The sequence below is a fragment of the Apolloniradiicaulis salifontis genome (assembly GCF_053756655.1).
Genome location: NZ_CM132387.1, coordinates 396,888 through 451,551, shown reverse-complemented (window position 1 = coordinate 451,551; position 54,664 = coordinate 396,888). Strand labels below are relative to the sequence as shown.

The window sequence follows — 54,664 nt, the reverse complement described above, 5'->3', positions numbered from 1 at the left end:
GATGAACTTCATAGGCCCCTCCTTTTGCAAGGTATGGAGCGAACTCTAGGGCAAAACCGGCTGAACCGCGCGTGAATTGCGATAGGCCCTACCCGTGACAGCGCCGCCTGACAGGCGGCGCGCGAGGGCGAGCCTTATAAATGAGGAAATGTGAGCCGGCGCCTCAGGCGCCGGGATCTTGCCTGGAGCCCTTCAGCACGAAGCGGCGATCGCAATAGCCGCATTCGACAAAGCCCTGCTCGCCCATGTCGTAATAGGTGCGCGGATGGCCCAGCGCACCGCCGCCGCCGTCGCACATGACGCGCGGGCGCTCGGTGACGACGACTTCGGGGGGCGGAAAACCGGTGTCGCCGGCTGCGGCGGCGCGGGCTTCGTTTTCAGGATCGGTGCGGCTCATGGACGGGCTCCGGATGGTTCGCGCGCACGGGGCGTGGACGCCTGCGCGCGTCGCCTATAGGGTCCGGCTCGTCTCTAGGCGCGCCGGACGGCAACGTCAATCGCGCGCCGCCCCACGGCTCATCACACTAAGGCCCACACCGCCATGACAGACCGCCGCACGCCGAAATACGCGCTTGAAGCCCGCCGGCTTCAGAAGACCTATCCGGCGCGCAAGACAAGCCCAGCCAAACAGGCGCTCAAGGGCGTCGACCTCGCCGTGCCCACCGGCTCGATCTTCGGGCTGCTAGGCCCCAATGGCGCAGGCAAATCCACCTTCATCAACATCTTCGCCGGGCTTGTGACCAAGACCGCGGGAACCGCCGAGATCTGGGGCGTGGACATCGACAAGAAGCCCCGCGAAGCCCGCGCCGGCATCGGCGTGGTGCCCCAGGAGCTGAACATGGACGTGTTCTTCACGCCCCATGAAACGCTGGAGCAGATGGCCGGCTTTTACGGCGTGCCCCGATCGGAACGGCGCACCGACGAAATCCTTGAGGCGGTGGGCCTGTCCGACAAGCGCGACGCCTATGTGCGCCAGCTGTCCGGCGGCATGAAGCGCCGCCTGCTGGTGGCCAAGGCGCTGGTTCATAATCCGCCGGTTCTGGTCCTCGACGAGCCCACCGCAGGCGTTGATATCGAGCTGCGCCGCCAGATGTGGGAGTACGTGCTCAGGCTCAATCGTCAGGGCGTGACCATTGTTCTCACCACCCACTATCTGGAAGAGGCCCAGGAGCTGTGCGACCAGATCGCCATCGTCAATCATGGCGAGGTCGTCGCGTGCGAGCCCAAGGAGACGCTCCTTAAGCGCCTGGACAAGAAGACGCTGGTGATCGTGCCCGCCGAACCGCTCAGCGCCGTTCCAGCGGGTTTCGAGGCCCAGAACGCGGTGATCCGTGAGGACGGCGCCCTGGCTGTCACCTATCGCTTCGGCGAAGCCTCGGTGGCCCGGATGATCGAGACCTACCACGCCTCCGGCGCAAAGATCGCCGACCTGAGGACCGAGGAGGCTGATCTGGAAGACGTCTTCCTGGCGCTCACCTATGGCGCGGACGAAAAGGCGGCCGGCTAGAGCGCGCCTGCGACGCGACGCTTTCGCCTGATCGCTTCATAAAAGGGACCCGCCGGGCCAGGTATTGCGTTAAGCTGTTCAGATGACCCGTATCCTTGCCCGCATCCTCGCCTTCATCCTTGCCGTGACGTTTCTTGGCGTGGCGCTTGTGGTGATCGTCAATCTGCGCCCCCAAGGCGTGGGCGGCTATGTGCTGATCGCAGTCCTCCTGGCGCTCGCCTTCTTTCTGCCGGTGGCGATCTACAGGGCGATGATGGGCAAATGGGCCCGCGACCACCGACCCGACGAGACCCGCGTCGGCGCAGGGCTCGCCATGGGCACGGCGATTGATCCGGCTCGGCGCCGCCGCGACGAAGACACCGGCGGCGACGATGCCGATCTGATCGGCTAGCGCCCGCCTGATCGACGGCCGCCATCGCCTCACCTCTAATCATCGTCAGCCATGCGTCGCCCAGAGCGGAGCCGCATCCGAGCGGTCATGCTCACCTGTGGGCTGAGGCCACACATCACACATCACACATGAAATATTGTACATATACAACATTTCGATTGACGTATGGTCGTCTCTCGGGCAAAACGCTGCTCGAAATGAAGTAGCAAAGCGGGTCCGATCATGTCGTCATCCTCCCTCGCAGCGCCCAGCCGGGCGAATTTGTGGACCGGTCGAGGGTTCACGCTTGTGGTTTTTGGTCTGGCCGGCGCGGGATTTGTCCTGACTCTGCGCGCGGACGCAGGCGGCGAGGCGGACCTCACCGCAGCGGGCTGGGCGTTTGCGCTCGCCAGCCTGGTCTACGGGCTTGGTGCGACGGCGCTGTTCATCCGCGGCGACTACATATTGCGCATGTTCGGCTGCGCCTGGCCGCTCCTGCTCGCCCCGGCGGATGAATTTCAGAAGGTTCAGCGCCAGCGCGCCTTCTCCTTCACCTTCATCGTATTCCTGTCGGCGTTCTCGCTGTTTATCGGCGCCCATGCCGGAGCCATGATTTCGCAGGCGTTCGGCGCCGAAACCGTCACGGGACTCTTGCCTACGGACGCCTGGGGCATCCTGGCGTTCCTCGCCCTCGTATTCTTTACACTGACTCTCCTGCCCCAGGCCTATCTGGCCTGGACGCTGACCCCCCTCGACCCGCTTGAGGATGATGCGCACAGCCCCGAACATGGCCCGGAGCGCACCGCGTGAGCGTAAAGATCCACAATCGCATCCCGCTTTTGCGGGCCGAGCGCGGCCTGTCGCGCAAGGCGCTCGCCGACACGATCGGGGTGAATTACCAGACCATCGGCTATCTGGAACGCGGCGACTACAACCCGTCGCTGGAGCTGGCCCTGCGCCTGGCCGAGCATTTCTCCGTTCCGGTTGAGCAGATCTTCTCCCTGGAGCCCTTCCCGTCCCTGTTCGCCGGCAAAGGAGGCTGACGCCCATGTCGTTTTATTATCGAAAAGCCGGAGAGCCGGCGCATATGAGCCGCGTGATGATGCGCGGGCTCACCGGGTTCGCGCTTCTGGCCTATCCGGCCGGCGCGATCCTTCAGCTGGTCATGCCCGATGCGCCCGAGCCGGGGCTTTTCCTTGCAGAGATCGCCGGCCTCGGACTGATCGTCCTGGCGCTTGTTGCGCTGGCGCTGATCGCGCCGTCCTCTCTGCAGCGCATCGTCGGAGAGCAGACCAAACATCTAGACGAATTCGAGCTGGAATTGCGCCGCCGCGCCAATGCGCTCGCCTACCAGATCTTCTCGGTGCTCACACTCCTCGCCCTGTTCTATTTCGGCGTGGCGTCGGATTCAGAGCGGCTGAACCTGTGGATGCCCAGCGGGTTCGATCACTGGAACGCGATCATGTGGGGCGCGATCCTCTACGCCTTTGTCCTGCCCACCGCCGTGCTCGCCTGGATCGCTCCGGCGCCCGTGGCGGAGGAGGCCTGAGCGCAATGGCCGATATCTGGAGCGAGTACTGGTGGGCGATCCTTCTGATCGGCTTCGCCCTGGCGGGCGGGATCAGCTGGGCCCGCCCCGGGACGCGCAAGCGGACGAAAGCCGCCTCCGGCGACGACGGCGGTGTGACGCTCACGGTGGGTTCCACCGGAGGGCCCCGGACGGTCAAGGACCAACCGGACGCTTCAGATGGATCGGACGGGTCTGGCGGCGGCGACGGCGGCGGTGGCGGCGGCGACTAGAGTCTTGATCCGTCGATTTTTTGAGCGCGATCCCGGGTCCCGTTCTTACTGAGAGGGCTCTCAGCGCACCGCCGTCTCGATGCGGCCGTCGGCGTGGACGATGGCGCGCTTCATGCCCGGGGAGTTGAACCGCGCGCAGGCCTGGCCCGAGGCGTCCACGGCGATGATCCCCCCCTCTCCGCCGAGCGCCGCCACGTCGTCCAGCGCCCCGGCGACGGCGGAGTCCAGCGTCTCACCGGCGTAGCGCATGCGGGCGGAGACATCGGCGGCGGCGTTGGCGCGCATGAAATACTCGCCCTGGCCGGTGCAGCTCACCGCCGCACGCCCGTCCGCCCAGGTGCCCGCGCCGATGATCGGCGTATCGCCCACCCGGCCCCACACCTTGTTCAGCGTACCCCCGGTGGAGGTCGCCGCCGCCAGCCGGCCTGAAGCGTCCAGCGCCACCGCGCCCACTGTGCCGGTGGGAATGGCGCGATCGTCCGGCGCCGCCGCCGGAACGTAATAGGCCGGCGCGTCGTCCACCGTTTGAAGGCCCTGCTCGCGCGCGAAATGCGCGGCGCCCGCACCGGCCAGCAGCACATGGGGCGTCTCGTCCATGACGCGCCGCGCGGCCGTCACAGGGCTGATGAAGCCCTCCAGCGCGCTCACCGCCCCGGCGTCGCGGGTGGACCCGTCCATGATCGCGGCGTCCAGCTCATAGCGCCCGGCCTTGTTGGGGCTCGCCCCCTTGCCGGCCACGTAGAGACCCGAGGCCTCCATCTCGCGCACCGCCTCGCAGATCACGTCCAGCGCGCTCGCCCCGCCGCGCAGGGCGTCGCGCGCGGCTTCGGCGACCCTCGCCATATGCGCCAGTTCGGCGTCATAATCGCGCGCGGCGAGGACGCCGGCGCCGCCATGGAGGATGAAGACAGGGCGAATATCGGGCATGGGGCTCTCTTTCACTGCTCGCGCGCCTTATGACGCGTTCGCCGCGCCGGCGCCACCGCAGCGGCGCCAGGGGGCGCCCGGTGGCCCGGCCGGCAAGATCCACCGATCGCGTCCGGATCTCGCCTTGACGAATTTTAACTTTTTGGTTGCCCGCAGCGACGGCATCGTCCTTGGCGGCTGGGCGCGTTCAGGCGCCCGTAACAACGATGCCGGGACGCGCCATGTTGAAGACGCTGATCAAAGAAGGACTCTCAAGGCGAGAATTGCTTATCGCGGCGGCCGCGCTTTCGGCCGGCGGCTGCGAGGTCGATGAAGAGCTGCTTGAGGGCTTCCAGGCCGCAAATCCATCCGGGGGATTTGCGCCGGAACTGGCCGGCGTGGCCGGTGAGAGCTGGCTGGAGACCGCACTGTCAGGACGCGGTGTCAGGATCGGCGTCATCGACGCCGGGTTCGGCGGCTTTGACAGCAACCCGTTCACGCGCGGGCTTCAGGTCGAGGAGACGCGCAGCTTCGTCCCCATCGAGTCGGACACGTTTTTCGGCGACCCCGACGATCATGGCGTCAGCGTCACGCAATATATCGGGGGCCGATCCGACGACCGGGTCAGAGGGCTCGCCCCTGAGGCGGCGTACCTGCTGGCCAAGGGAGAAGACCAGCAGAGCGAACGGCGATCCGACGAGTTGGGTGTGATGAACGCTTTGGACTGGCTCGCCGCACATGACGTGAAGCTGATCAACATAGCCCTGGGGTACACCCGCTTTGAGGACGCTGAACCCTACTCGCCCGATTCCATGGATGGGCGGACGGCTGAGGTGACGCGCCGCGTAACGGCGATGCTTGAGGCCGACCCGGCGCTGATCATTGTCGCCAGCGCTGGCAATCAGGGGCGGTCAGACTGGCGGGTGGTGACGGCGCCTGGTGACGCGGAGCATGCGATCACCGTGGGAAGCGCGCAGCACGGCGGTGCGGCGCGCCGCCCAACCAGCGGCGTCGGAAATCCGCAAGCAGACTTCATCAAGCCTGATTTCGTCATTTCCTCGGGGCGCGGCGCCAGTTCGGTGGCGACCGGCGTGGTTACCGGACTGGTCGCCTGCCTGCGCCAGGCCTTCCCGGACGCCTCACGCGATCAAATCCGGGCGGCGCTCCGGTTCGCCGGATCAAATCGCGCCGCACCTAATCGGGAGATCGGATACGGCGTGCCCGACGGCGCACGGGCGCTGGCCCATTTGTCGGAGCATGTGGAGCCGCGTCCGGCCGGTTCGCAGTAACCAATGGGCGCTCGGCTTGCGCAGGCCGAACGGGTCAGCGCCCAAGGCTGGGATATGAACCGCCCCCTTCCGTCCGCGCCCGCTTTGGGCCATAGAGAAATCGTCACGCGGGCGTGGCGGAATTGGTAGACGCAGGGGACTCAAAATCCCCCGGTGTAACAACCTTGTCGGTTCGAGTCCGACCGCCCGTACCATTTTTTTCTGATCCGCCTTCGCGTCCGCTTTGTCGGTTCCGCGACGGCGCGAGCGGGCGGTCGCCCTTTCGAGCCAGTCCGGTTCGAGGCGGGGCCGGCGCGGCCTCGTCGCTCCAACCCGGCTTTTCTCGATAGCGTCCATCAAGATAATTCATGGCCTCAATCGCCTTACGCTCTTGCATGGCTCCTTCATGAGAACGATTATCATGTGCATGAAAGAGAGGCGGACATGTCGGCTTTACTGGCCCTGATACGCACCACAGCCACCCACAACCACGGCCCGGCGTCGCGCTCTGCGCGCAAGACGGCGAGCTATGCGCTGATGCATCTGATCGTGGCCATGGCGGTGGTCTATGCGCTCACCCGCGACTGGCGCGCGGCCCTGGCCATCGGTCTGGTGGAGCCTTTGGTGCAGACCCTCGCCTACACCTTGCATGAGCGCGCCTGGGCGAAAGCCGGGCGCGAGCCCGCTCAGCGCGAGGCTGGACCGGCGGGCGCTGCGGGTGCTGTCGGCCCGGCCGGCGCGCACCAGGGCGCCGCCGCACCATAGGGCGTGGCGAGGCCCGCGCTCAGCAAATCTTCAGAGAGGTCCGCCCCGTCCGCGCGGCGGATCCGGGCGATCACACGGCCTGCAAAACTGCCCAGATCAATCTCTTCCAGCGAAATGGACGCACCCTCCAGCCAGGACCGCGTAAACGCACTCGCCTGCGCCGCGAGCGCCCGTTCGGCCTCGCAGTCCGGCCCCCGCGCCTCCGGCGTGTCGACCCCGGCCAGACGCACGCGCGTCTCCACATAATGGCCCGGCCAGATGTGAGCGCGCACCGCCACCGTGTCACCGTCCACCACGCGCACCGTCTCCGCCGGCACCGGACCGGGCAAGGGCTGTGCAGCCAGAGCATGTGCCGGAAAAAAAGCACACGCCAATAGGGCGCAAATTCTTTTCATCGCGCCTTTTATAGGAAGATTTTCCGTAAATGGGAAGGCGCGACCCGAGCGAACCTGTGGATTTCACGCGCCCGCACTGCCGCGCTGAGGCGGCGGCGTTACGGGAGCGGCTTGACGTCCCTGGTGAGCGTGCGGCGCTGCGCTTACTCGCGGGCGAGACCGCGGCGTGCGGCTTCGCGGGCGGCCGAGGGCGGCGTATGGCCCGGGCCGATCACGATGAGCCGGCGGCTGACGGCGTAGACCGCCGGATCGCGTCCGACGCCGCCGGCGTCGCCGGTCTGGAAGAAGGCGGGACCCAGGCGCACAGGATCACCTGCGCGCGCACCCGCGCTCTGAGGGCCGTGATGACTGACGGCGTGGGTGCTTTGGCTGACCACGCGGGCCGCGTCATGGGCTTGGTGAAACCCGCTGCGGTGTTGCACGTATCGCTCTGAACCAAACCGCGGCGCGCAAGGGTGCGCGCTTGAGTGGGCCGGCGCGCGCCGTGCGTCCTGAGCGCCATGACCTGACCCCGCCTGCGCCGAGGCGACATAGGCGGACGCGACCGGCGCGCCCGGCGCGGCGGCGCAGGGGCTGGCGGCGAGAAGAAGGGCGGCGATCACACTCATCAAGAAAGATTAACACGGCGAGGATCGCGGCGGGAGCCCTACCTCTGGCCCGGCCTGTGGCGGGCGGCGCGGCGCAGGCCTTCGGGCGCGGTCCCGGCCCGGCCGCAGCCTAGAAATCGTAGGTGATCCCTTTCTTCTCCCAATCGCCGTAGCGGGTGGGTTCAGGGCCTTTGGGGCCGCCCAGCTCTCTCTCGCGTTCGGCGGCGTCGCGCGCGGCCTTGCGGCGCGCCTCCGCCTCTGCGAGGGCGCGTCTGGCGTTGTCGCTTAAAGGCTTTTGCGCCCCGGCGGGGCTTTCAGCGGGTTTCGCATCGCTCATCGCTTGCGGGTCCTTTTGCTTGCACCCACATATCTAGGCGGTCCGCGCGGGGCGGCCAAGATTTGACTGCGGAGAGACCTCTTCCCATGACCGGCAATGGATTGCGCGTTTTCATGCTGCTGGCCGCCCTCACCGCCCTGTTCATGGGCGTGGGCTTTCTAGTGGGCGGCGCCGGCGGCGCGGCGCTCGCCCTTATCGTCGCAGCGGGGATGAACGTCTTCGCGTACTGGAACTCCGACAAGATGGTCCTGCGCATGCACGGCGCGCGCGAGGTCACGCCGGACGAGCGCGATCCGCGGCTCTTTCAGTACGCCAAAGACGTCGCGGACATGGCCCACGCCAACGCCATGCCGGCGCCGCGCATCTATGTCATCGACAACCCCCAGCCCAACGCCTTCGCAACCGGGCGCGACCCGAACAACGCCGCGGTCGCCGCCACCACGGGCCTGCTGACCCAGCTCACCCGGCAAGAAGTGATGGGCGTGATGGCCCATGAGCTGGCTCACGTGCGCTCTCGCGACACGTTGACCATGACGGTCACGGCCACCTTCGCCGGCGCCATCGGCTTCCTCGCCAATTTCGCGCTGTTCTTTGGTGCGCGCGAGCGCGGCGGTCTGATCACCGGCATCCTCATCGCCATCTTCGCCCCCATGGCCGCCGCCCTTGTGCAAATGGCGATTTCGCGCTCGCGCGAATACGAGGCCGACCGGATCGGCGCGGAGATTTGCGGCAATCCCCACTGGCTCGCCTCGGCGCTGGAAAAGATCGAGCGCAGCGCCCGCCGCACCCCCAATGAAAGCGCCGAGCGCAATCCAGCCAGCGCCCACATGTTCATCATCAACCCGCTGAACGGGCGCAGCGGCGACAATCTGTTCTCCACCCACCCCGGCACCGCCAACCGCATCGCGCGCCTGCGCGAGATGGCGGGCGGCGCCCCTGCTTCCCAGGGCCCATGGGGCGGAGACGCGAGTGGCGGTGCGCCTTCTCCACGCGATTTTGGTGGTCCCTGGGGTTGATTCGCTGAATGCGCACAGCTGCAACGCCGTATTAACGGTATTCACGCGATAACTTCTGGGTTGCTTCCTGGAGCCGCCCGATGTTGCGTCATACGCCGCTAATCTGCCTTGTCGCCGCCACATCCCTGAGCGCCGCGCTTCCGCTGGCCGGGGCGGTTGCGGTTGCGCCTGAAACCGGCCAGGCGGCCGTGTTGTTCGATCCGCGCCTGACACACGCGGATCTGGTCCGGGCCGCTGCCGGGGCCGGAGCAGGAATCGTACGCTTCGGCGCGGCGCCGGGCTCCGTCATCGTCAGCCTTCCAGAAAACGGCGGACCGGCGGCCCTGCGCGCAGCAGGAGCCTGGCTCATCGCCGATCCGGTCATTCTGGGCGGATGCGCGCCGAACACCGAATTTTCAACCGAGGACGCCCCATGAACCGACTTGACGCCGTACGCGGCGACGCCCAACGCATCCTTCTCGCAGGCCTTGTGATCGGCGCCGTTATCTATCTGGCCGCCTCGCTCATCGTGGCGCCGGACAAGACGGTGTTTGGGACCGCAATGCTGGTCGCCGCGGCGGGGCTTGTCTTCGTCAGCTGGCGCACCGCGCCCCAGGAAGCCACCACGCGCATGGTGTTCGGCGCGGCGATGATGGCGTTTCCCGCAGCCCTCACCTTCATGATGAGCGGCAAGGCCTGGCAGATCGACATGCACATGACCTTCTTCGCCGCGCTGGCGGCGGTGACGGTGTTGTGCGACCGCAAGGCGCTGCTGGCGGCGGCGGGAACTGCGGCTGTCCATCACCTGGCGCTGAACTTCATCCTTCCCGCTGCGGTGTTTCCCGGCGGCGGCGATCTCGGGCGCGTGATTTTCCACGCCGTGGTCGTGGTGATCCAGACCGGGCTTCTGCTCTGGCTGTCGGGCACGATCTCCAAGGCGCTCACCGACGCCGACCAGGCGCTCACCGACGCCGGTCAGGCGCGCAACCAGGCCGAAGCCCTGGCCCAGACCGACCGCGAGAAAGAAGCGGCCACCCAGAAATCGCGCGCCCGCGTCGCCGAGCTCGCCTTGGCGTTTGAGAAGCAAGTGGGCGGGGTGCTCGCAGAGCTGGAGCGCTCCGCCTCTGAAATGGCGGAACTGTCCGGCGAACTGAAAGCCGACGCCAGCGATACGCGCGGCAGCGCCGATCAGGTCGCCGGCCGCAGCGAAGAAACCGGGCGCAATGTCCAGGCCGTGGCCTCGGCCGCGTCCGAGCTGGCCGCCTCGATCCAGGAAGTCACGCGCACCCTGACCCAGGCCGACGAGATATCCGGCCGGGCCGAGAGCGAGGCCGACCGAGCCGGTGAATCCATGGCGCGCCTGAACGCGGCGGCGCGCGAGATCGAGGAGATCGCCGATCTGGTGACCTCCATCGCGGCGCAGACCAATCTCTTGGCCCTGAACGCCACCATCGAGGCGGCGCGGGCCGGCGAAGCGGGCAAGGGCTTTGCGGTCGTCGCCAGCGAAGTGAAGGAGCTCGCCGACCAGACCGGAAAGGCCACTGAGGAGATTCGCAGCAAGATCGACGCCATGCGCCGCGCTGCGGAACAGGCCGGCGAGGGGCTCAAGCAAATTGGCGGCACGATCGGCGAAGTGCGCACCGCCAGCGGTGACGCACGCGGCGCCTTCAGCCAGCAAGCCGCCGCCACCGATGAAATCGCCAAGCTCGCCTCTGAAGCCGCCACAGCCACCTCCCAGGTTAGCGAGGAAGTCTCCAAAGTGTCCGGCGCGGCAGCGCGCGCCGACGCCGCCGCAGCGCGGTTCGAGGACGCCGCTGCGGGCCTGGCCGATTCCGCCGAACGTCTCTCCGCCGAGCTCGCGAAATTCCGCGCCGATCTGGGCGCCGCCGCCTAGAGCGATTTCGGTCGATTCTGATCGACCAAAATCGCTCTAACTCTCTGACTTATCACCTTTTCGAACCGGGAAACCGGTACCCACTTTCGCTGAAAAAGCTCTAGCCTCCCTGCCGGGGCCCGTCAGCCCAGCGGGTAGTCGGCTTCGGCCTCATAGGCGTTGGGCTTGCCGGCCTTGCGGGTGTGGCTTGAATAAAGGTGGAAGCGGTCGGCGGTGAAGACGCTGGATCGAAACAGCGCATTCCGCTGCTCAAAGCGCTGCACACGCACCGGATCCACCCCGCCGCTTAAATACGCCAAGGTGAGATGGGGCAGAAAGACCCGGCGCTCCATCTCCAAGCCGGCGCGCAGGCCCGCCTTGCGGCAGCGCCGCGCAAGATCGGCGAGCTCCGGCCCCGCCTCCACGCCCAGCCACAGGGCGCTGGGCTGTTTCTTGCCGAAATGGCCGGCGCCGGACAGGCGCAACTGGAATCGCGGGCAGGAAATCGCGGCCAGCTCGAAATCGAGCTCCTCGATCACCGGCTCGTCCAGCTCGCCGAAGAAGGCCAAAGTCACATGCAAATTCTCCAGCGGACGCCAGTTGGCGAACGGAACCTGCGCGTCCATGAGCTCGGCGGCCTCGTCGGCGACGATCTCCGGCAGCGGCAGCGCGGCGAAAACACGTAACGACATGATCCACTTACACACATGCGGCGGGCCGTTTCGTCAAGCGTGCAGCCGTCTGAGCGTTCAAATCCTTAACTCTAGAAGGGGTTCTCGCGCATTATCCCATCCGGTTTCGCTTGAAATCGCAGTGCACAACTCTGATATTAGAAGCAGCCGTGTGATCGCCCTCAAAAGTTTCGCACGAGAGCTTTATGGAAGAAGGACGCGATGAACCAGTATAACCGCACCACTTATGACGCCGGCGCGCTCGACACGTCTCGCGACGAGGGTCTGCGCAGCTTCATGCTGGGGGTCTACAACAAGATGGGCCTAGGCCTGCTGCTGTCGGCGGCGCTGGCCTATATCGTCGGCACGGTGACCCCCGTCACCGAACTCGTCTTCGGCACCCCGCTCGTCTACGTCGTCCAGTTCGGCCCGATCGCGCTTCTGTTCGGGTCCATGTTCTTCATGAAGAACCCCTCGCCCATCGGCGCGGCGGTGCTTTACTGGGCCGTGGTCTCGCTCATCGGCGCGGGTCTCGGCGTGTGGGTCTACATGGCCACGACCGGCGCGGAGACGCAGGCCCTCACCGGAAACCTGTCGGTCACCTTCGGCACGATCGCCCAGGCCTTCGTGATCACGTCTGCGGCGTTCTTCGGCCTGTCGCTTTACGGCTACACGACGAAGACGAACCTGCAGCCGCTGCGCAGCTTCCTGTTCATGGGCATTATCGGCGTCTTCCTGATCTCGATGATCAACATCTTCTTCGTCGAGAGCTCTGGCCTTCAGTGGCTCATCCAGTTCGCCATTCTCGGCCTCATGGCCGGCGTGGTCGCCTGGCAAACTCAGGCGCTGAAGCTCATGTATGTGGAGATCGCCGGCGACGAGCGCTCGAAAGCGGTGATGACCTATTACGGGGCGCTGAACCTCTATATCGCCTTCGTGAACATGTTCCAGATCATCCTCATGATGCTGGGCAATCGCGAATAGCGCTGCGTAAACAGGCCTGACTCAAGACGCCCCGGACTTTCGTCCGGGGCGTTTTTTGTTTCTCCGGGCGGTTTCGCAAAGGCGCCACTGGGCGCCCTGCGAGAGGGCGCTATTGCAGCCCGCCCCAGGTCAGGCGTTTGAGCTGGCTGTCGAAGACCTTGAGCACCTGGTCCAGCTCCTGGCCGCGCTTCAGGATCGCGCCGCCGGCGGCGACCACCTTGTAGGCGCCCTGCTTTCGGGCCTCGGACGGGGTCTTCACGATGCGGTAGACGGGAAACTCCGCCGCGTGGCGGAAAATCGAGAACTCGGCGCGGCCCTTCAGCCCGTCAATGGCGTAGTCGCGCCATTCCCCGCCGGCGACCATCATGCCGTAGACACGCAGAATCGCATTGAGCTCGGCGCGCTGAAACATCACGCTGTTTGCGTCGAAGGCGGCGTTGGCGGCGCTACGGGACATCGCGCTCCTTTCGGCGGGCGGGGTCAGACTAACCTTTTCGCAGCGTTACCGAAAGTTCACGCGCCGCCACGAACACGCCTTATTTTGGTCCTTGGAGCGCCCCACGCCAACTGCATTTTTCAGGGGTCGGTCGATGCGGATCAAGCCTGCGGATCTGGATTCACAGCCCCCCAGCCCCCCCGGATCTGGCGGGTCGTATCGATCGGCACTTCCCCTCTTCAGCCTCCAGCAGCACGTTCGACGTGCTCACAGCCGCAGGAGCGTGCTGTGTGTTCAGGCTTTGGTGACGGCCCTCAGTCATGCTGGTGGCGAAGCGGTGCGCCATGCGCTATCGCTAACGCCGTCGCACCCTCGCGCCACGAACAGGACCGCCCATGATCCTCGCCGATCGCCTGGTCAAACGCTTCGCCGGCCGCACCGCGGTCAATCAGGTGAGCTTTGAGGTGAAGGCGGGCGAGGTGCTAGGCTTCCTCGGCCCCAACGGGGCGGGCAAGACCACCACCATGCGCATGATCGCCGGCTGCCTCGAGCCCGATGAGGGCCGGGCCCTGGTCAATGGCTGCGACAGCGCGCTTCAACGGCGCGCGGCGCAGGAACAGCTGGGTTATCTGCCCGAAGGCGCGCCGGCCTATCCGGCCATGACGCCGCGCGGCTTTGTGCGCTTCGGCCTGCGCGCGCGCGGATTTTCCGGGTCGGCGCTGAATGACGCGGCGGAGATCGCGCTGCGCCTGGCCAATCTGGGCCCGGCTGCAGACAAGCCCATCGGCGCGCTCTCCAAGGGATACAAGCGCCGCGCCGCCCTGGCCGCCGCCATCGCCCACGATCCGCCGGTGCTGATCCTGGACGAGCCCACCGACGGGCTTGATCCCAATCAGAAGGACGGCGTGCGCGCCCTCATCACGCAGATGGCGGCCACGAAGGCGATCATCATCTCCACCCATCTGCTGGACGAGGTGGACGCCATCTGCACGCGCGCCGTGGTGATCGCGGGCGGCGAAGTCCTCGCCGACGACACGCCCAAAGGCCTCGCAGAGCTTGGATCGGACGCCACCATCGCCTCGGCCTTCCGCGCCTTGACGCAGGCCAAGGGCGAAACGCTGGGCCGCGCCCGGGGAGGACGCGCGGCGTGAACGGATTGATTGCGGTGTTTCGCCGCGAGCTGGCGGCCTATTTCGAGACCCCCCTCGCCTGGGTCTTTCTAACCGTTTTCGCTTTGGCCGCGCCCAGCTTTGCCTGGCGGGTGGGAAATCTGTTCGAGACCGGGCGGGCCGATCTGGCGCCGCTGTTTGATTTCATGCCCTGGCTTTTGCTGGTTCTGATGCCGGCGCTGGCCATGCGCGCCTGGGCCGAGGAGCGCGACCGCGGCACGCTGGAGACGCTGCTCTCCGCGCCGATCCCGCTCTGGGCCGCGGCGCTGGGCAAGTTCCTCGCCGCCTGGGTGGTGGCAGGGCTCGCCATTGCGCTCACCTTCCCCATGTGGATCGCCATTAATTATCTGGGCGAGCCCGACAACGCCGCCACCGCCACCGCCTATATGGGCGCGTTCCTTCTGGCCGGCGGCTATCTGGCGCTGGGGCAGGCGCTGTCGGCGGCCACGTCCAACCAGGTGATCGCCTTCGTGCTGGGCGGGGCGGCGTGCTTTCTGATCACCGTAGCCGGATTGCCCTTCGTGCTCGACGCCCTGTCGGCGCGCCTTCCCGGCGCGGCGGCTGAAGCGCTGGCCGAGCTCTCCGCGCTCGCCCGGTTTGAAAGCCTTCGCCGCGGCGTGGTGAGCGTTTCCGACGTGGTCTATTTTCTCAGCCTGATCGGGCTGGGCCTCGGGATCGCCATGACTCTGATCGATAGCCGGCGCGGGGGCGGACGATGAACGGGCCGCGCTTCCTGCTGGTCATGATCGCCAGCCTGATCGTGGGCTTCGCCGGCCTGAACCTGTTCGCCGGCGCGGCGCTGAACGGTCTGCGTCTCGATCTCACCGAGCGGGGCCTCTACCAGCTCTCGCCGGGCACGCGCGAGGTTCTGGCGCGCATCGACGAGCCGGTGGAGCTGACCTTCTATTACTCGCGCACCGAAGCGGCGCGCTATCCCGCCATCCGCGCCTATGGCGCCAGGGTGCGCGAGATGCTGCGCACGATTTCCGCGCGGTCCGGCGGCCGGGTGCGTCTGGAAGAGATCGATCCCGACCCGTTTTCAGAGGCTGAAGATGCGGCCATCGCGGCGGGCCTCGAGCCGATTCCCACCGAGGACGGCGGTCAGATCTTCTTCGGACTCACCGGGCGAAACGCCGTGGATGACCAGCGCGTCATCGCATTTTTCGATCCGGTGGAGGAAGCGCGCCTGGAATACGAGATCGTGCGCACCCTGGCCGAGCTGGAGCGCGCCCGGATCCCGAAAATCGCCGTGATCTCCGATCTTCCATTTGCGCCGGACCGGGACGGAAACAGCGCGAACCGCATCATCAACGAGCTCTCCGCCGCCTTCGAGGTGGACTGGCTTGAGGACGATTTTGAAGCGATCCCGGACGACTCCGACGCGCTGTTTCTTCTGCACCCGGCGCCCTTGAGCGAGGGACAGAGCTATCTGGTGGACCAGTTCGCCATGACCCGAGGGCGTGTGCTCGCCCTGGTGGATCCCATGGCCCATGTGGCGCTGAAGGCCGGCCCCGACGGGCTGCCGCCGGTGAACGCCAACCGCGCCTCCACCCTGGGCCGCCTGTTCGCCAGCTGGGGCGTCGCCTATGACGTGAACACCACGGCCATGGACGCGCGTAACGGCCTGCCGGTGCAGATCGTGGAGGGCGGGCGCACGCGCATGCGCGCCTATCCTTTGTGGTTCACCGTCACGCCGGCCCAGATGAACGCCGACCTTCCCGCCGTCGCCGCCCTGTCGCGCGGCGTCAATCTGGGCTCGCCCGGCGTGCTGGAGGGGCTGCCCGGCTTTGAAGACAGGTTCACGCCGGTAATGACCACCAGCGAGGCGGCCGCGCGCCTGGACTCAGACCGCGCCGCCGCCAGCCCGGCGCCGGAGGAGCTCATGCGCCAGCTTGATCCAGCCTCCGATGCGCCGCTCACCCTGGCCGCGCGCATCACCGGCCCGTTCGCCACCGCCTTCGCTGACGGCCCGCCGGCCGGCGACATCAATCTAGATCCCGGCGCCCATGTGGAGACGTCGAGCCCCGATGCGGAGATCATTGTGATCGCCGACGCAGATCTTCTGGACCCCGCCTTCTATCTTCGCAGCGATCCGTCCATGGGCGAGCAGGTGGTCGCTGATAATCCGGCGCTGATCCTCAATCTCGCCGACCGGCTGGCCGGCGATCCGGCGCTGGTCTCTCTGCGCTCTCGAGCGGGCTCGCAGCGTCCCATGCTGCGCGTTGAGGCGCTGCGCGCCAACGCCGAGGCCCGGTATCTCGCGCTTCAGGACGAGCTTCAATCAGAGTTGAGCGACGCCGAAGCGCGCCTGGATGATCTGACCCGTCAAGGCCGCGCGAGCGCGCTGGGTGGTGCAGGCGCAGCCGACAGCGCCGAGGCGGAAGCCTTGCGGACACAAATCATCCGGTCCCGCGAACAACTGCGCGAGATCGAGCGGGGCTTTCGTGTGGAGATCGACGCGCTGGAGCGGGCGTTGATGATCTGGACCGTGTGGCTCCCGCCCTTGCTTGTGATCTTCTGCGCCACACTCTTCACCCTGGTTCGCACAAGGCGGCGCCCATGAGAAGCGGTCCCGCCCAACGCCGCCGCAAGCAGGCGATCGCCGCGCTGGCCGGCGCTCTGGCGCTCTTCGCGCTTGGCGCCGCCGCGGTCTGGCGCGATGCGGCGCTCGGCGCACGCCCGGACGTCTCCGGACCCGTGGCGCCGGGCTGGAGCGAGGCCGCCGCCGGCGCCGCAACGATCGAGATCATCACTGGCGAGGGTCAGTTTCTCATGGTGCGCGACGGCGAAAGCTGGGTGATGCCCTCACGCGGTGATTACGCTGTGCGCCCCGAACGCATCGCAGAGCTCGACGAAGCGCTGTCGGGTCTCGCCTATCAGCGCGCCATGACCCGAGATCCTGAGAAGTTCGCGCGCCTGGGCCTGGCCGATCCTCTGGAGGGCGGAAACGGCGTGCGTCTGACGATCCTTAACGCCGCCGACGAACCGCTCGTGCGACTGATCGTGGGTGAAACACGCGATCAGGGCGGCGTGTATCTGCGCGAGCCGGACGGCGCGCGCGCCTTCGCCGCATCAGGCGGCCTGCCCGAGCTGGGCGATCCCGGCCGCTGGCTGGGCCTTGAGTTCTGGGATCTTGATCCCTCCGCCGTCGCCCGCGCCCGCGTTCGCCCGGAGACCGGACCAGCCTATTTTGTCCTGCGCCCCGGAATCGCGCAGCGCAATTTTGACCTGATGGAGCCGGCCGACTGGCGGCTGGTGACCGGCGGAGCCGCAAACGGCGTCGCCGTGGCCGGCGCGCGCCTGCGCTTTCGTGATGTAAGACCCGCCGGCGCCCTGGAGGGCGCCTTCGTGGCCCGCCATTCCGGCGTGACGTTTTCTGGAATTGCTTACCAGTTCGACTTCATCGCCGAGGGCGAGGAGCGCTGGGCCGTGATCGAGGTTGAAACCCGCGCCGATGACGCCGCCGAAAGGGTCGAGCGCCTGTCCGCGCTCACCCAGGGCTGGGCCTTCAAGGTGTCCGATGACGCCTATGAACGCCTGACCCGGGCGCTGCCGGAACTGGCCGAACGCGCCGGCGCGCCGGAAACGCCCGACCCGGACGGCGGGGCCGGCTGAGCTGTCATCAAAGCTTCGCGCACGAGGCGAGCGGTTGCGCTAATCTTGCTGCACATGCGTTGTCACGGAGCGAGTTCATGCGCCTGCCCTTCATCTCCGCCCGGTCTCCCTCTTTGCTCTGGCGCGCCGCTTTGGCTCTCGCCGCGATCAGCCTTGGCGCCTGCGCCGCAGAAGACGCCGGGCGAGAGCCCGCCCTGGCGGCGGCGTCCTGGTCGACCTTGTCCGGCCAGGCGCCGCTTGTGATCGCCCATCGCGGCGCCTCCGGCGAGCGCCCCGAACACAGCGAAGCGGCCTACAAGCTGGCGCTGGAGCAGGGCGCCGACGTGCTGGAGCCCGATCTTCAGATGAGCGCGGACGGCGTGCTGATCGTGCGCCACGACCCCTATCTCTCCACCTCCACCGACATCGCCGACCGGCCTGAATTCGCCGACCGCAAGGCGAGCCGCTTCGGCCGCGAGGATTGGTGGGTGTCGGACTTCACCGCGCAGGAGCTGCAAAGCCTCAACACGCGCCAGGTCTTTGACGACCGCTCCGACGCGTTCGACGACCAGCACGCCGTGCTGACATTTGAAGACTTTCTCGACTTTCTCTCCGGGGAGCAGATCCTGTGCGATTGCATCATCGCCATGGAGCCTGAGATCAAGAGCCCGGCCGAGTACGCGGCGATCGGCCTTGATCCGCTACCCGTCCTTCTGGCCATACTTGAAGAGCGCGGCCTCAACCAGGCGGACGCGCCGGTGGTGATCCAGTCCTTCGACCCGACCTTCCTGCAGCGCCTGCGCACCCGGACGCCTCTGCCCCTGGCCATGCTCTACGCCGGTCCGGCCGAGGACGGATTTGACGCCGATGGCCTGACCCTCGCCGAGATCGCAGAATTCGCCGACGGGGTCGGCGCGTTCAAGGGCGTGCTGATCAATCCCGACGGCGGCAGCACCGGCTATGTCGAGGCGGCCCATGCGTTGGGCCTTGAGGTGCATACCTGGACCGTGCGTGATGACCGCGACCCCATCACCGGCGACACGGTGGAGGCCGAGCTCGCCGCGCTCTACCGACTGGGCGTGGACGCCGTCTTCACCGACCATCCCGCCACCGCCGTAGCGGTGCGCGACAGCCTGCGATAAGCCCTGCCGGCCATCCCTTGCAATCGCAAGTGAACGATGTTCACATATTCTTCGAGCCGGCGGTTGACCGGCGCGGAGGAGACCGGACATGGGCGTTCAACCCCTCACCGCCGATGAGCCGCAAGCGATTGATGTTCTGATCGTCGGCGCGGGCCTATCCGGCGTCGGCGCGGCCTGGCACCTGCAGGACAAGAGCCCGGCGCGCAGCTATAAAATCCTTGAAGCCCGCGCCGATCTGGGCGGCACCTGGGATCTGTTTCGCTATCCCGGCATCCGCTCCGACAGCGACATGTACACGTTCGGCTATAATTTCCGTCCCTGGACCGACGGCAAGGTTTTCGCCGACGGGCCCAGCATCCGGAACTATATTCGCGACACAGCGCGCGAGGCGGGCATCAACCGCAACATCCAGTTCAACACCCGCGTCCTCTCCGCCAGCTGGGACACGCAGGAAGCTCGCTGGACGATAAAGGCCGACCATGACGGGGTGACCGAGACCTACAAGGCGCGCTTCGTGATCATGTGTTCGGGCTATTACCGCTATGAAAGCGGTTATATGCCCGATTTTCCGGGGCGTGAGGATTTCACCGGCGACGTGATCCATCCCCAGCTCTGGAAAGAAGATCAGGACTACGCCGGCAAGCGGGTGGTGGTGATCGGATCAGGCGCTACGGCGATCACGCTGGCGCCCGCCATGGCGAAGAAGGCCGCCCATGTCACCATGCTGCAGCGCTCGCCCAGCTATATCGCCGCGCGGCCTTCACGGGACGCCGTCGCCGATTTTTTACGCAAAGCGCTGCCGGGCCGGCTCGCCTACACGCTGACGCGCGCCAAGAACATCCTCTTGACGATCTTCTTCTTCAATCTGGCGCGCCGTGCGCCGAACTTTGTGAAGAAGGGCGTGATCAAGCAGATCCGCGAAACGCTGGGCGAAGACTTCCCCGTCGAGAAACATTTCTCGCCCTCCTATAATCCCTGGGATCAGCGCTTCTGCCTTTCGCCGGAGGGCGATTTTTTCGAGGTTCTGAAGAGCGGCGAGGCGAGCATCGTCACCGACCATATCGAGCGTTTCACCAGGACCGGCATCCAGCTGAAATCCGGCGAGCATCTGGACGCCGACCTGATCATCCCCGCCACGGGCCTCTCCCTGCAGGTGGGCGGCGCGGTGGATATCAGCGTGGACGGGCGGCCCTTCAACGCTCCTGATCACGTAACTTATCGCGGCATGATGCTGTCGGACGTCCCCAACATGGCGCTCGCCTTCGGTTACACCAACGCCAGCTGGACGCTGAAGATCGATCTGACCTGCGAGCGGGTGTGCCGCATGCTCAATCACATGGCCATAACCGGCGCCGATTACGCCGTGCCCGAGGCGCCGGCGGACCTTGAAACCCTGCCGCTTCTGGACTTTTCCTCCGGCTATGTGCAACGCGCCATCGCCGATCTGCCGCGCCAGGGTGCAACCACGCCGTGGCGGACCTATCAGAACTATATCAAGGACATGGTGACCATCCGCTACGGCGCGCTGGAGGATGGCCATATCCGCTTCGGGCAGGCCGGCGACCGCTCGCGGCTCGGCCCGGTGGACGCGGTGGAGGCCCAGGCGGCGGAGTAGCTGCGCGGCTGAACAGCGCGCGAGTGCGCTCAGTCGATCCGCTCCACCGGCGGCATGGTCCATGCGCCGCTGAGCGCGGCGGGGGCGAGATCGTAGAGCCGGGCCGTCAGGGCGAAGGCCTGACCCGGCGTCACCGGCAGGTAATTGGCCGCTTCGGCGCCGTCGGGCGGCTCAGGCCCGATCACGATCTCCAGAGACCCGTCAGAGCCAAACACCAGAGCGTCGCGATCGCCCAGCGCGTGGCGCGGCGTATCCAGCAGGAACCCTTCCGCGTCATAGGCGGTGATCGACCAGAACGCCTCCGCAGGCGGGGTTTCATCCGGCTTGAAGCGGATGCGATAGGCGTGATCCCCGGACAGGGGACGGCCTTCGCCGTCGATCCCGGTATTGGGATAGATCGCATCCTCGGCTCGGTTGGCGCCCAGGCCGATCATCGCCACCCCGGCGCGCAGGGCGTAGTTCGTCCTGTAATCGCCCAGCCCGTCGCGCGCGACGCGCCAGCCGGTCGGACCGGGCGCCATGGCGCTGGCGGCCTTGGCCAGGCGCTGGCGGGCCACCGAGACGCCGCGCGCCGCGGCGCGCCGCGCGATCCAGCCCTGGCCGTCCGGATCAAACGCGCCGGGCGACAGCCCGATCGCCGAATAGCGTTGCAGGGCAGGGGCGTCCTCAGGCCGCGGCGCCTCGCGCTCCAACAACGTGGCGAGCCGCTCAAAGACCTGCTCCGGCGCCAGGGCCGTCACCGTGTCCAGCGGACGGCCGTCGCCAGCCGGAAAGGCCGGGTCCGCCGCCACCACCGGCCCCGACAGGGAAAAGCCATCCTGGAGCGCGCGCCCGGTCGCAAGATCGTCCAACTCCGGCGCCACGGCGATCCGGCCGATGATCCAGGCCGATCTGGTGGGGACGCTCACATGCACCGCCCCGTCCGGGACCGTTCCGGTCCATCCGGGGCCGGTGATGAAGGCCCGCCCCGGCGTGGCGCCCTGTGTGCGCGAGCCCGGCGCCCCGGCTACATCGGTCCAGGAATCCATCACCTGGAACAGCCAGTAGCGCCCGTTGGTCTGAGGCCAGACCAGTTCCACCGGTCCCGCCGACAGATCCAGCCAGGCCAGCGAATAGAGCGTGTCGCGATTGGGCCGCACCACCTCTTCATCGCCATGGCCGGGCAGCGCGCGGACGTGGACAAGCTGGTTCTGCGACGCGCCTTGCCGGCTCAGCATGGAGGCGCGCGTTTCGTCCATGAGCACCAGCGGAAAGCCGAAAACATACGCCTCGCCAGCCCGCTGGCCGATCTCGCGCAGAGTCAGCCCCTCAGGGTGGCGCGCGCCATGGGCGAACACGCCGGCGGCGGCGGCGCAAAGCGCCAGCAAAACGACAAGAAAAACAGCGATCCGTGACATGGGTGGCGCCTTATCCAGGACCCGCGCCCATGCAAGGCCGGTCTTGATTCGATGCAGGAGGCCTCGACGCGGGCGCCTCATGGGGCCAGTCTCTTGTCATGAAAAAGCACGCGTACAGAGAAGCGCTGCACGGGCTGCAGATCGGCCTGGCCGCGCTGCAGCGCCAGATCATCGCCGAGGAGCGCCGGCTTCTGGTGATTTTCGAGGGCCGGGACGCCTCGGGCAAGGACGGCGTGATCAAGCGCGTAGTGGAGCACCAGTCGCCGCGCGACACCCGTGTGGTGGCGCTGGGCAAACCCACCGAGCGCGACCGCTCCAGCTGGTATTTCCAGCGCTGGGTCTCCCACCTGCCCGCCGGCGGGGAAATCGTATTGTTCAACCGCTCCTGGTACAACCGGGCCGGTGTGGAGCGGGTCATGGGCTATTGCAGCCAGACCGAATACGCCCGCTTCATCTCCGACGTGGACGCGTTTGAAAAGCTGCTCGCCGACGAAGGTATCATCATCCTGAAATACTATCTCGACATCTCCCGCCACGAGCAGGCCGGCCGGCTGGAAGCCCGGCGCATCAGCCCGCTGAAACAATGGAAGATTTCACCGGTGGACGCGGTGGCGCTAGAAAAATTTGACGCCTACAGCGAGGCGCGCGACGCCATGCTGGCGGCTACCGGCGCGGCCGCCCCCTGGCGGGTGGTGCGCGCCGACAGCAAGAGACAGGCCCGGCTGGCGGTGATCCGGGACATTCTGGCCAGCGTCCCGTCCAAGGGCCTGCCTGAACCCATTGATCCGGCCGATCCGGACATCCTCCGCCTGTGGAGTCCCGGCGACCGGCCGGAAGACTTCCTGGCTTACTGACCCAATCAAGCATCGGAGACACAGCTATGGGCTGGGCGCTTAGCGTTGATAAGCAAGATATTTCAAAGGTGAAGCTGGTCGAGACGGCGTCCGCGCCGCTGCAGCAAGGCCAGGCGCGCCTGGCCGTGCGCCGCTTTGCGGTGACCGCCAACAACATCACCTACGCCGCCTTTGGCGAGACCATGCGCTACTGGGAATTCTTCCCGGCAGACGACGGCGGGCGGCTTCCGGTGTGGGGTTTTGCTGAAGTCGCCGAGAGCCGGGCCGAGGGTCTGGAGCCCGGCGAGCGGATCTATGGCTACTTCCCCGCGGCCAGCGAATTGATCGTGGAACCGGCCCGTTTAAGCCCGGGCGCGTTCATCGACGCCTCGCGCCACCGCGCCGATCTGGCGGCGGTCTATAACCGCTATACGCGCTGCGCCGGTGATCCGGGCTATGCGCCGAACCGCGAGGCGGTGCAGATGGTGTTGCAGCCGCTGTTTCTGACCAGCTGGCTGATAAACCTGCACCTTCGAGATCATGACTGCTTCGGCGCCAAGCAGATCTCGCTCACCAGCGCGTCCAGCAAGACCGCGCTGGCGCTGGCCTGGCTATTGTCGAAAGACCGCCCGGACGGCGTCTCGATCGAGGCGATCACCTCGCCGCGCTCGGCGCCCTTCGTGGACAGCACCGGCTATTACGACGCCGTCACGCTCTATGGCGATCTCACCGAATTGCGCCTCGAGCCGAAACGCCTCGTGGTGGATTTCGCCGGCGACGCGCAAGTGACCACCGCTATCCACACCGCGCTGGGCGACGCGCTGGCCGGCGATATCCGCGTGGGCGCCGCCCACTGGGAACACGCCGCCCCGCCGAAAAACCTGCCCGGCCCGAAACCGGCCTTCTTCTTTGCTCCCGACCATGCGGCGCAGCGGCTCTCCCAATGGGGCCCGTCGGACTTCGCCAAGCGCTACGCCGCCGACTGGGCCGGTTTCGCCCAGGAAGGCGCCCGCCTCTTCGAAGAGCAGGAGCTGGCCGGCGGCGACGGCGCCCTGGACGCCTACACGCAAATCCTCACCAACACCGCTCCGGCGAAAGCGGCGCTGATGGTCGCGGTTTAGGGGGTGTTTTCCCGCCCACGTGGTGGCTCGGGGGGTCGCCCCGCAACACCTCCCCCTTGACGGGGGAGGTGTCCGCGAAGTGGACGGAGGGGGKGGCGGCGCCGGCGCTATGAACCCGCGCGCCCGCTTGCCCGATGGCGCTCCCTGAGCGTGTCGATCAAATGGCCCATAACGCCGTCATGCTCCCCATAGAGCGAGTTGTTCCAGATGCGGACGACTTCGTATCCACGCCCGGCCAGCCAGGCGTCCCGGCGTCGATCATGGGCCGCCTGCTCGGGCTCGCCATGCCCCCCGCCGTCAAGCTCGATCACGAGCTTGGCGGAGTGGCAGACGAAGTCGACGATGTACGGGCCCATCGGCGCCTGGCGCCGGATTCGGACGCCTTCCCGGTTCAAAAACCGCAAGCGGGACCAGAGAAGCGCCTCCGGCTCTGTCATACGGCGGCGAAGACTGCGGGCGCGCGCGATCGACATGACCCCACAATACGCGTGAAACACGAATTTCGAAAGATGGGATATTTAGATCACCGCGCCTACTCCTCCCCCTTGACGGGGGAGGTGTCCGCAAAGCGGACGGAGGGGGKGGCTGCGCCGGCATTTTAGGTCAGGGCGCCGCCCCCACCCGACCCGAGGCTTCGCCTCGGCCCACCCTCCCCGCAAGGGGGAGGGAGTAAATCGCCGCGCGCGCCTCACCCCGCGTGGGGTGATCCTGCCGACATCAATACGGGGGATTGAGCGAACAGCGGAACCTACCCCCGGTCTGTCCACACGATCCGGTAGAGATCAAACCGCCGGTCGCGCAGGTTTCGCACGGTGCCGGAGCGGCGCGCTTCGTTGAGGGCGTCGAGATGGAGATCGGCGACGGCGATGGTCTCGACGTTTTCGCTGGCCTCGGCGGCCAGCCCGTCACGGGCGAAGGGATAGTCGCAGGGCGTGATGACGGCGGCCTGGGCGTAGTTCACGTCCATGTTCTCCACGCCTGGCAGATTGCCCACATTGCCGGCGGTCACCAGATAGATCTGGTTCTCGATGGCGCGGGCGTGGGAGCAATAGCGCACCCGCAAATGCCCCGGCCGGTCGTCGGTGGCGTAGGGCACGAAGATGATCTTGGCGCCTTCGTCCGTCAGGCGGCGGGCGAGCTCGGGGAATTCAGAATCGTAGCAGATCAGCACCCCGATCTGGCCGCAGTCGGTGGGGATCGCCGCCACCGTGTCGCCGCCCTTGATGTTCCACCAGTATTTCTCGTTGGGGGTGGGGTGGATCTTCTCCTGGGCGTGGACCGAGCCGTCGCGCAGGAAGACATAGGCGACGTTCTGGATATCGCCGTCATCGGTCTTGGTGGGGTGGGAGCCGCCGACGATGTTGATATTGTAGCGCACAGCAAGCTGGCTCATGAACTCGATGAAGCGCGGCGTGTATTTGCTCAGCGCGGCGATGCTTTCCTCCGGGCTAAGGCGGCGCTTTTCCAGCGCCAGCAGGGCCACGGTGAACATCTCCGGGAAGAGGCAGAAATCAGCGCGGTAATCGGCGCAGACATCGACGAAGTACTCCACGTTCTTTTCAAACTCGGCCACCGTCTCCACCGCGCGCATCTGGTATTGCACCGCGGCGACGCGCACCGTGCTGGCCCAGGGGCGCGAGGGACCCGACGCGCCCTCCTCCCAGCTGGGATTGCGCCAGACCATGCGCGCGGCGTGGCCGGCGCTTTCAGTGTCTTCAGGATAATAGCCGCGCAACACGCCGGCGGGCTCATAGCCCATGCGGATCTGGAAATTCAGCACCGGATCCTTGATCTCGCGCGCCTCCACCGCCGCCAGATAGGACTCCGGCGTCTTGTAGGTGCGCCGCTTGCGCTTGAAGCCGGACAGACGGCCGCCGAACACGACGCCCTTCAGATCCCAGTCCTCGCACACCGAGACGCGCGCATCATAGAGGCGCTGGCCGATTCGCAAGCGCCGGCGGCCGGGGTCCACCGCCACCTCCATGCCATAAAGCCAGTCGCCGTCGGGATCGTGGCGCGCGGCGAAGCCGCCGCCGGTGATGCCGGCCCAGTCATGGGGTGCAAAGGCGCTGGCCTCGTCGATGATGAAGCTGGCGCACCAGCCCACCACCTCGCCCTCATACTCCACGATGAACTGGCCGTCGGGAAAGGCGGCGATCTGACCGCGGATCATCGCGGGCAGGTCGGGGGTCATGGACGGATAGGCCCGGTTCTGCAGCGCCAGAATTGCGTCCACGTCGGACAGCTCGGCGTTGCGGACCAGAAGTTTGGCGGTGCGGCGGGTTTCGGTCATTAAAGTCCTTGCGGGGTGCGGTCTGCGGGTCGGATGCGCGTGAGAAGAGTGTGAGGCGTTCGCGCCTTTATGGGCTGGCGTGAGCATGTAGCACGCCGGGAAGCCCTGAGCGAACCAAGGGTCCGAACCGCTCAGGCCTCACGCACCTCATCGCACAGGGTTCGCCGGATCAACGCGCCATCCTTGAACCAGTGCCATGTGCGCGCGCGGCTCTTGCCGCCCGGCGCCAGAGCGATGATCTCGACAAAATAGGCGCCCGGCTCGTCCTTGCGGTCCAGATGCAGCAGGACCAGATCGCCGCTCTCCCACGCCGCGCCGGTGAATGTGGGCGTGTCGAACAGGATGCGCTCGCCCGCGATGCGCCCGTCAAAGCGATCCTCGCGCACCCGCCCGTCCGGCCAGGTGAATGTGATGTGCTGCACATAAAACGGCTCGCCGCGCGCCTCGGCGCCGGCCGGAAACTCACACACGACGCGCGCAGAATGGCGGTCCACCTGGCGTCCGCCGGCGTCCAGATGGGTGTAGGTTCCAGTCCACACCCCCTCATGGGCGCGCATGGCGGGAAAGCGGGTCATGGGCGGGGGTGTCCTGTGGGTGATCAAACGACAAGGAAGGTCTCGGGGCAAAGCGCAAGGCGGGATGTACCATGCTCCGCCCGCCCCGGCGAAGCGGATCCAGGCACGGGGGCCGGATTGTGCGCCATGGGGTGGCGGTGGGTGGAGAGGCCCTACGCCAGGGTCTCGTACAGATCACGCCAGTGCGGATTAGCCGCCTCGATAAGCTGCAGCTTCCAGGCCCGGTTCCATTTCTTGATCGCCTTCTCGCGCGCGATCGCCAGGCTCATCTCATCGTGGTTCTCATACCAGACCAGCTGAGTGACGGAATACTTGCGCACGAAGGCCGAGCCGACACCTTCGCGATGCTCGAACACCCGGCGCGGCAGATTGCTGGTGACGCCCACATACAGCGTGCCGTTGCGCCGGCTCGCCATGATATAAACGCAGGGGACCCAGTTTTCGCCCATGGAGGGAATTATAAGGGGACGTGATTGGAGGGGGAAGTGCCAATATTTCACCTGCCCCGCCCCATCGTCATCCCCGCGAAAGCGGGGACCCAGGGAAACCTGTCCGCTGACGCGGGCGGCGGCGGGTTAGCCGCTACCGGCTTTCGGCCGCGTGCAGACATGACGCGAAACAAGGGGTCCGCGCCAAGCACTTGAAGCGCTCTCTGGGTCCCCGCTTTCGCGGGGATGACGATGAGGAGAGCGCAAGCGGGACGGATGGAGAGGCTTTGGGTGGATGACGATAGGGGGGAGCGCGAAAGATGGCGCCGCCCGATGACCCTCTATGCGCCACCGCGTATGACGCCCCCAATTCGTCATCCCCGCGAAAGCGGGGACCCAGGACACCTGTCCGCTGACACGGACGCCGGCGGGTTAGCCGCTACCGGCTTTCGACCGCGTGCAGACGTGACGCGAAACAAGGGTTCCACGCCAAGCACTTGAAGCGCTCTCTGGGTCCCCGCTTTCGCGGGGATGACGATGAGGAGAGCGCAGGCGGGACGGATGGAGAGGCTTTGGGTTCGCCTTGGGCCTGCCGGCCCGTTCGCCGGCTTCAATCGATCCCCCGGATCGATTGATCTGCTGCGCAGACCGCCGCTCACCCCTTAAACATCCACCTCTGCTTCAAGCGCGAACTCCTGGATGAAGTCGCGCCTCGGCTCCACCACGTCGCCCATGAGCTTACTGAACAGCTCGTCGGCGGTGTCGGCTTCGGAGATGGAGACCTGGAGGAAGGAGCGGGCGTCGGGGTCCAGCGTGGTTTCCCAGAGCTGGCCGGGATTCATTTCGCCCAGACCCTTGTAGCGCTGGATCTTCATGCCCTTGGCGCCGGCTTTCTGCACCGCGGTGACGAGATCGGCGGGGCTGTGCACGATGATCTCGCCATTGCGGCCCTTGAAAACGGCCGGGCCGGTATAGTCGGCGGCGATGGCGAGCGCGCGTTCGGACAGGCGCTTGGCGTCGGGACTGGCCAGCGCAGTGTCGTCCAGCACCACCGTTTCGGTGACGCCGCGCACCTCGCGCTTGAACACGATATCGCCTTCAGGGGTGAGCACGCCGGTCCAGCCGTCCTCGCCCTCGTCGGCGGCGCGGGCCAGACGGCGGGCCGCGTCCTCGACCTGCTCCTGCGTCGCGTCGGCGTGCAGGGCGCCCGAAAGGGCGGCCGCCTCCAGCGCGAACACGGGCGCGCGGGCGGCCAGGCGCTGCAGCGACAGCACCACGCCGCGCGCGGACTTCACGCGCTCGGCCAGATCGGCGCCGAAGATCGTCTCGCCGTTGTCCAGCGTCACCGTGGCGTCGGAGCTGCCTTCCTCGATGAGGAAGTGGTCCATCTCGGCCTGGTCGGTGAGATAGCGTTCCGACTTGCCGCGCATGACTTTGTAGAGCGGCGGCTGGGCGATGTAGAGATGGCCGCGCTCGATGAGCTCGGGCATCTGGCGATAGAAGAAGGTGAGAAGCAGCGTGCGGATATGGGCGCCGTCCACGTCGGCGTCGGTCATGATGACGACCTTGTGGTAGCGCAGCTTGTCGTAATTGATCTGGTCGCGCCCGATGCCGGCGCCCAGCGCCGTGATCAGCGTGCCCACCTGGTCAGAGCCCAGCATCTTGTCGAAGCGGGCGCGCTCCACATTGAGGATCTTGCCGCGAAGCGGCAGCACGGCCTGATTCTCGCGGTTGCGGCCCTGCTTGGCGGACCCGCCGGCGGAATCGCCCTCCACGATGAAGAGCTCGGATTTGGCCGGGTCCTTCTCCTGACAGTCGGCGAGCTTGCCGGGCAGCGAGGTGATGTCCAGCGCGCTCTTGCGCCGCGTCAGCTCGCGGGCTTTACGCGCGGCTTCGCGCGCGGCGGCCGCCTCGACGATCTTGGCGACGATCAGCTTGGCCTCGGCGGGGTGTTCCTCGAACCATTCGGTGAGGGTGTCGTAGACCGCGCCCTCCACCGCCGGACGAACCTCGCTGGAGACCAGCTTGTCCTTTGTCTGGGAGGAGAATTTCGGGTCAGGCACCTTCACCGACAAAACGCAGGTCAGCCCCTCGCGCGCATCGTCGCCGGTGATCGCGACCTTGGCCTTGGACGCCGCGCCGGAGGAGGCGGCGTAGGTGTTTATCACCCGCGTCAGCGCGCCGCGGAAACCGGCCAGGTGTGTGCCGCCATCGCGCTGGGGGATGTTGTTGGTGAAGCAGAGCACGCTCTCGTGATAGCCGTCATTCCATTGAAGGGCGGCCTCCACGGTGACGCCTTCACGCTCGCCGAAGATCAGAACCGGTTCGGGGAAGATGGCGGTGCGGGTGCGGTCCAGGTGCTTCACGAAGGCGGCGACCCCGCCCTCATATTCCAGCACTTCCTCCACCGGCTCGGCTTCGCGCTCGTCGCGCAGCACGATTTTCACGCCGGAGTTCAGGAAGGCGAGCTCGCGCAGGCGGTGGAGCAGGCGTCCGCGATCAAAATTGATGTCGGAGAAGGTCTCCTCGCTGGGCATGAAGCGCACCATGGTGCCCTTCTTGCCGTTGGCTGGGCCGCGCTCCACCAGATCGACGCCGTTTTCGGGCTCTCCGCGGCGAAAGCGCATGAAATGCTCGCGGTCCTTGCGCCAGATCGTCAGGTCCAGCCAGTCCGACAGCGCGTTCACCACCGAGACGCCGACGCCGTGCAGGCCGCCGGAGACCTTGTAGGAGTTCTGGTCGAATTTCCCGCCCGCGTGCAGCTGGGTCATGATGACCTGGGCCGCCGACATGCCCTCGCCTTCGTGCATCTGGGTGGGAATGCCGCGCCCGTCGTCTGTGACGCTCGCTGATCCGTCGGCGTGCAGGGCCACGGTGACCTGGGAGCAATGACCCGCCAGCGCCTCGTCGATGGCGTTGTCGACCACCTCATAGACCATGTGGTGAAGGCCGGACCCGTCATCGGTGTCGCCGATATACATGCCGGGGCGCTTGCGCACGGCGTCGAGCCCTTTGAGGACCTTGATCGACTCCGCGTCGTATTCCTGATTCGTGTTCTCTGACATGACTCTTTTCTACCCCACTGCAATCGGCGCGGCCATGGCCTCGATCATCTTGCTGTGGAAGGTGAGAAGCCTAGCGCAGAAGCAGCAGAACGGCGACGCCGGCGAGGATGACCGCAGTGAGCAGATCCGCCCAGCGCTTCACGCCCTTTTCCGCCAGCCAGTGACGCGCCTTGTGGGCCAGACCCACATAGAGAAAGGCGAAAATGACGAACATGGCGCCCATGATGGCGATCATGGCGGCGTAGCTCACCGGCGTGACGCGGGAGAGGTCGAAAAAGGCCGGCAGGAAGGTAAGATAGAAGACGATAGGCTTGGGATTGGTCAAAGGCATGGCGACGCCGGCCGCATAGGTCGCGGCCAGCCCGCGCCGGGACAGCCGCGCACGCTCGGCGCGCACGCCGGAGCCGCTCGCCGGGCGGCGATAGCTCTGAAAGGCGCCGTAGGCGAACCAGAGCAGAATCGCCGCGCCGAGGATCTTTGCGATCCAGAACAGCGAGGCGTAATCGCTGGCGGCCTGGGCGGCGGCGGCGAGGCCGAACACCGCCAGGCTCAGCCAGAAGATGTCGCCGGTGAGAATGCCCAGGCCATAGGTCACGCCATGGGTGGGCCCCGCCTCCAGCGTGCGCGCCACCATGGCGATATTGCCCGGACCCGGCGTGATGAACAGCACGAAGATGGCGCCGGCGAAGGCGGCGAGGGTGAGAAGCGTCATGGGACGCGGCTTAGCCCATTTTGAGGGCGTTCGGGAGAGTGCGCCTACACCGGCCGCGGCGGCTCGCACTGCGGGCCTGCGGCCGCGCGGCCGGGCGCCGCGCCCACCGCAAGCCGCGCCAAAGCCTCAAGAAAATCGCCGTCGGAGAACGGTTTTTCCAGGCGCGGCGCGTCCGGGTGCAGCGCCTCAAAGCGTTTGGCGTGGCTGTTGGTGAAGATGAAGGGCAAGCGGCGCGCCGCCATGGCGTCGGCCACGGGCTGCGCCTGCGCGTCGTCACGAACAGACAGGTCCAGCAGGCCGGCGTCGGGCGCATCGGCGTCCAGCTGCGCCAGCGCCTCCTGTGTGGTGGAATAAGGCCCGCAGGCCTGCCAGCCCAGCGCGCGCACCCGCTCGGCCAGATCGAGGCCGATAATGGGCTGGCTTTCCAGGATCAGTAGTCGGCGGGTCATGGCGCTGCGCTCCGTTAGGCTTGACCTCAGTCTTAGGGCGCGCCGCACGACGGCGCGATAACCCATGTTACGCAACCGGCGAATTTCCTGCTTTTTAGTTGTAATACGCTCCATTGCTTCGGGGCCAAGCTGGATTTACTCATGTTTAGCGGGTCTCTCAGCACACTCGGCGCCCATGCTCACAGCTTTTCTCAAACGTCTTGAAGCCTATGTCCAGCTCAGCGAGTCTGATCGCGAAGCGCTGTCTGCGCTTCCCACTCGCCGGCGGGTATACGAGACCGCAGCGGTCATCACCCGCGAGGCCGAGAAGCTGAACACGGTCTTCTGGGTTGAATCAGGCTGGGCGTGCCGCTATCGCCGCCTGAAGAATGGCGAACGCCAGATCGTCAACTTCATTCTGCCCGGCGAATTCTTCGATCTGCAGGGCCTGGTGAGCACGCGCTCCGACCATACGGTCTCGGCGCTGAGCGAGGTGGTGCTGTTTGAAGCGCCCGCCGAGGCGTTCGCGGCCATGGCCGGCGACCACCCGGCGATCTTCAATGCGCTTCTCTGGGCGGCGGTGGTGGAGGAGGCGATCCTGCGCGAGCATATCGTCCAGCTGGGCCGCCAGCCGGCGGTGACGCGCATCGCCTTTCTGATCCTGGAGCTCTACCGGCGCCAGGCCCTCACCGGCAGCCCTGACGATCATACGCTGGACTTTCCGGTGGGCCACGGCGTCATCGCCGACGCGCTGGGACTGTCGCGTGTGCATGTCTCGAGGTCGCTGAAAAAGCTGCGCGATGAAGGCTGCATCGTGCTGGCCGAGCGCCACATCAAGATCCTGGATCTCACAAAGCTGGAGGAGATCGCAGAGTACGATGACCGCTATCTGCACATCCAGCCGGTGGGCGCGCCCGGCGCCGGGCTGATCCCGCGCGCCTGAAGCCCGCTATCTGCGCCTTGCGCAAAGCCGTCATCCGGGGAAACGAAAAAGGGCGCGCCCAGCGGCGCGCCCTTGATCATTTCCAAAGCGGTGCTGAACGCTTCAGCCGTCCTGCGGCTCGGCTTCCGCTTCGCCGTCCGGCGCCGCGTCGCTCATGGATTCAGAAGCTTCACCATCGCCGTCCGTCGCAGGCTCTCCCATGGTCTCATCCATCGTTTCAGCCGGTTCGGAGGCCTCGGCCTGATCGTCAGCTCCCCCGGCGGGCGCGCCGCTTTCAAGCGGCTCGGGGAGCGGCTCCGGATCATTGGAGAGCGAGCGCATATAGGCGATGATGTTGATGCGGTCGGCCTGATCGCGCAGACCCGCAAAGCTCATGGCCGTGCCGGGCACGTAATTGCGGGGGCTCGCCAGGTAGTCGTTCATGTTCTGGTACATCCACTCCGTGCCGCCTTGCGCGTACTCGCGCATGGCCTGGGAGTAGTTGAACCCGTCGACTTCAGCCACCTCGCGGCCGATCACGCCCCACAGGTGCGGGCCGGTGCCGTCAGCGCCGCCTTCTTCAAAGGTGTGACAGCTGGCGCAGCGCCGCGCTACACGCTCGCCGGCGGAAATGTCCGCGCCCGCCAGAAGCACGCCGAAATCGGGCGGGCCGGTCTCTTCCTCCTCTGGCGCCGCAGGTTGCAGCGCGGCGAGATCGACCGGATAGGCCGGCGTCTCCGGGCCTTCGGTGTGGAACAGGCTTTCAGCCAGGGTCGAGAGACCCAGAACCACAAGGAAGATCGCCAGAAGCGCGCCGGCGACTTTATTGAAGAAAAGGCTGCCCATCAGCGTCCTCTCGAGGTCAAAGGATGTTTGATCGCGCGGGGTTTGGCATGGTCCGCCTTGAGAGGCAACCAATTCACGCGGTTGAACACCTATAGGACGAGGCGCGCGGCGCCACGCGTCACACGGTCGCGCCCGCCGGTCTCGACGGCCCAAAGACCGTCGCGCAGCCGCTACAGCTCGCCGTCGAGAAACCGGTCGATCAAGAGCCGCGAGATGGAAAACCGCTTGGGCGCCCATTGCGCGATCTCACCATCATAGAGCGCGCGCACCTCGTCGCGGGTGAACCAGCGCGCATCCTCCAGATCATCGTCGGGGACCACCTCGCCCGGCTCGATCTCGGCGGTGAGCCCGATCATCAAGGAGGATGGGAAGGGCCAGGGCTGGCTGGCCACGTATTTCGCAGAGATCACCTTGCGATGGATCTCCTCCATGGTCTCGCGCGCACAGGCCTGCTCAATGGTCTCTCCCGGCTCCATGAAGCCGGCGAGCGTAGCGTAAAGGCCCGCCGGCCAACTCGCCTGGCGGCCCAGCACGCAGCGATCTCCCGACCAGGGCAGCATGATGACGCTGGGATCGGAGCGCGGGAAGTGCTGCATGCCGCAACTGGCGCATTGCAGGCGCAGGCCGCCGTCGCGCGCCTCGTTCTCTCCGGCGCAATTGGAGCAATAGCGCCGCCTCGCATGCCATTGCAGCACCGAGCGCGCGCGCCCGATGATGCAGGCGAAATCGGGTTCGGCGGCGATAGCGCTCATGCGGAAATCCGGGCCCTTGGGCGCGACGCCGTCCTCCAGGGCCCCGGCGAACCAGGCCGCGCCGTCCTGCAGGCCTATGAACACCAGGCCGGGCCGCCGCATGGGCAGCATGGAGGTGCGCCGCGCGGGGACCACCAGCGGGGCGCCATGCTCGTCCAGCGCCAGATCGCCGTCGGTGAACAGCACGGCCCTCGCCGCCCTTGAGCTGCGCTGATCCTCGATCCAGTCAGGATCGGACCGGGTCAGTCCGGCGAAGTCGAGCGGGGTGTCGGTGAAGGTCAAAGTCATGGCGAAACGCCTAGCGCGGCGAAATCGATATGGCCAGCGCTCGCGCATGTCCTTGCAGCGCCCGGCCCGCCCCGACCGGTCGGCGCACAGCCGGGGCGCACCCCGGCATCATGGCCACTTCATGAATATTCAGAAAGACTTGCTGAAGTTACGCCGCGTCTTCGCCGCATTTCCGCCCCGTTGCGGAACATGTTCGCCACAGGTCAAACAATCGTGCACCAAACCACTGGTAAGGCCACTTGCTTGGACCTTTGGGTGAGCCCACGTCTAGTCTCGAACCGGGCGACAGACCCCGGTCGAACCAGAACAGGATATTCGATTATGAAAACCTTCCTCCTCTCCGCCGCCGCAGCCCTCATCACGGCGTCCGCCGCCTCGGCCCAGGCGCCCGCCAGCCCTTACACGCTGGGCGCCGGCTATACGAATCTGAACGCCGAGGGCGGCAATTACGACGCGCTCACCCTGCGCGGCGGGTATGACGTCACCAACTATTTCGGCGTTGAAGGCGAAGCGCTGTTCGGCATCGGCGACGAAATCACCACCATCTTCGGCCGGCGTGCTGAAACCTCGGTGAACTACGGCGTGGGTCTCTTCGCCAAGGCTCAGTACCCGATCAACGAAACCATCTCCGTGCATGGCCGCGTGGGCTATGCCTGGACCGAGTTCGAAGCCTCGGCGGCCGGCTTCTCGGACTCCCGCGAGGATAACGGCATGGCCGCCGGCTTTGGCGGCGAGTACGCGTTCAGCGGCCCGAACGCCCTGCGCGCCGACTACACGCTTTATGATTACGGAAACAACGGCCAGGCCGACGGCTGGTCGCTCGCCTATGTGCGCAGCTTCTAAGGCCATAGCAGACACGCGCCTAGCGGGCGGCCGCCCCCCGGACAGGCCCGCCCGGTGAAAGAACCCCCGCCTCCCCTGGAGCGCGGGGGTTTTTTGTGCGGAGTTCGGATCAGGACTCCCCCCGCCCTCGCGCCCTGCGCCGGATCGCCGCGATCAAGGGACTTGCATCTGCCCGCGATATGATTTGAGAATGCTTCTCAGTTTCATAACCAGACGGAGCCGCCCATGACCCCCGCTCTCGACACCATGTCCCGACACCACCCGTCCGCATCGGCCTGCCCTGCCGGCCCCGTCGCCGACTGGCTGGAAGGCCAGGCCCGTCTTGTCGCCGCCTGGCGCGACCGGCTGCTGGCCGAAAGCGGCGATGTGCGCCTGATCGCCCTGCTTGATCAGCACGCCGCCTTTCTTCGTGAAGCGCGGACGGCGGCGGGGATCGCCTCCGCCTGAGCGCGACCCCTGAGCGCGACACTTGATTCGCGCGCGGCGAAACTTGATATTGCGCGCAGGAAGGCCGGCGGCGGACGAGGCTCTCGCCAACCCGGTCAGGTCCGGAAGGAAGCAGCCGTAACGAGTTTCGCTTCGGGTCGCCGTTCGGTCTTCCGCCGCCTTCCTCCAGCCCTTACCCTGTCCTTGGGTTTGAGACTCGCGGCGCACGCCCCGCGCGCCGGCGCAGAGGAATGATCTTGCGATGATGGACGATCCCGAAGGCCAGGGCGAAATCGACGCACCCGGCGCAGGGCTCGCGCCCGCCGAGGATCCAGGCCCCGCCCTGCCCGGCATGGAGGCGCCCAAGGGGCCGCCCGATCCCGGCTATCAGGTGCTGGCGCGCAAATACCGGCCCCAGACGTTTGAAGATCTGATCGGCCAGGAGCCCATGGTCCGCACGCTGAAAAACGCGTTCGCCGCCGGGCGCATCGCCCACGCCTACATGCTCACCGGGGTGCGCGGCATCGGCAAGACGACCACGGCGCGCCTGATCGCGCGGGCGCTGAACTATGAAACCGACACCAGCGACGCCCCGTCGGTGAGCCTTGATCCGCCGGGCCGCCAGTGCGCCGCCATCGCCCGCTCGGCCCATGTGGACGTGATGGAGATGGACGCCGCCAGCCGCACCGGCGTCGGCGATATCCGCGAGATCCTGGAAGGCGTGCGCTACGCCCCGGTGAGCGCGCGCTACAAGGTCTACATCATCGACGAAGTGCACATGCTGTCGAATTCGGCGTTCAATGCGCTTCTCAAGACGCTTGAAGAACCGCCGCCCCATGTGAAGTTCATCTTCGCCACCACCGAAATCCGCAAGGTGCCCGTGACGGTGCTGTCGCGCTGCCAGCGCTTTGATCTCAAACGCGTGGACCGCGAGGTGCTCACCGATCATCTGGAGCGCATCTGCAAAAGGGAAGGCGCGAGCGTGGAGCGCGAGGGCCTGGCCGCCATTGCGCGCGCCGCCGAGGGCTCGGTGCGCGATGCGCTGTCGCTTTTGGACCAGGCCATCGTGCAGGGTGAAGGCGAAGACGGCCCTGTGAGCGCGCTTCAGGTGCGCGACATGCTGGGCCTGGCCGACCGCTCGCGGGTGCTCGATCTTCTGGAAGCTGCGCTGGAAAGCCGGGCCAAAGACGCGCTCGACGAGCTGCGCCATCAGTATGAATCCGGCGCCGACCCCCAGGTGCTCATGCGCGACCTGCTCGATCACCTCCACGCCATGAGCCGGATCAAGGCCGCCGGCGCGGACGCCGATATGGCCGAAGCCAAAGAAACCGTGGAGCGGCTTACAAAGCTGGCCGACGCCCAGTCCCTGGCCGGTCTCGGCCGGCTCTGGAAGACCGCGCTGACCGGGCTCGACGACGTGCGCTCGGCGCCTGACCCGGTGAGCGCCGCGGAGATGGCGGTGATCCGCCTCATGGCCGCCGCAAGCCTTCCCGGTCCTGAGGACGCCGCCCGCCTTCTGGCCGCCGCCAAGGCCGCAGGGGCCGGCGGCGGGGCCGGCGCGCCTTCGCCCGGGTCAGCGCCGGGTTCCACGCCGCAAGGGGCGCCTCAGGGCTCCGCCCAAGGCGGTCCGCAAGGCGCAGCGCACGCCGCTGCCGCGCCGTCAGAGGCGTCCACACAAGCGCCAGCCCCGGCCTCAACGCCTGCCCCAAGCCCTGAGCAAACCGCCCCGGCGTCGGGACCTCAGACGATCGAGGCCTTCCTGGCCCTGGTGGAGGCCAGCCGGGACATCAATCTGAAGCTGGACATCGAGCGCCATGTGCGCCCGGTCTCCATCCGGCCCGGGCGGTTCTCGTTTGAGCCGGCGGGCTCGCCGCCGGTGTCGCTGGGCGGGCGCATCGCCAGCTTCCTCACCGAGCAGACCGGCGATCGCTGGCTCGTGGACGCCACGGCCAAGAATGGCGGCGAGACCGTCTCCGAACGCCGGGTGCGCGAGCGCGAGGCGCGGCTGTCGGCGGTCATGCGCGATCCGGTCATGGTCAAGGCGCTCACCCTGTTTCCCGGCGCCGAGCTTGTGAGTGTGGAAGACGCGCCCAAACTGGACGCTGACACGCACGATGACACCAAAGACAACGACACGCAGGACGCCGGCGAGCCCGGCGCGCAACGCCAGGAGACCTCGCGATGAAGGACCTCACCGGCCTGATGAAACAGGCCCAGGAAATGCAAAAGCGCATGAGCGAGGCTCAGGCCCGGCTTGAAGACATGGAAGTCACCGGCGAGGCCGGCGCCGGCATGGTGAAGATCACCCTGACGGCCAAGGGCGAAATGCGCGGCGTATCCATAGACCCGGCGGCCATCGACAAGGACGAGGCCGAGATGCTGGAGGATCTGATCAAGGCCGCCCACGCCGACGCCAAGCGCAAGGCCGACGACGCCCAGGCCAAGGTCCTGTCTGAAGCCACCAAGGGCATGGGCCTGCCGCCGGGCATCGACCTGCCCTTCGGGATCAAGCCGGGCCCGTTTTAGGGTTCAAAGCCGGGCTCGCCCCGCCTAGGCTCCGCGCCTCGCCGCGCACAGGAGCTCCCATGACCGCCCGCCATTCCCATCACGCCGGGACCGTCCACCGCATCACGGTCCAGTCCGGGCTGTTGAAGAACAATCTGCTGGGGGATCCGGCCGAGCGGGTGATCGACGTCTATACGCCCCATGGCCATGACGGGTCGGGCCTTCCCCTGCTGGTGGATCTGGCCGGCTATACGGGAAGCGGGCTGTCCCACACCAACTGGAAGAATTTCGGCGAGAACGTGCCTGAGCGCCTGGACCGGCTGATCGGCTCCGGCGAGATGGCGCCGGTGGTGGTGGCGTTTCCAGACTGCTTCACCCGGCTGGGCGGCAATCAGTATGTGAACTCTGCGGCCATGGGGCCGTGGGAGGATATTCTGCTCACCGAGTTCGTCCCGGCGGTGGAGCTGCGCTTTTCCTGCGGCGGCGAGGGGCGCCGCGCGGTGTTCGGAAAGAGCTCGGGCGGATACGGCTCCATCGTCCACGCCCTGCGCCACGCCGATTTCTGGGCGGCGGCGGCGTGCCATAGCGGCGATATGGATTTCGAGCTGTGCTATGCGCGCGACTTCGCGCCGGCGCTCAGAGCCATCGCGAAGGCCGGCTCCATCGACGCCTTCATCGACAGGCTGGAAAGCAATCCAAAGCCCGCCGGCGGCGACATCCATGTGCTCATGACGCTGGCCATGGCCGCGACCTACGATCCGTGCCCTGAGAACCGCTTCGGCGTGCGCCTGCCGGTGGATCTGCACACCTGCGCGCGCGACCCAGAACGCTGGAAGAACTGGCTCGCCTTCGATCCCCTCGTCATGGTCGAGGAGAAGGGCGAAAACCTTAAAAAGCTCAAGGGCCTCTTCATCGATTGCGGCGATCAGGACCAGTACGATCTGGTCTATGGCGCGCGCCGGCTTCACGCCCGCCTGCAGGAGATGGGCGTGGCGCACCGCTATGAGGAGTTTGCCGACGACCACTCGGGCATCGACTATCGCATGGATGTCAGTCTGCCCTTCCTGGCGGAGGCGCTGACGCGCTGAAACGCATGCGGCGCGCGCAGGTGACAGGCCCCGGCCGGCGCGCCATAAAGCGGCGAACCTTCCGCCCACGGACACGCTCATGAAACCTGATCCCGCCCGCCTTGATCCGGCCGTCTATCCGCTCCAGGTGATCGTGCCCTCGCGCTTTCGCGATCTCGACACGCTGGGCCATATCAACAATGTGGCCATCGCCTCCTTCTATGAGGAGGGTAGAGCGGCGGTGAACCGGGCGGCGTTTCCCGTCGAATTTCGCCGCGAGCATTCCATGCGCATGCTCATCGCCGACGTGCACATCGCCTATCTGGGCGAGGCGCACTATCCCGGTGATATGGATGTGCGCGCAGCGATCAGCCATATCGGCCGCACCAGCTACACCATCGCCCTGGCGCTGTTCCAGAACGGCGCCTGCGTGGGGACGTGCGAGACGATCCTTGTGAACACCGACGGCGAAAAGCCGGCGGAAATTCCCGCGGCTGGCCGACAGGCGCTTGAAGCGCTGATGTTGAAGACGGCGCGCTAACCGCGAAGCCCCAGCTAGCCTCTTCGGCCCAGCCGGCGCAGGCGGCGCCAGAAGCGCCGGCGTTCGGGGCGCGGCTGGGGCTTCAGATTCTTCACGAACTCCTCCGCGCAAGCCCGCCAGGAATAGCCCTCGGCGTAAGTGCGGCAGTCCTCGCGCTTCATCTCCAGCGCTTCCATGCAGGCGACGCGCAGATCATCATTGACGGCGCCGGCCTTGGAGCCGGGGATGATGTCCTTGGGACCATCGGCGATGAAGGCCGCAACCGGCGTGCCCGTGGCCATGCTTTCAAGGATCACCAGCCCGAACGTGTCGGTGAAGCTGGGAAACACCATGACGTCGGCGTCGGCGAAATGGCGCGCCAGCTCCTCGCCGGACTTGTTGCCCTTGAAGATCACGGTTTTGTAGCGCTTTTTCAGCTCTTCCAGCTGCGGGCCGGGGCCCACCACCACCTTGGTTCCCGGCAGATCGAGATCGAGGAAGGCCTCGATATTCTTCTCCACCGCCACCCGGCCGATATATACGAAGATCGGGCCTTCCAGCCCCTCATAAACGCTTTCACCCCCGATATGGCGCTTGTCTGGGTGGAACAGCTCGGTGTCCACGCCGCGCGCCCAGGCGGTTATGTTGTTGAAGCCCTTCTTGGCCAGGTGATCGCGCATGGACGGCGTGGCGACCATCAGACGATTGCCCGAATTGTGGAAGCGCCGCATGAACCAGTAGCCCGCCGAGAGCGGGATGAACGGCAGGCGCGCATGCACGTATTCAGGAAACTTGGTGTGGTAGCTGGTGGTGAAGGGCAGCTTCCATTTCAGGCAGATCTTGCGCGCCGCATCGCCCAGCGTGCCTTCGGTTGCGATATGGATGGCTTCAGGCTCGAACGCCTTGAAACGCCGCTCGATCTCGTCGTCGGCGCCGATGGCCAGCTTGATGTCGGGATAGGTGGGCAGAGGAAAGGTCTTGAAGCCGAGGCCCGGGTGGATGACCTCCACCTCATGGCCCATGGCCCGGCACTCGTCGGCGGTGCGCGACAGGGTGCGCACGACGCCGTTCACCTGAGGCTCCCAGGCGTCTGTGACGAGCATGATGCGCAGCGGGGCGCTGTCCTCCATGGGGCGGGCTCCGGGATGTTCGGTTTCGGTGTCCATAAGCGTGGGTCTTAGCGTGTTTTCACGCCGAGGCGAAGCCTTGCACGCGGTATGGGCGCAATGGCCGCGCTGCACCGGGCTTGAGCCCATTTTCACGGCTGAAGCGTTGTAACCTCTTCAAACTTTTCACACTTGCCGGAAACGTCCGGCTTTGTGAAAAACCGGCGCGGCTCACACGCGCCTGAGCCCGGCGCACGCTTCCCTTGCCGCGCGGGGTTCGCGGGGCCATTGTCCCGCCCGTAAAACCCTGTCAGGCCGCGCGCCGGCGCGGCGCTTTGGAGTAAACCATGCGCGACCACGTCGATCTGCAGATGGATTGGGACGAGCTCGACCAGATCAAATTCGCCGACGAGCGTGAACTCGCCCGCGAGCTGGACACGCTTGTGGGCCTGTCCGCCGAGGCGCGCGAGAGCGCCGGCAAGGAAGCCGTCAAGCTGGTCAAGACCGCCCGCAAGACCAAGCGCGGCGGCGGCCTTATGGAGAGCTTCCTTCAGGAATTCGGCCTGTCCAACAAGGAAGGCCTGGCGCTCATGTGCCTGGCCGAGGCGCTTCTGCGCGTGCCCGACAAGGACACCGCCGACGACCTGATCAGCGAGAAGATCGGCTCGGGCAAATGGGCCGAGCACGCCTGGAAATCCGATAACTGGCTGGTGAACACCTCCACCATCGGGCTGATGCTCACCGGCTCCATCATCAATGTGGAGCCGTCCGCGCGCCGGGATCCGGGCGGTTATTTCCGCCGTCTGGCCGGGCGGTTGGGCGAGCCGGTGATCCGCACCGCCACGCGGCGCGCCATGCGTATTCTGGGCGAGCAGTTCGTGCTGGGCCGCACCATCGAGGGCGCGATCCGGCGCGGTCGGAACTGGAAAATGTACGGCGCCATGAAGCCGCTCTTCTCCTTCGACATGCTGGGCGAAGGCGCGCGCACCGAAAAGCATGCCCTGCGTTATCACAAGCGCTATCTCGACGCGCTCGCGGCCACCGCCGCCAAGCGCCAGAACGGGTCGATCGAACAGGTCGACGGGGTGAGCGTGAAGCTCTCCGCCCTTCATCCGCGCTATCTGGCGGTGAAGGAGGACGAGGTCATGGCCGTGCTCTATCCGCGCATCCTTGAGCAGTGCGAGGCGGCCGCCAAAGCCGACATCGCCCTGTGCCTGGACGCCGAGGAAGCCGACCGGCTCGTCATCCAGATGAAAGTGCTGGAACGCCTGTCCCGTGAGCCTTCGCTGAAGGGCTGGAACGGGCTTGGCGTGGCCATTCAGGCCTATCAGAAGCGCGCCCGCCCGCTGCTGGAAAAGCTCGCCGAGCTGGGCAAGCAGACCGGACGGCGCTTCCTGGTGCGCCTTGTGAAAGGCGCCTATTGGGACACCGAGATCAAGTGGGCCCAGGTGGCCGGCCATCCAGACTTTCCGGTCTGGTCCACCAAGCCGGCGACGGACCTTAATTATCTCGCCTGCGCGCGCGTTATGCTGAATGCGCCGGAGGCGATCTATCCCCAGTTCGCCACCCATAACGCCCACACCGTCTGCAGCGTGCGCGAGCTCGCCGCCGAAGCTGGAAATCCGCCTTATGAGTTCCAGCGCCTGCACGGCATGGGCGAGCCGCTCTACGCGGCGGCCGCCGAGCAATATGGCGAGGATCTGGGGCCGGTGCGCATCTACGCCCCGGTGGGCAGCCACGAGGATCTGCTGCCCTATCTGGTGCGCCGGCTTCTGGAGAACGGCGCCAACACCAGCTTCGTGCACGCCTTCCTAGACGACGACGTGCCGCCCGAGGATGTGGCGCGCGGCCCCTTCGCCATGGCGCCGGTGCTGGATCGCCATCCCTTCATCCCCGCCCCGCTGGCGCTATACGGCGAGTCCCGAGTCAATTCGGCCGGCGTCGATCTGGCCCAGACCCGCGTGCGCGAACGGCTGCGCGACGCCCAGGCCGCCTTCGACAAGGGCGCGCCCTACAAAGCCGGCGTGGTGATCGACGGGGAAGCGTTCGCCGATGGTGGCGAAACGCGCTACAGCCCCGCCGACCTTAACTTCCGGGTGGCCGAGGTTCGTGACGCCCAACCCGGCGATGTGGACCGCGCCTATGAGCGCGCCCGCGCCGCGCAGCCCGACTGGGACAAGCGCGGCGGGCCGGAGCGCGCGGAAATCCTGCGCCACATGGCCGAGGCGCTGGAGGAGGACACCGACCGCCTGATCGCGCTGATGGCGCGCGAAACCGGCAAGACGCTGGCCGACGGCGTCGCCGAAGTGCGCGAAGCGGTGGATTTCCTGCGCTATTATGCTGTGGAAGCGGAAACCAAATTCAACGGTCCCCAGCGCCTGCCGGGACCGGCGGGAGAGACCAACCATCTTGAACTGCGCGGCCGCGGCGTGTTCGTCTGCATCAGCCCGTGGAATTTCCCGCTGGCGATCTTCACTGGACAGGTGGCGGCGGCGCTGGCGGCGGGCGACGCGGTGCTCGCCAAGCCGGCCGAGCAGAGCCCGCTTATCGCCTTTGAGGCGGTGAAGCTGTTTCGCAAGGCGGGCCTGCCCGACGGGTTGGTGAACCTTCTGCCCGGCGGCGGCGATATCGGCGCGAGGCTTGTGGAGCTGCCCCATATCGACGGGGTGTGCTTCACCGGCTCCACCCAAGTGGCGCGCATCATCAACCGCACGCTGGCGGCCAAGGACGGACCCATCATTCCGCTGATCGCGGAAACCGGCGGGCTGAACGGCATGTTCGTGGACACCTCCGCCCTCATGGAGCAGGTGGTGGACGATGTGATCCTGTCGGCCTTCGGCTCGGCCGGTCAGCGTTGCTCGGCCCTGCGCGTGCTCTTCCTGCCCGAAGAGACCGCCGTCAATTTCATCGAGGGTCTGAAAGGCGCCATGGACTGTCTGCGCCTGGGTGATCCGTGGAACGCGTCCAGCGATCTGGGACCGGTGATCGATTCTGAAGCCTGCGAGATGCTGGAAGATCACCTCAAGGAGATGGGCGACCGGGTGATCCATCGCGCGCGCCTGGCCGAGGATCTCAAGGACAAGGGCCGCTATGTCGCTCCGGCGCTGGTGGAGCTGAAAAGCCTTGATGAGATCACCGAGGAGAAGTTCGGCCCGATCCTGCACGTGGTGCGCTACAAGCGCAGCCAGCTGGGCGAGATCGCCGCGAAATTCCACGCCAAGGGCTACGGCCTGACTCTGGGCGTGCACTCGCGCCTGGACCGCTTCTTCAACACGGTGCGCGAGGCGGTGCCGGCTGGAAACGTCTATGTGAACCGCAACATCACCGGCGCGGTGGTGGGCGTGCAGCCGTTTGGCGGCGAGGGCCTTTCGGGCACCGGACCCAAGGCCGGCGGCCCGCACTATATCTACCGCTTCGCCGCAGAACGCGCGGTGACGATCAATATCTCCGCACAAGGCGGCGACCCGGAGCTTCTGTCTCTGGACTAGGACGTCAGGCCGATTTTCAGCCCTTCAGGCGGCGCGTGAGGAATTGCAACACCTCGCGCGCCGCCTCGAAGGTCGGCTCGCCGTCAGCCGCGATCAGATCCTTTGTCAGCACCGCGTGGGGAAACGGATTTCCCGCCGGATTCTTGGCGTCGTCCGGCAGGACGCGCGTGGTGAGCCTTTCGCCCAGAAGCTGCTCCAGCGCAGTGAAACGTGCCGCCTTGCAGGACGGATCGCCGGAAAACCGCAGCGCCATCACTTCCAGCCCGTCGCGGGCTTGAAGCGCCTGAGCCTCTTCAGGCTGCAGATGAATTGACCCGGCGGCGTTGAACGGCAGGGCCGGCTCAGCCGCGACGGCGGCTGCGACGCTGGGGTCCACCGCCACCGACCAGGCGAAATTGCCGGTGAGGCACAGCCCCACCGCCGCGACGCCCGGCCCGCCGCGCTCGCCATGCACATGGCGGGCGAGCGCCCGCAGCCAGTCGCTCACCGGGCTGCCGCCGGCTTGGGCGAACAGGCGAATTTCCCGCGAAACGCAGGCGCGCGCCATCCCGCCCACCCGGCCGTGGGTCTGATGCAGCTCCTCCAGCGGCGTGCCGGGAGGGTCGTAGAGCGCCGGTGCATAGACCCGGAAGCCCGCCGCCTCGATCCAGTGCGCCAGACGCCAGAACTCAGGGACAAAGCCGGGAAGCTCATGCATCAGGATGACGCCCGGCCCCTCGCCCGCCACCAGAACGGGATGGGCCATGCCGCCGGCTTCGAAGTCGAACATCTCGGTGAAGGGCGTGCGGTCATCCGTATGCAGAATGTCGGCGAAATCCGGTTCGGGCGAAGCGGCGGGTTCGGTGGCGGTCTGAGGACTCATCGGCGTGCTCCAGGGCGGCTGGATCGAGCATAACCCGGCAGGAACATCTGTCACGCGCCGGACAAGACACGGCCGGCGTCGGCGCGTTAGACTCCCGCGTTACACAGAAAGGATCCATCCATGAAAACGATCGACCTCACCGGCGTCGACACGCCCGCGTCGCATATCGGCCTCGGCTGCATGGGTATGAGCGAGTTCTACGGTCCGTCCGACGATGCGGAGTCGATGAAAGTGCTGGAGCGTGCGCTGGAGATCGGGGTGAATTTCCTCGACACCGCCGACATGTACGGTGCGGGCCGCAATGAAGAGCTGATCGCGCGCATCCTGCCGGGCCGTCGGGACCGCATCGTTCTCGCCACAAAGTGCGGCATCGTGCGCGGCGAGGACCCTCGCGACCGGCGCATCGACACCTCGCCCGCCTATATCAAAACCGCCTGCGAGGCCTCGCTGAAGCGGCTCTGCGTGGAGACCATCGACCTGTATTATCTGCACCGGCTGGACGGCGAGACACCCATCGAAGACAGCATGGGCGCGCTGAAAGACCTCGCCGAGGCCGGCAAGATCCGCGCGGCGGGCCTCAGCGAGGTCAGCGCCGAAACCCTGCGCAAGGCCCATGAGACCTTCCCGGTCAGCGCCGTCCAGAGCGAGTATTCGCTCACCAGCCGGGAGCCGGAAAGCAACGGCGTACTTCAGGCCTGCGCCGATCTCGGAACGCGGTTCGTGGCGTATTCGCCGCTGGGCCGCGGGCTGCTGGCCGGCGCGTTCCGCAGCGAAGAGGATCTCGCCGAAGACGATTCCCGGCGCAGCGGTTATTTTCCGCGCTTCGTGGGCGAAAACCTGAAGACGAATCTCGGCCTCGCCGATCAGGTGGCCGCCATCGCGAAGACGCGCGGCGCCACCCCGGCCCAGATCGCGCTGGCCTGGCTTCTGACCAAGCCCGGCGTGGTCCCCATTCCCGGCACGCGCAAGATCGACCGGCTCGAGGAGAACGCCGCCGCCGGCGGCATTTATCTCTCCGACGACGACATCGCCAATCTGGAGACCGCCCTGCCGCCCGGCGCGGCGCAAGGCGGGCGCTATCATGAGTCCATGATGGGAACCGTTGATCGCTAGCGCGCGCGGCGTTGACCCCGGCGCCTGCTGCGCGTATTTCCCATCGCAGGGCCAGGCGCGCCCGCCGTCCGCAGGACTTCGGTCCCTGGTGAAGCGCCTCGTTTGAGACTTCAGTCGTGCTTCCTGGTTTCAAGGCGGCGCGGCGGCAATGCGGACCCCGCCGAACAGGCCGCCTTCAATCAGGAAGGCAGGATATGACTCACGATCTCAAAGCGCTCAAGGAGCAGGCGAAACGCTTGCGAGCCGCGTTGGCGGACGACGGCGATTTCGTCTCGCATTCAGAATCCCTTGAACTGATCGCCCGCCAGCACGGGTATCGGGACTGGAATACGCTGCACGCCTCGGCGGGCAACCGGGCGCCGGAGCCCTTCGCGCTCGGCGCCACCATTCGCGGCCGCTATCTCGGGCAGAGTTTTACCGCGGAAATCCGCGCGGTGAGGAAGCTCGCCGACGGGGCCCGCTACGAACTCACCCTTGATCTTGAAGAAGCCGTCGACGTGGTGACGTTCGACAGCTTCTCCAATTTCAGGAAGCGGGTGAGCGGCCTGGTGAACGCGCAGGGGCTGTCCGACGCCCGCACCTCGGACGGCCGCCCGCATTTCGAGCTGGCGGTTTAGTCTGACCACGTCCTCTTTCGTCATTCCCGCGGAAGCGGGAACCCAGACCCACGGCCGGACTGGGTCCCCGCGTTCGCGGGGATGACGGTTGAGGTTACTGGATCACCGCCTCGCGCGGTGGGCGGGCGTTGCGGCTGACAGCGCGGCCGTTGACGGTGAGGGCGCCGGCTTCGGCGGAGACCGTCACCTTGGCGCCGTCCTCCAGCGCGCCTTCGAGGATGAGGCGGGCCAGCGGGTCCTGCAGCTCCTTCTGGATCACGCGTTTGAGGGGCCGGGCGCCATAGGCGGGGTCATAGCCCTTGGCCGCCAGCCAGGACCGGGCCGCATCATCCAGCTCGATCTCCATGCGGCGATCCTTCAGAAGCGCCTCCAGGCGTTTGAGCTGGATGTCCACGATGGCGCCCATGTGCTGCTCTTCGAGACGCTTGAACAGGATGATCTCGTCGATCCGGTTCAGGAATTCAGGGCGGAAGGCGGCGCGCACCGCGCCCATGACGTTCTCGCGCGCATCCTCCACATCGCCGGCCAGCAGGAATTCGGAACCGAGATTGGAGGTCATGATGAGGATGGTGTTCCGGAAATCCACCGTCCGGCCCTGACCATCGGTGAGGCGGCCGTCGTCGAGCACCTGCAGCAGCACGTTGAAAACGTCCGGGTGGGCTTTCTCCACCTCATCGAACAGCACCACCTGATAGGGCCGCCGGCGCACGCTTTCGGTGAGCGCCCCGCCCTCGTCATAACCCACATAGCCCGGCGGCGCGCCGATCATACGGCTGACCGAATGCTTCTCCATGTATTCCGACATGTCCATGCGGGTCACGGCGGTCTCGTCATCGAACAGGAACTCGGCCAGCGCCTTGGTCAGCTCGGTCTTGCCGACGCCCGTGGGGCCCAGGAACAGGAAGGAGCCGATGGGCCGGGCGGGGTCTTTCAGCCCGGCGCGGCTGCGGCGCACCGCGTCGGCGACCGCCTCCAGCGCATCATCCTGACCCACTACACGGCCATGGAGCGCCTCTTCCATCTTGAGCAGCTTCTCGCGCTCGCCTTCGAGCATCTTGTCCACCGGCACGCCGGTCCAGCGGCTGACGATGGCGGCGATCTGCTCTTCGTCCACCACCTCCTTGACCATGGCGGTCTTGCCATTGGCTTTCGCCGCCCCTTGCGCGGCTTCGTCGGAGGCCTCGTCCGCCTCGCGCAGGCGCTTTTCCAGCTCCGGGATCGTCCCGTATTTCAGCTCCGAAGCCCGCGCGAGATCGCCGCGGCGTTCGGCGTCGGCGAGCTCGGCGCGCAGCCGGTCCAGCTGCTCCTTCACCTCGGTGGTGGAGGCCAGCTTGTCCTTCTCCGCGCGCCAGGCGGCGGTGAGTTCAGCCGAGCGGCCTTCGATCTCGGCCAGCTCCTTATTGAGCGCCGTGAGCCGGGCCTTGGAGGCCTCGTCGCCCTCTTTCTTCAGCGCTTCGGCCTCGATCTTCAGCTGGATGATGCGCCGGTCCAGCTCGTCGAGTTCTTCAGGCTTTGAATCCACCTGCATGCGCAGGCGCGCCGCCGCCTCGTCCATCAGGTCGATGGCCTTGTCGGGCAAAAAGCGGTCGGTGATGTAGCGGTTGGACAGGGTGGCCGCGGCGACAATGGCGCCGTCGGCGATGCGCACGCCGTGGTGCACCTCGTACTTGTCCTTGAGGCCGCGCAGGATGGAGACGGTGTCCTCCACGCTGGGCTCGGACACGAAGACCGGCTGGAAGCGGCGGGCGAGCGCCGCGTCCTTCTCCACGTGCTTTCGGTATTCATCCAGCGTCGTGGCGCCGATGCAGTGCAGCTGCCCGCGCGCCAAAGCCGGCTTTAGAAGGTTGGACGCGTCCATGGCGCCGTCGCCTTTGCCGGCGCCCACCAGCGTATGCATCTCGTCGATGAACAGGATGATATTGCCGCCTGCGGCCTCCACCTCGGAGAGTACGGCCTTCAGGCGCTCTTCAAACTCGCCGCGATATTTCGCCCCGGCAATGAGCGAGCCCATGTCCAGCGCCAGCAGGCGCTTGCCTTTGAGGCTTTCAGGCACGTCGCCGTCGATGATGCGCAGCGCCAGGCCTTCGGCGATTGCGGTCTTGCCCACGCCCGGCTCGCCGATGAGCACCGGATTATTCTTGGTGCGGCGCGAGAGCACCTGAACGGTGCGGCGGATTTCCTCCTCGCGGCCGATCACAGGGTCAAGCTTGCCCGAGCGCGCCACTTCGGTGAGGTCGCGCGAGTATTTCTTCAGCGCCTCATAGCCGTCCTCGGCCGACACGCTGTCTGCGGTGCGGCCTTGGCGCAAATCATTGATGGCGGTGTTGAGCGCCTGGGGCGTCACCCCGGCCTGTTTGAGCGCCTCTTCGGCCTTGGTGCCCTTGACCACCAGAAGCGCCTGCAACAGGCGTTCGGCGGTGACGAACTCGTCGCCCGCCTTCTTCGCGGCCTCTTCAGCGGTGGAGAACACCTCGGCGGTCTTGGGCTGCAGATAGAGCTGGCCGGTCCCTTCCACCTTGGGCAGGGAGTCCACGGCGCGGCGGGTGAAATCGGCCGCCGCATCGGGACGGCCGCCGGCCGCCTTGATGAGATTGCCGGCGAGCCCGCTGTCATCATCCAGCAGGGCCAGAAGCAGGTGTTCGGGGGTGAAGTGCTGGTGCTTTTTCTTCAGCGCGCCGCCCTGGGCCGCCTGAAGCACCATGCGTGCGCGATCGGTGAATTTTTCCAGATTCATGACTGAGTATCCGTCTCCTGAGGGTCAGCGAGACGGGCGGTCTTGCGGGCCTTTCTGGAAGCACCCGCGCGAACCGCCCTGGTCCGTCCATTCAAGTGGGTGTTGCGAAATGGGCACACAAGTGGAGAGGCCCTTAAAAAATGCGGCCCCATCATGCACCGCGATCCCGGCGACGCACGGCCGAGATGAAATTACAGCCAAAAGTATGTGTCATGAGCCCGATAGGGATGGTCGCCCTGAACGAATTCACCTAAATATCGCCTGAAACTTGCAAGGGGTGGACCCTCCAGATGCTGGAAATATTAGACCCCCTGCGCCTTAACGTGCTGTCTTTGCCGCCAGTTTTGCGCAAGAGCCATGCAGAGGACCTGGCCGGCCAGGCCGCAAAACGCCCGGACGCGGTCGCCTATGACGTTCTCGCCGACTATTCGCGGGTGACGATGTTCAATATCGCGCCGGACGATATTGTCCGCTTTGCGCTGCAGCGACGCGCGGGGCTGCCTGAAAATCCGACGCGACCTGTGAAGACCGCCATCGTCGGCATCCGCCCCCAGGTCTGGCAAGTCCTGGAAACCTGGATCGCGTTCTTCGAAGAGAAGCAGCGCGCCGTCGACCCCCGGCGCTTCGACACTGTGGAGGCCGCGCTGGACTGGCTGGAACGCAGTGAAGCCCTCGACACCGTCAACGCGACGCTGGCGAGCATCAGCGCGCGTCAATAAACATCAGGGCGATCTCCGGCACGAAGGCGATCACCATAAGGCCGGCGAACATCAGGACGATGAAGGGCAGCACCGCCTTGGTGACCGTCCAGAAGCCCTCCTTGAAGGCCGCCATGGCCACGATGAGGTTGAGCCCCAGCGGCGGGGTGAGATAGCCGATCCCCAGATTGACGATCATGACGATCCCGAAATGCACCGGGTCGATGCCTTGCGCTTCGGCGAGCGGTTGCAGCAGCGGGGCGAGCACCAGCGTCGCCGAGCCCACATCGATCACCATGCCCACCACCAGCAGGAGCGCGTTGGCCATGAGCATGAACTCGACCTTGCCGTCGATCACGCCGTTCAGCTGCGCCACCAGCGACTGGGGCACGCCCTCGGCGGTGAGGAAGACATTGAGGGCGAACGCAAATGCGAGCACCGGATAGAGCGAGCCCAGAAGCTTGGAGCTCTCCACGGTCACGGCCTTGAGATCGGTCATGGAGAGGTCGCGGTGCAGCACCACCTCGACAAACACCGCCACGACCACCGCCACGGCGGCCGCCTCGGTGACGGTGAAGACGCCGCCATAGATGCCGCCCAGGATGATCAGCGGAATGGGCAGGGCGAAGATCGAGCGGCGAAAGGCCCGCACGAAGCCGGATATCCGCCAGCCGCCCTCGCGGCGCTTGAAGTTCAGGATGAAGCCGTAGGCCGCGAAGATCGCCACCAGCACCATGGCCGGGCCGATGCCGGCCAGGAAGAGCTGGGCGATGGAGACCTGGGTGATGTAGCCGTAGAGAATGAGCGGGATGGAGGGCGGAATGATGATGCCCAGAACCCCGCCCGAACACAGGGCGCCGATGGCGAAGCTCTTGGTGTAGCCGCCCTCGATCAGCGCCTTGTACATGATGCCGCCCACGGCCAGCAGCGTCACCGCCGCCGAGCCGGAGATCGCCGCGAACCCGGCGCAGGACAGCACCGCCGCCAGCGCCAGTCCGCCGGGGATGGGCCGTGTCACCTCGCGCATGAGGTCGATGATGCGCTCGGCGATGGTGCCCTTGCTCATGATCGCGCCAGCCAGAACAAAGAGCGGGATCGCCAGCAGCACCTCCTGGTTCACCGCGAACCAGACATCGTACACCGCGTATTCGGGCCGCCCGTCCCCCCAGACCGAGTAGACGAACAGCGCCGCACACCCCAGCAGCACCAGCACCGGCTGGCGCAGCACCATCAACAGGACGATGAGTCCGACCAGAAGCCACATTTCCATCAGCGCGAATTCCCGCTTTGCGCGGCCGCGCCTCGCCCGTCAGAACGATGTGCATCACCGGGATCGCCCGGTTCATGGGGATCGCCGTCCGCTGCGCCTGCAGCGGACGTTTCAAGATCCTCTCCCGGTTTCAGATCGGGGCGCGCCGCATAAATGAAGAAGCGCAACGCATTGGTGGCGAAGGCGAGGAAGATCATCGCCTGCAGGGTCCAGATCGGCGCGCGCAGGATCTCGGTGCGATCGCCCAGCGCCATGGACTGCAGCACCATGAAGCCGGCGAGCCCCGCAAACAGCGCAAAGAACATCCCCGTCACCGCGCTGGCGAGCCGGTCCACCAGAGCGTCCACGGATCTGGGGATCAGCGCGTCGAACAGGCGCGGGCGCAGATGCCCGCCCTCGTCGGTGGCGACCCCGATGCCGAACATGGACACCGCCACCATGCCGATCACGGCGACTTCAGTCGCCCCGATCAGCCCGGTCATGAACAGGCGCCGGCTGACCACGTCGGCCATGAGCGACAGGGCCATGAGCGCGAAGGCGGCGATGGTGATCCAGCGCTCGGAGCGGCCGATCAGACTGAGAATAGCGCTCAAGATCCCGCCTCCGACAGGCCGCCGGCCTCGGCCTGACGGCGTGCAAATTCGGCCTTGCCCGCCAGGATCGCCTCATAGACGTCGCGTGAGCGTCCGCCGAGCGTCTCCACGAGCCGGTCCACCACATTGCCGGTCTCGGCGCGCCAGGCGGCCTTGTCCCCGGCGCTGAGGTCGTGGACCTGGATCGGTGCGCCATTGGTGGTCAAAAGCGGGCGCACGACTTGGCCCTCGCGGTCACGCTGCACGCCCTCGCGCATCCAGGCGAGCACCATGTCGTCGAGGATGCGCACGCCGGCGCGCGCTTCGGCGGCGCTGCCCCAGGCGGTGTCGATGGTCTGTTTCTGGCTGTCGGTGGCGCCGTCATACCAGTCCCGGTTCAGCACGATGGCCCCGGTGTCGTAGGAATGGCGCGTCAGGGTGAAATGGGCCGCCAGATCCAGCGTCGCGAAGAAGTGGAACACCGCGCTGGACAGTCCGCCCTGGACCAGCCCGGTCTGAAGCGCCGGGATCACGTCGGCGATGCCCAGCGGGATCGCGTCCATACCCGCCGCCTCGCAGAAGAAGCGCGCCGCCGCATTGGGGCTGGTGCGCATGCGCAGGCCCTGGGCCATATCGGGATGGGTCAGCGGCCGGTCGGCGAACATATGCGTCCAGCCCACTTCGACCCATTGAAGCAGTTTCAGATTTTGCGCCGCCGCCAGGGCGTCGACGATATCGAACAGGTGCTCGTCATAGACGAAATCCACCTCCGCCTGGCTGTCGAACAGATACGGCGCCATGGCGATGGTGAGCTCAGGAATCGTGCTGGAAAGCCCCTGCAGGCTCATCCCGCCCACATGGGCGCGCCCGCGGCGCAGATCGAAGAGCATGCGCTCTTCATCGCCCAGCTCCGCCTTGGTGAAATAGTCGAATTTTAGCGTCGGGTTGGCGGCGATATTGGCTTCAAAATTGCGCCATTGCGCGTCCCAGGGCGTGCGCGGCGGGGCCTGGGCCACGGCGCGGCCGTAGAGCTCGCCGTCAGCCGTCTCGCGCCCGCAGGCGCTCAGCGCAGGCAACGCCGCGGCGCCGGCTGCGCATCCTAGAAACTGTCTGCGGCGCATGGACGCTTCTCCCCCCGCGCGCCTTAAACGTTGACGCGGACTGTGCTCTTCAATTGGTATAACATTTCGGATCGGCCTTGAAAGCAAGGCGTCCGGGCAGGAAAATTCGCGCAACGGCGCGAACTTAAGAAAGGGCGAGGCATGAAGGTCACGCGAAGGCATGCACTCTCTCTGGCCGCCGGAGCGGGGGTTTTCGCCCTCGCCGGCTGCGGTCCGCGGGCCGACCGGGCGGGCAAGGACGCCGACGTCATCATCGCCGGCGCCGGCCTTTCCGGCCTCAACGCCGCCCTGACCTTGCAGGAAGCCGGGCTCGACGTGCTGGTTCTGGAAGCCTCGGGCCGGGTCGGCGGGCGCCTTGTCACGCTGGATCACCTGCCGGGATCGCCTGAAGCCGGCGGCGAGCAGGTGGGCGCCACCTATGCCCGCGTGCGCACCCGCGCCGAGGACGCCGGGATCGGCTTTCACGATTTTGCGGGCGGCCGGTTCGGCGAGCTGTTGTCGGTGCGCGGCGAGTTGATCGCATCGCAAGACTGGGCGGCGTCGCCCGCCAACCGACTGCCCGAAGCGTGGAAGGCGATCCCGCCCAACGCGCTCCTGTTCGATCTGGCGGCGCGCAATAATCCGTTCTCCGACGTCTACGCCTGGCGCGACCCCGAAGCCGCCGCCCACGATATGTCGGCCCGCGACTGGCTCACCGGTCAGGGCGCCAATTCAGAGGCGCTGCGCCTGATCGAGACCAGCCTGAACGGGACCGATCTTGAGACCTATTCCATGCTTAATCTGTTCCGCTCCCTGGCGATCTACGCCCAGGAGCGCGGCATGGGCGGATCGCAGGGGCTCACCGGCGGTGCTCAAGCGTTGCCCGAAGCCATGGCCGCCCGGCTCACCCGCGACGTGCGCCTGAACGCCCCGGTGCTCGCCATAAACGCCGACGAATCCGGCGCGCTGGTGCGCCTTGAGAGCGGCGAGACGCTGCGCGCAGACCATGTCATCTCGGCGCTGCCCTTTACCGTGCTGCGCGATCTGGCGGTGAGCGCGCCGGTAAGCGCCAATCAGCGCCTGGCCATTGATACGCTGGCCTACACCCCCATCGTGCAGCTGCATCTGGAGGCGATGTCTCCTTTTTGGGAGGAGGACGGGCTGGCGCCGGAGATGTGGACCGATTCAGAGCTGGAGCGCGTCTTTGCACGGCGCGGGCCCGACGGCGCCCCCACCGGCATGCTCACCGTCTGGCTGGACGGGTTCGGGGCGCTGAACGCCGACGCCATGCCCGACGGCGTGCTGGGCGAGACCGCCCTCGCCGCCATGGCGCGCCTGAGACCAGCCAGCCAAGGCAAGCTGCGCCTTGCCCATGTGCAGCGCTGGACCGGCTCCAACCGGCTGGCCGGCGGCGCATACATGCACTGGCGCCCCGGCGAGGCGGCGCGCTTTGCAGGGGTTATGGCCGCCCCCGCCGGCCGGCTCCACTTCGCCGGCGAACATACCGGCGAGCTTCACACCGGCATGGAGGCGGCCATGGAATCGGGAGAACGCGCCGCATTTGAAATCCTTCAGTCCGCGGGAGCCGGATCGGACTAAACTCTGTGAGCCGTCGCCGACGCCTGTTCACCGCCAAGGAGTTCACCATGAGACGTCTCTTCGCCGTCAT

At 66.6% G+C, this 54,664-nt stretch carries 57 protein-coding genes, 1 tRNA gene and 1 other RNA gene (2 of these 59 only partly in view); 35 read left to right on the top strand and 24 right to left on the bottom strand.

Annotated features, from left to right (window positions below; translation table 11 throughout):
* Both ACWCOP_RS02105 and ACWCOP_RS02100 read right to left on the bottom strand, forming a co-directional pair.
* Positions 1-12 carry the 5' end (the start) of a hypothetical protein gene (locus ACWCOP_RS02105; protein WP_478249569.1) on the bottom strand. Its footprint begins 207 nt before the window's first position, so the window shows 12 of its 219 coding nt (coding positions 1-12); it begins with the start codon at positions 10-12; its stop codon lies off the left edge, out of view.
* Positions 13-163: 151 nt separating this feature from the next.
* Positions 164-397, bottom strand: coding sequence for a zinc-finger domain-containing protein (locus ACWCOP_RS02100; protein WP_478249568.1), 234 nt, complete (start codon positions 395-397; stop codon positions 164-166).
* A 144-nt stretch (positions 398-541) separates the two neighbouring features.
* Here ACWCOP_RS02100 and ACWCOP_RS02095 point away from each other — a divergent pair, with 144 nt between their 5' ends.
* The 6 genes from ACWCOP_RS02095 to ACWCOP_RS02070 all read left to right on the top strand — a co-directional run bounded on the left by ACWCOP_RS02095 (position 542) and on the right by ACWCOP_RS02070 (position 3,677).
* Positions 542-1,507, top strand: a complete 966-nt coding sequence (locus ACWCOP_RS02095; RefSeq protein ID WP_478249567.1) for an ABC transporter ATP-binding protein — start codon at positions 542-544, stop codon at positions 1,505-1,507.
* 82 nt (positions 1,508-1,589) lie between these two features.
* Positions 1,590-1,898, top strand: a complete 309-nt coding sequence (locus tag ACWCOP_RS02090) for a hypothetical protein (protein ID WP_478249566.1) — start codon at positions 1,590-1,592, stop codon at positions 1,896-1,898.
* A gap of 222 nt (positions 1,899-2,120) precedes the next feature.
* Positions 2,121-2,687: a hypothetical protein gene (locus tag ACWCOP_RS02085; protein WP_478249565.1), complete on the top strand. Its 567-nt coding sequence runs from the start codon at positions 2,121-2,123 to the stop codon at positions 2,685-2,687.
* Positions 2,684-2,920, top strand: coding sequence for a helix-turn-helix transcriptional regulator (locus tag ACWCOP_RS02080; RefSeq protein ID WP_478249564.1), 237 nt, complete (start codon positions 2,684-2,686; stop codon positions 2,918-2,920). Before ACWCOP_RS02085 ends, ACWCOP_RS02080 begins: the two co-directional genes overlap by 4 nt.
* 5 nt (positions 2,921-2,925) lie before the next feature.
* Entirely contained in the window at positions 2,926-3,426 is a 501-nt protein-coding gene (locus ACWCOP_RS02075) for a hypothetical protein (RefSeq protein WP_478249563.1), read from the top strand.
* A gap of 5 nt (positions 3,427-3,431) precedes the next feature.
* A complete protein-coding gene (locus ACWCOP_RS02070) occupies positions 3,432-3,677 on the top strand; it encodes a hypothetical protein (protein WP_478249562.1) in 246 nt (81 codons plus the stop codon).
* A gap of 60 nt (positions 3,678-3,737) precedes the next feature.
* Here ACWCOP_RS02070 and ACWCOP_RS02065 read toward each other — a convergent pair whose 3' ends face one another.
* Positions 3,738-4,604 carry an isoaspartyl peptidase/L-asparaginase family protein gene (locus tag ACWCOP_RS02065; RefSeq protein ID WP_478249561.1) on the bottom strand — a complete coding sequence of 289 codons (867 nt, stop codon included), beginning with the start codon at positions 4,602-4,604 and terminating at the stop codon, positions 3,738-3,740.
* A gap of 221 nt (positions 4,605-4,825) precedes the next feature.
* On the opposite strand from ACWCOP_RS02065, the gene ACWCOP_RS02060 reads away from it, so the two are divergent.
* From ACWCOP_RS02060 to ACWCOP_RS02050, 3 genes are all read left to right on the top strand, one after another.
* Complete coding sequence (locus ACWCOP_RS02060) at positions 4,826-5,872, top strand: S8 family serine peptidase (RefSeq protein ID WP_478249560.1); 1,047 nt, start codon at positions 4,826-4,828, stop codon at positions 5,870-5,872.
* A 107-nt stretch (positions 5,873-5,979) separates the two neighbouring features.
* Positions 5,980-6,066, top strand: a tRNA-Leu gene (locus ACWCOP_RS02055).
* Positions 6,067-6,295: 229 nt separating this feature from the next.
* Complete coding sequence (locus ACWCOP_RS02050; protein WP_478249559.1) at positions 6,296-6,616, top strand: DUF2061 domain-containing protein; 321 nt, start codon at positions 6,296-6,298, stop codon at positions 6,614-6,616.
* Here the strand turns inward: ACWCOP_RS02050 and ACWCOP_RS02045 are convergent.
* From ACWCOP_RS02045 to ACWCOP_RS02035, 3 genes are all read right to left on the bottom strand, one after another.
* Positions 6,538-6,945 (bottom strand): thermonuclease family protein, encoded by a 408-nt coding sequence (locus ACWCOP_RS02045; RefSeq protein ID WP_478249558.1) that lies wholly within the window; start codon positions 6,943-6,945, stop codon positions 6,538-6,540. The two genes, ACWCOP_RS02050 and ACWCOP_RS02045, sit on opposite strands and share 79 nt — an antisense overlap.
* Positions 6,946-7,154: 209 nt before the next feature.
* A complete protein-coding gene (locus tag ACWCOP_RS02040; RefSeq protein WP_478249557.1) occupies positions 7,155-7,619 on the bottom strand; it encodes a hypothetical protein in 465 nt (154 codons plus the stop codon).
* A gap of 109 nt (positions 7,620-7,728) precedes the next feature.
* Entirely contained in the window at positions 7,729-7,935 is a 207-nt protein-coding gene (locus ACWCOP_RS02035; protein ID WP_478249556.1) for a DUF1674 domain-containing protein, read from the bottom strand.
* A gap of 86 nt (positions 7,936-8,021) precedes the next feature.
* Between ACWCOP_RS02035 and htpX the strand changes: the two genes are divergently transcribed.
* The 3 genes from htpX to ACWCOP_RS02020 all read left to right on the top strand — a co-directional run bounded on the left by htpX (position 8,022) and on the right by ACWCOP_RS02020 (position 10,824).
* Positions 8,022-8,951 (top strand): zinc metalloprotease HtpX, encoded by a 930-nt coding sequence (gene htpX / locus ACWCOP_RS02030; RefSeq protein WP_478249555.1) that lies wholly within the window; start codon positions 8,022-8,024, stop codon positions 8,949-8,951.
* Between the two features lie 80 nt (positions 8,952-9,031).
* Entirely contained in the window at positions 9,032-9,367 is a 336-nt protein-coding gene (locus ACWCOP_RS02025; RefSeq protein WP_478249554.1) for a hypothetical protein, read from the top strand.
* The gene (locus ACWCOP_RS02020; RefSeq protein ID WP_478249553.1) at positions 9,364-10,824 is read left to right on the top strand and encodes a methyl-accepting chemotaxis protein; all 1,461 of its coding nucleotides are present in this window, start codon (positions 9,364-9,366) and stop codon (positions 10,822-10,824) included. Before ACWCOP_RS02025 ends, ACWCOP_RS02020 begins: the two co-directional genes overlap by 4 nt.
* A 122-nt stretch (positions 10,825-10,946) precedes the next feature.
* On the opposite strand, the gene thpR is transcribed toward ACWCOP_RS02020, so the two are convergent.
* A complete protein-coding gene (gene thpR, locus ACWCOP_RS02015) occupies positions 10,947-11,495 on the bottom strand; it encodes an RNA 2',3'-cyclic phosphodiesterase (protein ID WP_478249552.1) in 549 nt (182 codons plus the stop codon).
* 201 nt (positions 11,496-11,696) lie between these two features.
* On the opposite strand from thpR, the gene ACWCOP_RS02010 reads away from it, so the two are divergent.
* On the top strand, positions 11,697-12,458 hold the full coding sequence (locus ACWCOP_RS02010; RefSeq protein ID WP_478249551.1) for a Bax inhibitor-1/YccA family protein: 762 nt from the start codon (positions 11,697-11,699) through the stop codon (positions 12,456-12,458).
* Between the two features lie 109 nt (positions 12,459-12,567).
* On the opposite strand, the gene ACWCOP_RS02005 is transcribed toward ACWCOP_RS02010, so the two are convergent.
* Complete coding sequence (locus ACWCOP_RS02005; protein ID WP_478249550.1) at positions 12,568-12,915, bottom strand: DUF2794 domain-containing protein; 348 nt, start codon at positions 12,913-12,915, stop codon at positions 12,568-12,570.
* 374 nt (positions 12,916-13,289) lie between these two features.
* On the opposite strand from ACWCOP_RS02005, the gene ACWCOP_RS02000 reads away from it, so the two are divergent.
* From ACWCOP_RS02000 to ACWCOP_RS01975, 6 genes are all read left to right on the top strand, one after another.
* On the top strand, positions 13,290-14,045 hold the full coding sequence (locus tag ACWCOP_RS02000; RefSeq protein WP_478249549.1) for an ABC transporter ATP-binding protein: 756 nt from the start codon (positions 13,290-13,292) through the stop codon (positions 14,043-14,045).
* Positions 14,042-14,782 (top strand): ABC transporter permease, encoded by a 741-nt coding sequence (locus ACWCOP_RS01995; RefSeq protein ID WP_478249548.1) that lies wholly within the window; start codon positions 14,042-14,044, stop codon positions 14,780-14,782. The genes ACWCOP_RS02000 and ACWCOP_RS01995 overlap by 4 nt, the downstream gene beginning before the upstream one ends.
* Entirely contained in the window at positions 14,779-16,626 is a 1,848-nt protein-coding gene (locus ACWCOP_RS01990; RefSeq protein ID WP_478249547.1) for a Gldg family protein, read from the top strand. The genes ACWCOP_RS01995 and ACWCOP_RS01990 overlap by 4 nt, the downstream gene beginning before the upstream one ends.
* On the top strand, positions 16,623-17,678 hold the full coding sequence (locus tag ACWCOP_RS01985) for a DUF4340 domain-containing protein (protein WP_478249546.1): 1,056 nt from the start codon (positions 16,623-16,625) through the stop codon (positions 17,676-17,678). The genes ACWCOP_RS01990 and ACWCOP_RS01985 overlap by 4 nt, the downstream gene beginning before the upstream one ends.
* Positions 17,679-17,755: 77 nt before the next feature.
* Positions 17,756-18,799 carry a glycerophosphodiester phosphodiesterase family protein gene (locus tag ACWCOP_RS01980; protein ID WP_478249545.1) on the top strand — a complete coding sequence of 348 codons (1,044 nt, stop codon included), beginning with the start codon at positions 17,756-17,758 and terminating at the stop codon, positions 18,797-18,799.
* A gap of 88 nt (positions 18,800-18,887) precedes the next feature.
* Positions 18,888-20,414, top strand: a complete 1,527-nt coding sequence (locus ACWCOP_RS01975) for a flavin-containing monooxygenase (protein WP_478249544.1) — start codon at positions 18,888-18,890, stop codon at positions 20,412-20,414.
* A gap of 29 nt (positions 20,415-20,443) precedes the next feature.
* Here ACWCOP_RS01975 and ACWCOP_RS01970 read toward each other — a convergent pair whose 3' ends face one another.
* Entirely contained in the window at positions 20,444-21,811 is a 1,368-nt protein-coding gene (locus tag ACWCOP_RS01970) for a DUF1254 domain-containing protein (RefSeq protein WP_478249543.1), read from the bottom strand.
* 98 nt (positions 21,812-21,909) lie between these two features.
* Between ACWCOP_RS01970 and ppk2 the strand changes: the two genes are divergently transcribed.
* Both ppk2 and ACWCOP_RS01960 read left to right on the top strand, forming a co-directional pair.
* The gene (ppk2, locus tag ACWCOP_RS01965) at positions 21,910-22,665 is read left to right on the top strand and encodes a polyphosphate kinase 2 (protein ID WP_478249542.1); all 756 of its coding nucleotides are present in this window, start codon (positions 21,910-21,912) and stop codon (positions 22,663-22,665) included.
* A 68-nt stretch (positions 22,666-22,733) separates the two neighbouring features.
* The gene (locus ACWCOP_RS01960) at positions 22,734-23,765 is read left to right on the top strand and encodes a DUF2855 family protein (protein WP_478249541.1); all 1,032 of its coding nucleotides are present in this window, start codon (positions 22,734-22,736) and stop codon (positions 23,763-23,765) included.
* Between the two features lie 107 nt (positions 23,766-23,872).
* Here ACWCOP_RS01960 and ACWCOP_RS01955 read toward each other — a convergent pair whose 3' ends face one another.
* The 7 genes from ACWCOP_RS01955 to ACWCOP_RS01925 all read right to left on the bottom strand — a co-directional run bounded on the left by ACWCOP_RS01955 (position 23,873) and on the right by ACWCOP_RS01925 (position 31,287).
* Positions 23,873-24,202 carry an endonuclease domain-containing protein gene (locus ACWCOP_RS01955; RefSeq protein WP_478250638.1) on the bottom strand — a complete coding sequence of 110 codons (330 nt, stop codon included), beginning with the start codon at positions 24,200-24,202 and terminating at the stop codon, positions 23,873-23,875.
* 311 nt (positions 24,203-24,513) lie between these two features.
* On the bottom strand, positions 24,514-26,058 hold the full coding sequence (locus tag ACWCOP_RS01950) for a GNAT family N-acetyltransferase (RefSeq protein ID WP_478249540.1): 1,545 nt from the start codon (positions 26,056-26,058) through the stop codon (positions 24,514-24,516).
* A 131-nt stretch (positions 26,059-26,189) separates the two neighbouring features.
* Positions 26,190-26,633, bottom strand: coding sequence for a hypothetical protein (locus ACWCOP_RS01945; protein ID WP_478249539.1), 444 nt, complete (start codon positions 26,631-26,633; stop codon positions 26,190-26,192).
* Positions 26,634-26,785: 152 nt separating this feature from the next.
* Complete coding sequence (locus ACWCOP_RS01940; protein WP_478249538.1) at positions 26,786-27,082, bottom strand: GIY-YIG nuclease family protein; 297 nt, start codon at positions 27,080-27,082, stop codon at positions 26,786-26,788.
* 641 nt (positions 27,083-27,723) lie between these two features.
* On the bottom strand, positions 27,724-30,126 hold the full coding sequence (gyrB, locus tag ACWCOP_RS01935; protein ID WP_478249537.1) for a DNA topoisomerase (ATP-hydrolyzing) subunit B: 2,403 nt from the start codon (positions 30,124-30,126) through the stop codon (positions 27,724-27,726).
* Between the two features lie 70 nt (positions 30,127-30,196).
* Positions 30,197-30,838 carry a LysE family translocator gene (locus ACWCOP_RS01930; protein ID WP_478249536.1) on the bottom strand — a complete coding sequence of 214 codons (642 nt, stop codon included), beginning with the start codon at positions 30,836-30,838 and terminating at the stop codon, positions 30,197-30,199.
* A gap of 44 nt (positions 30,839-30,882) precedes the next feature.
* On the bottom strand, positions 30,883-31,287 hold the full coding sequence (locus tag ACWCOP_RS01925; protein ID WP_478249535.1) for a response regulator: 405 nt from the start codon (positions 31,285-31,287) through the stop codon (positions 30,883-30,885).
* 175 nt (positions 31,288-31,462) lie between these two features.
* Here ACWCOP_RS01925 and ACWCOP_RS01920 point away from each other — a divergent pair, with 175 nt between their 5' ends.
* Entirely contained in the window at positions 31,463-32,209 is a 747-nt protein-coding gene (locus ACWCOP_RS01920) for a Crp/Fnr family transcriptional regulator (RefSeq protein ID WP_478249534.1), read from the top strand.
* 102 nt (positions 32,210-32,311) lie between these two features.
* Here the strand turns inward: ACWCOP_RS01920 and ACWCOP_RS01915 are convergent, their stop codons facing one another.
* Positions 32,312-33,034 carry a c-type cytochrome gene (locus ACWCOP_RS01915; RefSeq protein ID WP_478249533.1) on the bottom strand — a complete coding sequence of 241 codons (723 nt, stop codon included), beginning with the start codon at positions 33,032-33,034 and terminating at the stop codon, positions 32,312-32,314.
* 170 nt (positions 33,035-33,204) lie between these two features.
* Entirely contained in the window at positions 33,205-34,074 is an 870-nt protein-coding gene (gene nudC, locus ACWCOP_RS01910; RefSeq protein ID WP_478249532.1) for an NAD(+) diphosphatase, read from the bottom strand.
* 321 nt (positions 34,075-34,395) lie between these two features.
* On the opposite strand from nudC, the gene ACWCOP_RS01905 reads away from it, so the two are divergent.
* From ACWCOP_RS01905 to ACWCOP_RS01875, 7 genes are all read left to right on the top strand, one after another.
* Positions 34,396-34,917: a porin family protein gene (locus tag ACWCOP_RS01905; RefSeq protein WP_478249531.1), complete on the top strand. Its 522-nt coding sequence runs from the start codon at positions 34,396-34,398 to the stop codon at positions 34,915-34,917.
* 225 nt (positions 34,918-35,142) lie between these two features.
* Positions 35,143-35,364: a hypothetical protein gene (locus ACWCOP_RS01900; RefSeq protein ID WP_478249530.1), complete on the top strand. Its 222-nt coding sequence runs from the start codon at positions 35,143-35,145 to the stop codon at positions 35,362-35,364.
* Positions 35,365-35,423: 59 nt separating this feature from the next.
* Positions 35,424-35,520, top strand: an RNA gene (ffs, locus tag ACWCOP_RS01895) — signal recognition particle sRNA small type.
* An 88-nt stretch (positions 35,521-35,608) separates the two neighbouring features.
* Positions 35,609-37,528, top strand: coding sequence for a DNA polymerase III subunit gamma/tau (locus ACWCOP_RS01890; RefSeq protein ID WP_478250714.1), 1,920 nt, complete (start codon positions 35,609-35,611; stop codon positions 37,526-37,528).
* Positions 37,525-37,869: a YbaB/EbfC family nucleoid-associated protein gene (locus ACWCOP_RS01885; RefSeq protein ID WP_478249529.1), complete on the top strand. Its 345-nt coding sequence runs from the start codon at positions 37,525-37,527 to the stop codon at positions 37,867-37,869. Before ACWCOP_RS01890 ends, ACWCOP_RS01885 begins: the two co-directional genes overlap by 4 nt.
* Positions 37,870-37,928: 59 nt before the next feature.
* Positions 37,929-38,936, top strand: a complete 1,008-nt coding sequence (locus tag ACWCOP_RS01880; RefSeq protein ID WP_478249528.1) for an alpha/beta hydrolase — start codon at positions 37,929-37,931, stop codon at positions 38,934-38,936.
* A 79-nt stretch (positions 38,937-39,015) separates the two neighbouring features.
* Positions 39,016-39,456: an acyl-CoA thioesterase gene (locus ACWCOP_RS01875; RefSeq protein ID WP_478249527.1), complete on the top strand. Its 441-nt coding sequence runs from the start codon at positions 39,016-39,018 to the stop codon at positions 39,454-39,456.
* Between the two features lie 14 nt (positions 39,457-39,470).
* Here ACWCOP_RS01875 and ACWCOP_RS01870 read toward each other — a convergent pair whose 3' ends face one another.
* Positions 39,471-40,547 carry a glycosyltransferase family 4 protein gene (locus ACWCOP_RS01870; protein WP_478250713.1) on the bottom strand — a complete coding sequence of 359 codons (1,077 nt, stop codon included), beginning with the start codon at positions 40,545-40,547 and terminating at the stop codon, positions 39,471-39,473.
* A 341-nt stretch (positions 40,548-40,888) separates the two neighbouring features.
* Between ACWCOP_RS01870 and putA the strand changes: the two genes are divergently transcribed.
* The gene (putA, locus tag ACWCOP_RS01865; protein WP_478249526.1) at positions 40,889-44,029 is read left to right on the top strand and encodes a bifunctional proline dehydrogenase/L-glutamate gamma-semialdehyde dehydrogenase PutA; all 3,141 of its coding nucleotides are present in this window, start codon (positions 40,889-40,891) and stop codon (positions 44,027-44,029) included.
* A gap of 16 nt (positions 44,030-44,045) precedes the next feature.
* Here the strand turns inward: putA and ACWCOP_RS01860 are convergent, their stop codons facing one another.
* Positions 44,046-44,891, bottom strand: a complete 846-nt coding sequence (locus ACWCOP_RS01860; RefSeq protein ID WP_478249525.1) for a dienelactone hydrolase family protein — start codon at positions 44,889-44,891, stop codon at positions 44,046-44,048.
* 120 nt (positions 44,892-45,011) lie between these two features.
* Between ACWCOP_RS01860 and ACWCOP_RS01855 the strand changes: the two genes are divergently transcribed.
* Positions 45,012-46,004 carry an aldo/keto reductase gene (locus ACWCOP_RS01855; protein WP_478249524.1) on the top strand — a complete coding sequence of 331 codons (993 nt, stop codon included), beginning with the start codon at positions 45,012-45,014 and terminating at the stop codon, positions 46,002-46,004.
* Between the two features lie 194 nt (positions 46,005-46,198).
* Positions 46,199-46,621, top strand: coding sequence for a glyoxalase superfamily protein (locus ACWCOP_RS01850; RefSeq protein ID WP_478249523.1), 423 nt, complete (start codon positions 46,199-46,201; stop codon positions 46,619-46,621).
* A 94-nt stretch (positions 46,622-46,715) separates the two neighbouring features.
* Here the strand turns inward: ACWCOP_RS01850 and clpB are convergent, their stop codons facing one another.
* Positions 46,716-49,355 carry an ATP-dependent chaperone ClpB gene (clpB, locus tag ACWCOP_RS01845; RefSeq protein WP_478249522.1) on the bottom strand — a complete coding sequence of 880 codons (2,640 nt, stop codon included), beginning with the start codon at positions 49,353-49,355 and terminating at the stop codon, positions 46,716-46,718.
* A gap of 290 nt (positions 49,356-49,645) precedes the next feature.
* On the opposite strand from clpB, the gene ACWCOP_RS01840 reads away from it, so the two are divergent.
* Positions 49,646-50,074, top strand: a complete 429-nt coding sequence (locus ACWCOP_RS01840; RefSeq protein ID WP_478249521.1) for a hypothetical protein — start codon at positions 49,646-49,648, stop codon at positions 50,072-50,074.
* On the opposite strand, the gene ACWCOP_RS01835 is transcribed toward ACWCOP_RS01840, so the two are convergent.
* From ACWCOP_RS01835 to ACWCOP_RS01825, 3 genes are read right to left on the bottom strand one after another with little or no spacing between them, the layout of a single operon-like run.
* Positions 50,058-51,323: a TRAP transporter large permease gene (locus ACWCOP_RS01835; protein ID WP_478249520.1), complete on the bottom strand. Its 1,266-nt coding sequence runs from the start codon at positions 51,321-51,323 to the stop codon at positions 50,058-50,060. The genes ACWCOP_RS01840 and ACWCOP_RS01835 overlap by 17 nt on opposite strands.
* Entirely contained in the window at positions 51,323-51,916 is a 594-nt protein-coding gene (locus ACWCOP_RS01830; RefSeq protein WP_478249519.1) for a TRAP transporter small permease, read from the bottom strand. Before ACWCOP_RS01830 ends, ACWCOP_RS01835 begins: the two co-directional genes overlap by 1 nt.
* A complete protein-coding gene (locus ACWCOP_RS01825; protein ID WP_478249518.1) occupies positions 51,913-53,016 on the bottom strand; it encodes a TRAP transporter substrate-binding protein in 1,104 nt (367 codons plus the stop codon). The genes ACWCOP_RS01830 and ACWCOP_RS01825 overlap by 4 nt, the downstream gene beginning before the upstream one ends.
* 141 nt (positions 53,017-53,157) lie before the next feature.
* Between ACWCOP_RS01825 and ACWCOP_RS01820 the strand changes: the two genes are divergently transcribed.
* Both ACWCOP_RS01820 and ACWCOP_RS01815 read left to right on the top strand, forming a co-directional pair.
* A complete protein-coding gene (locus tag ACWCOP_RS01820; protein ID WP_478249517.1) occupies positions 53,158-54,594 on the top strand; it encodes a flavin monoamine oxidase family protein in 1,437 nt (478 codons plus the stop codon).
* Positions 54,595-54,641: 47 nt separating this feature from the next.
* Positions 54,642-54,664, top strand: partial view of a CpcT/CpeT family chromophore lyase gene (locus ACWCOP_RS01815; protein WP_478249516.1) — the 5' end (the start) only. The gene runs 700 nt beyond the window's last position; 23 of the gene's 723 nt are visible here — the first part of the coding sequence; its start codon is at positions 54,642-54,644; its stop codon lies off the right edge, out of view.

Bases quoted from the DNA above. Each gene is read 5' to 3' on its own strand.
- ACWCOP_RS02005 (WP_478249550.1), bottom strand. From the start codon at position 12,915: ATGTCCCGTAGCGCCGCCAACGCCGCCTTCGACGCAAACAGCGTGATG.
- ACWCOP_RS01840 (WP_478249521.1), top strand. From the start codon at position 49,646: ATGCTGGAAATATTAGACCCCCTGCGCCTTAACGTGCTGTCTTTGCCG.
- ACWCOP_RS02000 (WP_478249549.1), top strand. From the start codon at position 13,290: ATGATCCTCGCCGATCGCCTGGTCAAACGCTTCGCCGGCCGCACCGCG.
- ACWCOP_RS01885 (WP_478249529.1), top strand. From the start codon at position 37,525: ATGAAGGACCTCACCGGCCTGATGAAACAGGCCCAGGAAATGCAAAAG.
- ACWCOP_RS02100 (WP_478249568.1), bottom strand. From the start codon at position 397: ATGAGCCGCACCGATCCTGAAAACGAAGCCCGCGCCGCCGCAGCCGGC.
- ACWCOP_RS01875 (WP_478249527.1), top strand. From the start codon at position 39,016: ATGAAACCTGATCCCGCCCGCCTTGATCCGGCCGTCTATCCGCTCCAG.
- ACWCOP_RS02025 (WP_478249554.1), top strand. From the start codon at position 9,032: ATGTTGCGTCATACGCCGCTAATCTGCCTTGTCGCCGCCACATCCCTG.
- ACWCOP_RS01970 (WP_478249543.1), bottom strand. From the start codon at position 21,811: ATGTCACGGATCGCTGTTTTTCTTGTCGTTTTGCTGGCGCTTTGCGCC.
- ACWCOP_RS01835 (WP_478249520.1), bottom strand. From the start codon at position 51,323: ATGGAAATGTGGCTTCTGGTCGGACTCATCGTCCTGTTGATGGTGCTG.
- ACWCOP_RS01855 (WP_478249524.1), top strand. From the start codon at position 45,012: ATGAAAACGATCGACCTCACCGGCGTCGACACGCCCGCGTCGCATATC.
- ACWCOP_RS02060 (WP_478249560.1), top strand. From the start codon at position 4,826: ATGTTGAAGACGCTGATCAAAGAAGGACTCTCAAGGCGAGAATTGCTT.
- ACWCOP_RS01920 (WP_478249534.1), top strand. From the start codon at position 31,463: ATGCTCACAGCTTTTCTCAAACGTCTTGAAGCCTATGTCCAGCTCAGC.
- ACWCOP_RS01940 (WP_478249538.1), bottom strand. From the start codon at position 27,082: ATGGGCGAAAACTGGGTCCCCTGCGTTTATATCATGGCGAGCCGGCGC.
- ACWCOP_RS02065 (WP_478249561.1), bottom strand. From the start codon at position 4,604: ATGCCCGATATTCGCCCTGTCTTCATCCTCCATGGCGGCGCCGGCGTC.
- ACWCOP_RS01890 (WP_478250714.1), top strand. From the start codon at position 35,609: ATGGACGATCCCGAAGGCCAGGGCGAAATCGACGCACCCGGCGCAGGG.
- nudC (WP_478249532.1), bottom strand. From the start codon at position 34,074: ATGACTTTGACCTTCACCGACACCCCGCTCGACTTCGCCGGACTGACC.
- ACWCOP_RS01930 (WP_478249536.1), bottom strand. From the start codon at position 30,838: ATGACGCTTCTCACCCTCGCCGCCTTCGCCGGCGCCATCTTCGTGCTG.
- ACWCOP_RS01950 (WP_478249540.1), bottom strand. From the start codon at position 26,058: ATGACCGAAACCCGCCGCACCGCCAAACTTCTGGTCCGCAACGCCGAG.
- clpB (WP_478249522.1), bottom strand. From the start codon at position 49,355: ATGAATCTGGAAAAATTCACCGATCGCGCACGCATGGTGCTTCAGGCG.
- ACWCOP_RS02095 (WP_478249567.1), top strand. From the start codon at position 542: ATGACAGACCGCCGCACGCCGAAATACGCGCTTGAAGCCCGCCGGCTT.
- ACWCOP_RS02010 (WP_478249551.1), top strand. From the start codon at position 11,697: ATGAACCAGTATAACCGCACCACTTATGACGCCGGCGCGCTCGACACG.
- ACWCOP_RS01860 (WP_478249525.1), bottom strand. From the start codon at position 44,891: ATGAGTCCTCAGACCGCCACCGAACCCGCCGCTTCGCCCGAACCGGAT.
- ACWCOP_RS01990 (WP_478249547.1), top strand. From the start codon at position 14,779: ATGAACGGGCCGCGCTTCCTGCTGGTCATGATCGCCAGCCTGATCGTG.
- ACWCOP_RS01850 (WP_478249523.1), top strand. From the start codon at position 46,199: ATGACTCACGATCTCAAAGCGCTCAAGGAGCAGGCGAAACGCTTGCGA.
- ACWCOP_RS01925 (WP_478249535.1), bottom strand. From the start codon at position 31,287: ATGACCCGCCGACTACTGATCCTGGAAAGCCAGCCCATTATCGGCCTC.
- htpX (WP_478249555.1), top strand. From the start codon at position 8,022: ATGACCGGCAATGGATTGCGCGTTTTCATGCTGCTGGCCGCCCTCACC.
- ACWCOP_RS01980 (WP_478249545.1), top strand. From the start codon at position 17,756: ATGCGCCTGCCCTTCATCTCCGCCCGGTCTCCCTCTTTGCTCTGGCGC.
- ACWCOP_RS02085 (WP_478249565.1), top strand. From the start codon at position 2,121: ATGTCGTCATCCTCCCTCGCAGCGCCCAGCCGGGCGAATTTGTGGACC.
- ACWCOP_RS01905 (WP_478249531.1), top strand. From the start codon at position 34,396: ATGAAAACCTTCCTCCTCTCCGCCGCCGCAGCCCTCATCACGGCGTCC.
- putA (WP_478249526.1), top strand. From the start codon at position 40,889: ATGCGCGACCACGTCGATCTGCAGATGGATTGGGACGAGCTCGACCAG.
- ACWCOP_RS01880 (WP_478249528.1), top strand. From the start codon at position 37,929: ATGACCGCCCGCCATTCCCATCACGCCGGGACCGTCCACCGCATCACG.
- ACWCOP_RS01985 (WP_478249546.1), top strand. From the start codon at position 16,623: ATGAGAAGCGGTCCCGCCCAACGCCGCCGCAAGCAGGCGATCGCCGCG.
- ACWCOP_RS01915 (WP_478249533.1), bottom strand. From the start codon at position 33,034: ATGGGCAGCCTTTTCTTCAATAAAGTCGCCGGCGCGCTTCTGGCGATC.
- ACWCOP_RS01820 (WP_478249517.1), top strand. From the start codon at position 53,158: ATGAAGGTCACGCGAAGGCATGCACTCTCTCTGGCCGCCGGAGCGGGG.
- ACWCOP_RS02020 (WP_478249553.1), top strand. From the start codon at position 9,364: ATGAACCGACTTGACGCCGTACGCGGCGACGCCCAACGCATCCTTCTC.
- ACWCOP_RS02035 (WP_478249556.1), bottom strand. From the start codon at position 7,935: ATGAGCGATGCGAAACCCGCTGAAAGCCCCGCCGGGGCGCAAAAGCCT.
- ACWCOP_RS01945 (WP_478249539.1), bottom strand. From the start codon at position 26,633: ATGACCCGCTTTCCCGCCATGCGCGCCCATGAGGGGGTGTGGACTGGA.
- thpR (WP_478249552.1), bottom strand. From the start codon at position 11,495: ATGTCGTTACGTGTTTTCGCCGCGCTGCCGCTGCCGGAGATCGTCGCC.
- ACWCOP_RS01955 (WP_478250638.1), bottom strand. From the start codon at position 24,202: ATGACAGAGCCGGAGGCGCTTCTCTGGTCCCGCTTGCGGTTTTTGAAC.
- ACWCOP_RS02090 (WP_478249566.1), top strand. From the start codon at position 1,590: ATGACCCGTATCCTTGCCCGCATCCTCGCCTTCATCCTTGCCGTGACG.
- ACWCOP_RS01900 (WP_478249530.1), top strand. From the start codon at position 35,143: ATGACCCCCGCTCTCGACACCATGTCCCGACACCACCCGTCCGCATCG.
- ACWCOP_RS01975 (WP_478249544.1), top strand. From the start codon at position 18,888: ATGGGCGTTCAACCCCTCACCGCCGATGAGCCGCAAGCGATTGATGTT.
- ACWCOP_RS01825 (WP_478249518.1), bottom strand. From the start codon at position 53,016: ATGCGCCGCAGACAGTTTCTAGGATGCGCAGCCGGCGCCGCGGCGTTG.
- ppk2 (WP_478249542.1), top strand. From the start codon at position 21,910: ATGAAAAAGCACGCGTACAGAGAAGCGCTGCACGGGCTGCAGATCGGC.
- ACWCOP_RS02075 (WP_478249563.1), top strand. From the start codon at position 2,926: ATGTCGTTTTATTATCGAAAAGCCGGAGAGCCGGCGCATATGAGCCGC.
- ACWCOP_RS02070 (WP_478249562.1), top strand. From the start codon at position 3,432: ATGGCCGATATCTGGAGCGAGTACTGGTGGGCGATCCTTCTGATCGGC.
- ACWCOP_RS02040 (WP_478249557.1), bottom strand. From the start codon at position 7,619: ATGAGTGTGATCGCCGCCCTTCTTCTCGCCGCCAGCCCCTGCGCCGCC.
- ACWCOP_RS02050 (WP_478249559.1), top strand. From the start codon at position 6,296: ATGTCGGCTTTACTGGCCCTGATACGCACCACAGCCACCCACAACCAC.
- gyrB (WP_478249537.1), bottom strand. From the start codon at position 30,126: ATGTCAGAGAACACGAATCAGGAATACGACGCGGAGTCGATCAAGGTC.